This window comes from Serratia sp. Sp408, assembly GCF_057180665.1.
Genome location: NZ_JBXUFT010000001.1, coordinates 511,711 through 567,625 on the forward strand (window position 1 = coordinate 511,711; position 55,915 = coordinate 567,625).

Sequence of the window (55,915 nt, forward strand, 5' to 3'; positions counted from 1 at the left end):
ACTTCGCGCATTGCCTGCGGCCGCAAGATGGGACTGACCTATGTGGTTACCGGCACCAAGGGGACGCTCAGCTATACCCAGGAGCGGATGGCGGAACTGAAGATATACCGCCACGATGAACCCGCCGAACGGCAAGGGTTCAAGACGCTGCTGGTGGGGCCAAAGCACCCGGACTATGCCGCATTCTGTATCAGCGCCGGGCATGGCATCGGTTTCAACGATCAAAAAACCGTGGAAGTGCGCGATCTGGTAAACGGCATCGCCGCCGGCGATCGCCTGTGGCCGGATTTTGAAGAAGGCTGGAAAGTTTCTTGCGTGCTGGACGCTATTGCCGCGTCGGCGCAGCAGCGTCGCTGGCTGGAGGTCAATAATAAATGATTAACCTGTTAAGTTAATAGGCTGGCAAGTGGCGATGGCGGCTTGGCGAGGTGCGACGCTGCTGGCTTAATTAGTTAATTAGTTAATAAGTTATCAAGTTATTGAGTTATCGAATTGGCAAGTTAGGCGGTGAGTAAGCTGACAGGCTGCCAGAGTATGACGCTGGCAGCCCGTGCAATTAGCCGCTTCAGTGCTTAGAACGCAAAGCAGGAACAGCCAAAGGCGCCCCAGAACGCATGTTCATCGGCCACCGGGATGCTGGAGCGGCGAGCAAGGTCATGCTGGTGTGCGTGTACGCCGCACGGGCCACAGCATTGATGTGCCTGACTCAGCACGCCGGTGCCGACCGTTGCAGCAACTGGTGCGGCTCGGTAATGTCCCGGAACCTGGCTGACCGGCGACCATTCCGGCAGCACCGGTAACGGCGGCGGTGCCAACGGCGAGAAGCTGCCGGCGGCATACACCACCTTGCCGTCGACCACCGTCATCAGCGATTCAATGTCCTTGATCTGCTGTTCCGGCACGCTGAAATAGTCCTGCGACAGCACCGCCAGATCCGCCAGTTGCCCGACCTTAATTTGTCCTTTCTTGCCCTGTTCGGTTGAAAACCAGGCGCTGCCCTGAGTCCACAGCATCAACGCAGTGTCGCGATCCAGCCGTGCATCGTCGTGGTACATCGCCATGCCGCCGACGGTACGGCCGGAAACCAGCCAGTACAGCGCGGTCCACGGGTTGTAGCTGGCAACGCGGGTGGCGTCGGTACCCAGTCCGACCGGCAGTTCCGCTGCCAGCATTTTCGCCACCGGCGGGGTGTGACGGGTGGCTTCCTGGCCGTAGCGTTCGGCAAAATACTCCCCCTGGAAGGCCATGCGATGCTGTACCGCAATGCCGCCGCCCAACGCTTTGACCCGTTCGATATTGCGTTCGGAAATGGTCTCGGCATGATCAAAAATCCAGTGCAGCCCGTTAAACGGGATTTCACGGTTCACCTTTTCAAACACGTTGAGCATGCGGCTGATGGATTCGTCGTAGGTGGCATGCAGGCGGAACGGCCAGCGGTGTTCGACCAGATGGCGTACTACGCGCTCCAGCTCATCCTCGGTGCCTGCCGGCAGATCCGGACGTGGCTGCAAAAAGTCTTCGAAATCGGCGGCGGAAAACACCAGCATTTCGCCGGCACCGTTATGGCGATAAAAATCCGTGCCCTGGCCCGGCTTGAGCATATCGGTCCACTGCTGAAAATCCTCCAGCTCCTGTTTTGGTCGTTGGGTAAACAGGTTGTAGGCGATGCGGATGGTCAACTGCTGTTTTTCATGCAGTTCGGCAATCACCTGATAATCGTCGGGGTAGTTCTGGAAGCCACCGCCGGCGTCGATGGCGCTGGTCAAACCGAGGCGGTTCAGTTCGCGCATAAACTGACGGGTTGAGTTCACCTGCTGCTCCAACGGCAGTTTCGGCCCTTTTGCCAGCGTGGCATACAGGATCATGGCGTTGGGCTTTGCTATCAGCATGCCGGTCGGATTGCCGTTGCGATCGCGCTGAATTTCACCGCCCGGCGGGTTTGGCGTGTCTTTGGTATAGCCAACCACCTTCAGGGCTGCCCGGTTGAGCAGAGCGCGATCGTACAGGTGCAGGATGAATACTGGCGTATCCGGCGCGGCCTGGTTGATTTCCTCCAGCGTCGGCATGCGGCGTTCGGCAAACTGGAATTCGCTCCAGCCGCCGACCACCCGCACCCATTGCGGGCTTGGCGTGCGTAACGCCTGTTCCTTCAGCATGCGTAGGGCGTCGGCCAGCGAAGGCACGCCTTCCCAGCGCAGTTCCAGGTTGTAGTTAAGCCCACCGCGAATCAGGTGCAGGTGGGAATCGTTCAGGCCGGGAATGGCGGTATGGCCCTGCAAGTCGATGACCTGCGTTTGTGGACCGGCGTGGCGCATCACCTCGCTTTGGCTGCCGACCGCCAGGAACTTGCCGTCCTTGATGGCGACCGCCTGTGCGCTAGGGTTGTCACGATCGACGGTATGAAACTTGCCATTGGTGATAATCAATGAGGCGATATTACTCATACTTTTCTCCCGACGCCGTCTCAATGACGGGTCAGCCATTGATGAAAGACGCGCGTCACGATCGGCATCCACAGGAACACCACTAATGCCACCACGCTGGCGTCGTTGAGCAGGTGGCCGCCGAGCGTCCCTTGCAGATTCGGCAGCAGCGAGCTCCAAAACCACGGCACCAGATTGGTCGACGGGAAGATCACCAGCAGGGTGATCAGGAACTGTTTCCACTTGGCGGGCGGGCGTACCTGCGCATTGGCCGGCGTGAACCAGAATTCCGCGCCGGGGCGGATTTCAATATGATCCTGTTCCTGCAGCAGCGACGATACCTCGGCAATATATTGATTGCGCTTGGGCGAATGCAGCCAACGGTAAAGGTTGTCGATATTGTCGAAACGCACCAGGATGGTATAGGCCTGCTCAGTGCTGGATGGGCGAATCACGTTAACGCCAAGATGTCCGTCGTATTCGGCGGCGTCCGGCATGATGCGCTTGAGCCAGGCCTCATAGGCCTGTTGCTGGCCTGGCGCCAGACGATGGGTGATCACCAGGGTGACATGTTGGGGGTGTGACATAAACGCGCGCTCCTGAAGCCGTCTCCCCGGCTGGCAGGCCGGGGAGGGGCATATTATTTGAGTTCGCGCGCCGGCGCGTGGTGCACCATGGTGTAAGCATAGTCAACGCCCATGCCGTAGGCGCCGCTGTGTTCACGAACCAGCTCCATGACCGCGTCATAGGTTTCCTTGCGCGCCCAGTCGCGTTGGTACTCGAGCAGCACCTGTTGCCAGGTCACCGGGATGGCGCCAGCCTGTACCATGCGATCGATCGAACGTTCATGCGCATCCACCGAGGTGCCGCCCGAGGTATCGGTTACCACATACACCTCATAGCCGGCTTCCAGAGCCATCAATGCCGGGAAGGTCAGACAGACTTCGGTCCAGAGCGCCGAAATGACCAGTTTTTTGCGGCCGGTGGCTTCGACGGCGCGCACGAATGCCGCGTCTTCCCATGAGTTCATTGAGGTACGTTCAATGGGTTTCACCTGCGGGTGAACCGCCAATAATTCCGGCCAGATATAACCACTGAAGCTTTCGGTTTCAACTGAGGTGAACAGGGTTGGCACATTGAAGATTTTACCGGCCTTTGCCAGCGCCACCACGTTGTTTTTCAACTGCTGGCGATCGATATTGGCAACGCCAAAAGCCATTTGCGGTTGATGGTCGATAAAAATCAATGCGGAATTGGTTGGGTCAAGCAATTGAAACTTGGACATGTTTTACCTTCCTGATGGTACGTCGGTTGAACGAACTTTCAGCATTGCTGCAATGGAATGCATGGTAGGCAGGTGGTGATTTCAAAGATAGCGTAGAATTTTTGTGGTCTTGTTAAGTTTTTTTATACACAGGGGAACAGTGTGAGATTAAATCTGGATGCGTTGCTAATTCTTGATGCGCTTGACCGTTACGGTTCGTTCGCCGCGGCGGCGGCCCGGCTGTATAAAACGCCGTCGGCGCTTAGCTACATGGTGCAGAAATTGGAAAGCGATCTCGACGTGACGATTCTGGATCGCTCCGGTCACCGCGCCAAATTTACCGATACCGGTAAGCTGATGCTGGAAAAAGGCCGTTTACTGCTGCGGGCGGCGCAGGATCTGGAACAACAGGCGCGCTATGTCGAAAGCGGCTGGGAAAGTGAAATCACTCTTGGTATCGATGCTTCGTTTCCCTTTGAGCGTCTGCTGCCGCTGATCGACAGGTTTTACAGCCAGCATCACCATACGCGTTTGCGCTTTAGCCATGAAGTGTTGGCCGGCTCCTGGGAGTCGCTGATTTACGGCTGCGCCGACATTATCATCGGCGCCATCTGCGAACCGCCGTCACGCGCCGGCTTTGCCTTCAAGCCGTTGGGCAGGCTGGAATACGTGTTTGCCGTAGCGCCGCAGCACCCGTTGGCGGCGCTGCCTGAACCGTTGGCCAAAGACACGGTGCGCCAGCATCGCGCGGTGGTGGTGCGTGACACCTCACGAATCAATACGCCGCAAAACCTGCATATTCTGGATGAGCAAGACGCTTTGACGGTGTTTAATTTCGACGCCAAGCTGGCCGCACAGCTTGCCGGGCTCGGTTGCGGCTATCTGCCGCGCTATTTGGCACAACCTTATCTGGCGCGCGGCGAGCTGGTGGCGAAGAGCGTTGAAGGGGAATATTGCAGTGATGCGGCTTATTTCGGCTGGCGTGAAAGTGCCACCGGGCTGGCGGTGAAGTGGTGGCGTGAGCGCTTGCAGGCTTACGCCGACGGTGAACAGGCCTATCCAGGCTAATCATTGCCCGGCGCTGCGCGCAGCGATATCAGGTGCGCGGCGCCGGGGAACGAGGGGGGAGAATGCTCGCAGGCTACGGTCAGCCCTGCTGGAAGTCCTCGGCGTCGACGTCATAACCGGCCGGTTCCCAGCGGATCGCCAGCAGGGCCATCAAGCCGGCTAACGGTGCTAGCGCAATCACCCAGAACACGCCGGTGCCGAGCGCTGCCGACAGCACCGGAAACAGGAACAGCGACAGGGTGGAGCTGGAACGCATCAGGGTTTGGTTAAAGCCGACGCCGACGCCGCGCAATGACGTTGGATAGCTCAAGGAGGCAAACGTCATGCTATGCGATCCGGGGCCAAAACCCTGCCCGAGCAGGAACAGCGCCAGCATGGCGATGGAAAATGCCGCCTGTCCGCCATTGTCCGGCAGACCAATCAGCGCCAGCCCGAGCAGTGCCGCCAGTTGGCAGGCGTAACCGAGCACCGTCATCTTCCAGGCGCCGAAGGTTGGCACCAGCCGTACCGCCAGCAGGCCGCCGACAAAGGCGAACAGCAGGTTAAGCGCCAGCGACACCAGAATGGTGCTCAGCATGGACTGCGCCAGGAAGGTCGACAGGATCACCGGCAGTCCAAACGCCACTGCGTTATAGGCGAAGGAAGAGGCAATAGCGATGATGGTCGCCAGTATCGTCCGCCGCAAATATACGCCTTGCAGCAGGGTGCCGTAGTTGCGCCACGACGCTTGTCGCGTCTGCGACGGTCGGCCTGTTTCGGCATCATCGGCCACCACCACGTTGACGTTGTACGAGCGGCGTAAAATGGCCGCCGCGCCCGGCAAATCGCCCTGATTGGCCGCCCAGACCGGGGATTCGCTCATATAGCGGCTGCGAATGGCGATAATCAGCAGTGCCGGCACCGCGCCAAAGCCGAGAATCAGCCGCCACAGCCAGTCGGTGTGGCTTTCTGGTAGTACGGCGTAAAGCAGCAGTACCAGCAGATAGGAAACGCTGATCGCCGCGTACCAGGTAGGGCACCACATGGCAATGCGCGCAGCCTTGTTGCCACGGCCGGAAAGGCGTGAAAATTCCGCGAGAAACGCCATTGCTACCGGCAGGTCGATGCCGACCCCCAGCCCCATGACAAACCGTGCGCCGCCCAATACCCATTCGTTGGGGGCAAACGCGCAGGCCAGCGCGGCCACCACAAAGAAAAACATATCGGCCATAAACACCCGATAACGGCCGATTTTATCGGTCAGGTAACCGCCGATAAATGCGCCGATAATGGCGCCGAAGGTGATGGCCGAGGCCACCAGCCCGGTGCCGGTTGGCGACAGATTGAACTCGCGCGCCACGTCCTTGATGCCAAATGCCAGCGCACCGAGATCGTAGGCATCAAGGAACACTCCGCCCAGTGCGATGGCGACGACAATGCGCGCGTCGTTACGCTTGGCGGCGCCGCCGTTGACCAGTCGGGCGACGTCGGCGGCGCTGCGGATCGCTATCACCTCGTTGCTGCTGACCTGTGGGTTCCCGGTTGAAACAGTGGCGTCAGGCGCCACAATGGTTGTCGACATAATGATTCTACTTTTATAGGCAAAAATCCGAGCATAACGGCGCGGCTCGGCGTTCAACCAATTCTTTCTGGTTATAAGCATACAACCAGAAGATGTTGAAAAATCATCATGTTAAACACGGGTTAAGAGTGTGGTTTTTTGCATTCAGGCAAAGCGTAGCACCGCCTTGATGCTCTCACCGGACCGCGCCGCGGCCAGCGCCTGATTAATCGCCTCAAAGGGATAGAAATCAATCAAGCGATCGAAGGGAAAATGCCCGGCCTGCCACTGCGCGATCAGATAGGGAATGAAACGCTGCGGGACGGCGTCCCCCTGAATAACGCTGATAATCTGCCGATGATGAGAAAGTTTCATCGCGCCGCCGCCGGTCAGGCGCACCAGCGTGCCCCCGGGGCGTAACCGATCCAACGCCTGTTTTTCCAGCGCCGCGTTGCCAGTGGTGTCGATGACGTAATCCAACGGCGCCAACTGTTGCAACCGTTGCGCCGTCTGCAGCGTTTGGGTTGCTCCCAGTTCGCTTGCCAGCTGCAGGCGTCGCGCCTGGCTATCGAGCGCGACGATCGACGTCGCTCGCCGCAGTCTGGCCGCCATCACCGCCGCCAGACCAACGGTGCCGACGCCCAGCACCAGCAGGCGCTCGCCGCGCTGCAGGTTAAGTGAGTTGAGTACCGTACCGGCGCCGGTTTGCAGCCCGCAGCCGAGCGGCGCCAGCGTCGCCAGCGGCAGGGTATTGGCAACGCGTACCACATTGCGTTCGCTGACCAGCGCATGGCTGGCAAAAGAGGACTGACCAAAAAAATGGCCGTGCAGCGGGGCAAGATAGCCGCTGCTGCCGTCGAGCCGCTGAAAGTCGAAGTTCAACTGCCAAAAATTGTCGCAGTGCGCAGGGCGTTGCTGCCGGCAGGAGGCGCAGCGACCACAGGACTGATAGGAAAGCAGCACCGCATCGCCGGGCTGCACGGCGCGTACCGCGCTGCCGGTTTGCTCGACGATGCCAGCCCCCTCGTGGCCGAGTATCGAACCGGCGGCGGCGCTGGCGCACATATCGAGGTCGGTGTGGCAGATACCACAGGCCACCAGGCGCACCCGCAGCTCATCGACCCGGGGCGGCCGCAGGCGCAGCGGCCGCATCACCAACGGGGTGCCGGCGGCATCAACCACCGCGGCACGGCGTTTTGCGCTCATGGGATCTCCTCGTCGTTGGCGGCGTATCTCTTCAGTATAGTTTTCGAACAACGGGCAGGTTTTCACTAAGCTTTGCCATTTTGCTTATTTTGCGCGCCGATCCGGCTCGCGGATACTGTGGCAAATTATCGCCAGCGAGCCGCTAACCGATGTCAACGCCACCACGTCAGAGCCACTACCTTCACCCCGCGCAGCGGGCCTGGATCCAGCAACTGAAGCGACAGTGGCTATGGCGGCTGGAACTGCCGACCTGGTGGGTGATGGCGCTGGTGTATGGTGGCTGGTTCGGCGTGGTGCTGTGTTGGCAAACCCTCGGCCCCTGGCTGGGGACACCGTTGCTGATTTTGCTCACCACCGGCTATATGTCGTTGCAGCATGAACTGATCCATGGTCACCCGACGCGTTGGCCACGACTCAATCAGCTGTTTGGCCTGGCGCCGTTGGCGGTGTGGTATCCCTATGGTTTGTATCGCGATACGCATTTGCAGCACCACCGCAATTCTCACCTGACCGATCCGCGGCACGATCCGGAAAGCTACTACTTTACGGCCGCGCAATGGCAACGCTTGCCCGCTGCCGTCGTCTGGTTGGTAACAATTCGTAACACCTTGCCCGGGCGAATTTTTCTTGGCCCGCTATGGGATATTGGCAGCACGGCGTTTGGCGCGCTGAAAAGCGTAGCGGCTGGCGATGGTCGTGCGCTGATGATGTGGTTGATCCACGGTGCGCTGCTGACATGCCTGCTGGGCTGGCTGCAGCGGCAGGGTGTATCGCCGCTGTTTTATCTTCTGGCGGTCAGTTATCCGGCGTTAGCCATCACCAAAATTCGTTCGTTTTATGAACATCGTGCAGAGAGAGCCGTGCTGGCCCGTTCGGTTATCAACGAGGCCGGCTGGCCGTGGCGGCTGCTGTTCCTCAATTTGAACTATCATTTAGTGCATCATGACTTACCCGGTTTGCCGTGGTACGGACTGAGAAAAGTCTATCAGGCAGAACGCGTTGCCTACCGACAACGTAGCCAGGGATTCGTGGTGCAAGGCTATGGCAGGTGGTTGGCTGACCATGCCGTTGCGCCGGTCAGCGTCGCCGTGCACCCGTTTTTAGCCGGGGAGTCGACGGAACATCAGGGGGTCGTCGCACCATCGGCGGCGATCGTGGCTCGCGGGAAGCGGGCCGTAGCGGATTTTTGCATCGAAAAATAATCAAGGGGAAGCAACAATGGCATTTATCTCTTCACGCGGCCGTTTTCTGGCGTTGGCGCTGGGCATCGTCACGTTGGCCACTGGCACGGCACAGGCTGCCGACTCGGTGCGCGTAGGGTCAAAAATCGACACCGAAGGCTCGCTGCTGGGCAATATCATTGTTCAGGTACTGGAAGCCAACGGCATCAAAACCACCAATAAATTACAGCTTGGTACCACCAAAGTGCTGCGCGGGGCGATCGTCGCCGGTGAGATTGACATCTATCCGGAATATACCGGTAACGGGGCGTTTTTCTTTGCCGATGAGAAAGATCCGGCGTGGAAGGACGCCAAGGCCGGTTTTGACAAGGTCAAAACGCTCGATTACGACAAAAACAAGCTGGTGTGGCTGGACGCCGCACCGGCCAATAATACCTGGACCATCGCAGTGCGTCAGGACGTCGCCAATGCCAACCACTTGAAAACTCTGGCCGATCTTGGCAAATGGATCAACGGCGGCGGCAAGTTCAAACTGGCAGCCTCGGCGGAATTTATTGAACGGCCGGATGCGTTGCCGGCTTTCCAAAACGCCTACGGCTTCACGCTGAACCAGGATCAGTTGCTGTCATTGGCCGGCGGTGATACCGCGGTGACCATCAAGGCGGCGGCGGAGCAAACCTCTGGCGTCAATGCGGCGATGGCCTACGGTACCGACGGTCCGGTGGCGGCGCTTGGTCTGCAGACGCTGGAAGATCCGCAGGGTGTCCAGCCGATTTATGCGCCGGCGCCGGTGATCCGCGAGGCGACGCTTAAACAGCATGCCAATATTGCCCAGTTGCTCAAGCCGGTGTTCGCCACCCTGGATGGCCCGACGCTGCAGCAACTGAACGCGCAGATAGCGGTAGAAGGGCAGGATGCGAAACAGGTTGCGGCAAGCTATCTGAAACAAAAAGGGTTGATCAAGGGATAATACATCGTCGGGGCGAAGCACGGTCTTCGTCCCGGCGACATGGGCACACCATGGAGCCGGAGAGTTTGTTTGACTAGCGTCCTGAAAAACCGCGTCTTACTGACGCTGTTTATCCTGTTGATACTGGCAGCGTTCAGCCTGCCATTTCTGAGTTATGCCCCCAATCGCCTGTTGTCGGGCAAAAGCATCGGCTTGCTCTCGCTGTTACACGGCGCTGCGCTGTGGCTATTGCTCCCGCTGGGCGCACTGGCGCTGCTCAGCCTGCTGCCGCCGCTGCGGCGCTTTGCGCTGCTGACGGCGATCTGCGCATCGGCGCTGCTGGGCCTGATTTTCTGGCTCAGCGGTCATGGCGCGCAGCAGCTGGCGCTGGAGGGTTCCCGGTTGGCGCGCACCTCCTGGGGCAGCGGCTGCTGGCTGATGCTGGCGCTGAGTCTGTTGATGGCGGCAGACGCCATCGCGCGCATCACCCCCTCGCACCTGTGGCGCATTGTCGGCAATACGCTGGTGCTGTTGCCGGCGGTGGCGTTGCTGTTCAGCCATCAGTTGGACGGGCTATCGCTGCTGAAGGAGTACCGCAACCGGCAAGAGGTGTTCGACGCCGCGCTGTTGCAGCACCTGACCATCTTGCTGCTTACCGTGCTGCCGACGCTGGCGATTGGCACACCGCTCGGGGTGCTGTGCTACCGTTCGCAACGCTGGCAGACGCCGATTTTCTCGACCTTGAACATCATCCAGACGGTGCCGTCGATCGCCCTGTTCGGGCTGTTGATCGCACCGCTGGCCGGGCTGGCGGCGGCGTTTCCCTGGCTGGCACAGCATGGTATCAACGGCATTGGCCTGGCGCCGGCGATCGTGGCGTTGGTGATGTACGCGCTGCTGCCGCTGGTGCGCAGCGTGGTGGCGGGGTTGCAAAGCGTGCCGGCCAACGTGATTGAATCCGCGCTTGGCATGGGCATGACGCGCGGACAGATTTTCCTGCGTATCCAGTTGCCGCTGGCATTGCCGCTGTTTTTGACCGGTGTGCGCATTCTGGCGGTGCAAACCGTCGGCATGGCGGTGGTGGCGGCACTGATCGGCGCCGGTGGTTTCGGCGCCATCGTTTTCCAGGGATTGCTCAGCAGCGCGCTCGATCTGGTGCTGCTCGGCGTGATCCCGGTGATCGCGATGGCCGTGATGGTCGACTCGCTGTTTAAATTCATTATTTCAGCTTTGGAAGTGAAGCGCCGATGATTGACTTTGACCAGGTAAGCAAAATATTTCAGGGCAAAGCGGCGGTGGATACGCTGTCGCTGAACATTGCCGAAGGGGATTTCACCGTACTGATCGGCACCTCCGGATCCGGCAAGTCAACGACCTTGAAAATGATCAACCGCTTGATCGAGCATGACCAAGGCAAGATTTATTTCGCCGGTGAAGAGATCCACAAGTTCAAACCACAGGATCTGCGGCGACGCATGGGCTACGCCATCCAGTCGATAGGCCTGTTCCCGCACTGGACGGTGGAGGAGAACATTGCCACGGTGCCGCAGTTGCTGAAGTGGCCGCGTGCGCGCATTCGCGACCGGGTAACCGAGCTGATGGAATTGCTGCATCTGGATGCCGAGCTGTTCCGACGGCGCTATCCGCATCAGCTGTCCGGCGGGCAGCAGCAGCGCGTCGGCGTGGCACGCGCGCTGGCGGCAGATCCCGAGGTATTGCTGATGGACGAGCCGTTCGGCGCGCTCGATCCGGTGACCCGCGCGGCACTGCAAACCGAGGTGGCGCGTATTCACCAGCTGTCCGGGCGAACCATCGTATTGGTGACGCACGATATCGACGAGGCGCTGGCGCTGGCCGATCGTATCGTGCTGATGGACGCCGGTCGGGTGGTGCAGCAGGGCACGCCGCTGGAAATGCTGACCGCGCCGGCGAACGACTTTGTGCGCGATTTCTTTGGCCGCAGCGATCGCGGCATCAAACTGCTGGCGCTGGGCAGCGTCGGTGAACGGGTACGGCCGGGGCAGGCGCAAGGAGAGCCGATTGCGGCCGAGATGAACCTGCGTGAAGCGCTGTCGGTGTTTGTGGCGCGCGGCAGTGATTGCCTGCCGGTGGTCAATGCGCGCGGCGAAGCGCTTGGCGTGCTGCATTTTGCCGATCTGATTGCGCAGCGGGCGCTGTCATGAGCCGCGTCGGCGCGCCGCAGGGCGCTGGCGGGCGACGCGGATGGCGCGATCCGTTGCCGTGGCTGATCGCGCTGCTGCTGGCGCTGGTGTTCGGCATGAACCATCTGCAGGGGCTGTTTGCCGTCTGGTTCCCCGATCTGCAACGGCCGGTCTACCAGCAGGACAGCTTTATTTCGCTGCTGCTGGCGCACCTGCTGCTGGTAGCGGTTTCCAGCCTGATCGCGGTGCTGATCGGCGTGACGGCCGGCGTGGCGGTAACCCGGTCGGCCGGCAAAGAGTTTCGTTCGCTGGTGGAAACGGTGGTGGCGGTTGGCCAGACCTTTCCACCGGTGGCGGTGTTGGCGATCGCGGTACCGGTAATGGGATTCAGCGAACAGCCGGCAATTATCGCGCTGGTGCTGTATGGCCTGTTGCCGATCCTGCAGGGTACGCTGGCGGGCATTGATTCGCTACCCGCCGCCACGCGCGAGGTAGCGCAAGGCGTTGGCATGAGTCCACGGCAGATTCTGTGGCGCGTCGAGTTGCCGCTGGCCGCCCCGGTGATCGTGGCCGGTATTCGCACGTCGGTAATCATCAATATCGGCACCGCGGCGATCGCCTCTACGGTCGGTACCAAATCGCTGGGATCGCCGATTATTATCGGCCTGAGCGGTTTTAATACCGCCTATGTGATTCAGGGCGCGCTGGTGGTGGCTTTACTGGCTATCATTATCGATAGGATCTTTGAGCGTTGGGTGAATCATCTCACCGCCTGGCGTCAGCAGACGCTGACCACATCGTCTACCGTAGGATGAGGGAATTATCATGCAGGTCTCTTTGCCCATGTATGGCGTCACTCGGCAACAGGTTGAACCGTTCTGGCGCGCGCTGCGTGACAAATTGCTGCGGCTTGGCCTGGTGGAGGTGCCGGAAACCTTGAACTGGCCGCAGGATCTGGCGCAACACTGGCAGCGGCCGGACCTGCTGCTCAGCCAAACCTGTGGTTATCCGCTGGTGGCCTATCTGCCGCAGGTGCAGCTGGTGGGTACCTATCACTTTCGGGTAGAAGGGTGCAACGGCCCGAACTACAGCAGTTGGCTGGTGGTACGGGACAACGATCCCGGCCAGCGGCTGGTGGATTTTCGCGGCCGGGTAGCCGCCTACAACAGCACCGACTCGCAATCCGGCTACAACAGTCTGCGCGCCCTGATTGCGCCGCTGGCGGACAACGGCCGTTTCTTCAGCAAGGCGATCGCCTCCGGCGCGCATTATCAGTCATTGCAGCTGATTCAGCGCGGCAAGGCGGATATTGCCGCCATCGACAGCGTCAGTCTGGAATTGTTGAAACGCGCGCAGCCGCAGGCGTTGACCGGGCTGAAGATCATCGGGCGTACCGCGTCGGTACCCGGTCTGCCGTTAATCACTGCGGCGGGCACCCCGGCGGCACAGCTGGAAATATTGCGCGCTGCGGCCAATGAAATGGTCAACCATCCGGCCAGCGATAGCCTGTTGATCGGTGATTTTAGCCTGGTGACGCGTGCGGAGTATCAGGTGATTGCACAATTGGAGCAGCAGGCCGCCGAGGCTGGCGTAACGGCGCTATAGCGCCGCCTGAGGATCAGTGCGTGTCGACCACTGGCGCAGGGGTTACGCTCGGGGCAGCGCTTTCGCTGGTGGTTTCTTGCTGTGGCGTGGTGGAGCGGGTATAGATGTTCAGCCCGGCCAGGAATACGCCGCCAAGGGAACCAAAGGCGCACAGGGCGATGATGATGACAAACGCTTTTTTCAGCATGGAATTATTTTCGCAGGTTGCTTAGAACAGCGGCAATTATAATCCTTGTGCGTGCTTTGTGAAGTCCCTTGCCAAGCGCTGATTTTTATTGCAATAAATTCAAAAGCCTACCGAGAGCGTTGTTGCGACTAAGCGCTAATTCTGCGGGCCAAACGCCTCTCGTGCCTGACGAAATGCTTCGCTATGACCCACAATCCATTCCCACAGCGGCAACATATTAAGCAGCATGCCTTCGCCCAATGACGTCAATTGATAATCCACCCGCGGATGCGGCGTTTTCTGTTGATGGTCGTGGCGGGAGATCAAACCGTCGCGCTCCAACTGGCGCAGGGTTCTGGTCAACATGCGCTGGGTCACGCCGGGCAAGGCGCGCGCCAGTTGCGCATGACGCAGCGTGCCTTGGGTGCCCAGTGCGTAAATCACTCCCAGCGACCAGCGGTTGCCGGCATGGGTCAATACTTCGCGTTTCAGACTGTCGTCCTGTTCACTGAGCGCATCACAAATGCGTGAAAATTGGGCTGCCTGCGCCGCACTGAGTTTCATAAATTCCCCGGTATCATCGGTGTACCTGATTGCAACTGCTGCGCTGGGTTGGCAGCATGAGGCCGCAATCACAGGAGGAGCATATGAACGATACCACGCAGCGTCAATGGCGCGACATACTGATTCTCGGCGCAGGTGAACTGGGAATGGCGGTGCTTGAGGGATTTGTCAAACAGCGCGAGATGCATCCGGAGATGCGCCTGAGCGTGTTGTTGCGGCCGGCATCGTTGCAGCGACAACAGGCCAGCGATCTGGCTCGACGCCGGCAATTGGCTGACTGGAATATTGCCATCGTTAGCGCTGATTTCAGCCGCCAATCAACGCAACAGTTGGCGCAGTGCTTTGCCGAGTATGATGCAGTGATCAACTGCAGTGGCTTCGTCGGCGGGCCCGGTACGCAGTTGAAGATCACCCGTGCGGTGCTGGCCGCCGGGGTCGGCCGTTATATCCCCTGGCAGTTTGGCGTTGATTATGACCGCATTGGCCAAGGCAGTGGGCAACCGGTGTGGGATGAACAACTGCAGGTGCGTGAGCTGTTACGCAGCCAGCAGCAAACACGCTGGGTTATCGTGTCGACCGGCATGTTTACCAGCTACCTGTTCGAGCCTGCTTTTGGGGTAGTAGATGTGCCGGCACGCCGGGTGCTTGCGCTCGGTGATGCGGATTATGCCTTGACTCTGACGACGCCGCAGGATATCGGCACCCTGACGGCGGCGATATTCTGTCATCGCCCCGAGTACCAAAACCAGGTGGTCTATGTTGCCGGCGATACCTTGAGCTACCGTCAACTGGCCGAGCTATTGAGCCGGCATTATCACCAGCGGTTTACCCTGGTGGTGGCGGAGCGGCAAACGCTGCGCGCGGCGGTTGATGCTCGTCCCGACGATAGCGCCGCCGCATATCGGCTGGCGTTTGCCCGCCCCGATGGCGTAGCCTGGCCGTTGTCGACCAGCTACAACGCGCGCCATGGCATTGCGCTCACTGACGTCAAGGATTGGCTGGTCGCCAATGCCCGCTGAATCAGGCGGCCTAGCGGCCGCTGTCGGTCACTCCAGCGATTCGACGCGGCTTGGGCGCTGGAACAGATACTTGCCCAGCGTCACCAGCACCACGGCGGAAACGATCACCAGCAGCGCCAGCCATTCGCGCAGTTCCAGCGTCTCGCCGGCGAAGCCGACGCCGAGCAGTACCGCCACCACCGGATTGACATAGGCGTAGCTGGTTGCTACCACCGGACGTACGTTTTTCAGCAGGAACATATAGGCGCTGATCGCCAGCATCGAGCCGAAAACAATCAGGTAGCCGAGTGCGAAAAAGCCGCCGGCGGTTGGCATGCTGGTCAAGCGCTCACCGCTGAGCTGGCTGACCAGCAGCAACACCGCTCCAGCCACCAGCATTTCGGCGGCGCCGGCCATCGGCCCGGCGGGCAGCGAAATGCGTGACCCGAGCACCGAGCCAAATGCCCAACTGGCGGAAGCCAGCAGGATCAGCAGCGCACCGGTGGGATTGCCAACCAGGTTATTGCCGGTGTTGAGCAGCACGATGCCTACCAGTCCGAGCACAATGCCGGCCCATTCCAGTTTGGTGTTGCGGATGCCCCAGAACATGCTGAAGCACAGGGTAAACAGCGGTACCGTCGCTACCATCACCGCCGCGATGCCGGAAGGCACCTCCTGATGCTCCGCCACGGTGACCAGGCCATTGCCGACCGCCAGCAACAGAATGCCGATAGCACCGGCGGAGAACCATTGTTTCAGCGTCGGCAAGGCATGGCCGCGCAGTGCCAGAAAGCCGAACAGAATAATGCCGGCGCTGAGATAACGGATGCCGGCCATCATCAATGGCGGCCAACTGGCGACCCCGATGCGAATAACGAAATAGGTCGATCCCCAGACTATATACAACGTAAACAGAGCGCCAATCAGCGGTAACAGACTACGACTTTGTTGACTCAACATGGGTTTTTATCGGTAGGCTAAAATAGTGGGAAGGGGGTTAGTAAACCCCAAGCGGCATGTAATAAGCAACGAATTTTATTGTTAAAATTTGGTAAAAACACGCCGATGGCAGCATAAAATCCGCGCAAGGTGTCGGCGTCAGCGCGCGGTGGATTGGCGCATCTGCGGCCAGCTTACCGCAGGCAGGTAAATGGCCCAGCCAATGGCCAGCACCAATAACATCAACTCGGGGGCCATCAGCGGCGTGATGGCGGTCAGTTTCCAGCTAATCAGAGCGCTGAGAGGGCCAAAGACTGCGCCAAATACCGCTACCGGCCAGCTCGCACTTCTTACCAGGCTCAACAACCAGCACCACCAGCAGCTAAAGGTCAGCCACAGCGCCATCATCCACAGCGGCACGCTGCCATGCCCGCTGAATTTCAACACCCCGGTGTAACACCAGACCGCGTCCATCGCGATACCGCCCAACGTTGCCAACAGCACCCACTTGCGGCGCGGCGCAGCGGTGAACATCAGGGACAAGGCCGCGCCCGCCAACAGTAGCGCTACCGTGGTGTCTCGGCTCAGCACTGCCAGCGCCCAGTAGGCGCCGAGGCCAAGCGTTGCCAACCAGAATCCGGCGTGCAGTCTCATGGCTGCTCCATCTCGGTCAATAACGCGCTGCTGCCGATCAGGGTAATATCCAGCCCGAGCTCCTGCCAGACGGCGAGCTGTTTGCGCTGCGGGGCGCTCAATGCCCCTTCGGCGCGCAGAAAATAGCGATCGGCCTTGAACAACTGCGGCTGCGGCTGCGCCAACGGCTCCGGCAGCAGATCGACCCGCATACCGGACTTGGCCAGAATGATCGCCTCCAGCCATAGCTCGGTGCGATCGGCGCTTGCTCCCCACGCCAGCAACAGTGCGTTCTGCCCCGGTTTTTTCCGCGCGGCGGTCATGCAAAACGCCGCATATTCGATGATGATGCCGTCTAGCAACGCGCGCAGGGATTGCAACAGGGGATTTGCCGCGCTCAACTGGGCACGCAACGGGCGCAGTACGTGGTCGATAAGCGCATTGACCGGATATTCGCGGCCCAATTCGTAGAGGCGGTTGCGCAGCGCGTTGGCCGCCGGCGCATGCAGCAGACCCATCAACTGCTGCTGCAGCAGAGCCCAGTTGGCCTGGCTGCTGGCCGGCGCATCACCGGCCAATAATGCCTTGACCTGGCTAACCGGTACGCCAAGGGCGATCCAGCTGATTATCGCGCGGATGCGCGCCACGTCGCTGTCATCAAACTGACGATGGCCGCCTTCGCTACGCTGCGGCTTTAACAGCCCATAACGGCGTTGCCAGGCGCGTAACGTCACCGGATTGATTCCGCACAGCTGCGCCACTTCGCCAATGCTGTAAACCGCCATTGCGTCTCCTCGTTGCATGCGCCACCGCAGGAAACAGGGTGACGAAAGGTAAACTTATACAACTCGCAACAGTGGTACAACTGCTTGGGTTCCTAATTCACCCGGTGGCGGCCGATTAAACGGGAGAAATGTGATAGGCACAGCGTCGCGCACCGGCAAGAATGTGTTCAACGCGTTCGACCTGCGCCCGTAGCACCTCGCTGAAAATACTCAGCTCGGTGCGACAGAAGCCTTGGCATACGCTGGCTGCCGCGCAGATCGGGCAGTGATTTTCCACCAGTTGGAAAGTTCCGTCCTGCAGTTGGCACCATTCGGCCATATAGCCTTCCCGGCAGCGGATGGCCGCCAGTCGCGCCACGCGTTCCTGTAGCGTGGCGGCCCCCACCATCGCCTGAATATAATTGATGCGGTTTTCCTGCTCGCGGCTTTCAATCAGCACATCCAGCGCGTTTTCCCCCAGCTTGTCGCGTACCGTGCGCAGTAGTTGCACCGTCAGTTCGGCATGGGTGTCCGGAAAGCGGGCGTCACCGGCCGGCGTGAGCTGCCACAGCTGTACCGGGCGGCCCACGCCGCGGGTTTCCGCCTTGGCTTCCACCAGCCCCTCTTTCGCCAGTTTGACGAACTGCTGGCGTGCGGCTTCGCCGGTGGTGCCGAGGGCTTTGCCTGCGTCGGATGCTTGTTGCGGGCCACGGGTTTTCAAGAGCTTCAATAAACGGTCGCTGACAGAATGTGCTGTGCATTCGCCATTTTCCAAGCTAATCCTTGACATATTTCACCGCCTCACCCTTAATTATTCCAAGTTAACACTTGTTAAATTTAACGCAATCTAACCTTTAACTCAATCACCGATACGCTGAAACGGAATGATAAACGTGATAACTGATGATGAAACTCGCTGGAGCGACCTGTTCTCCGGTAAAAACGCCGCCAGTGCCATTGCGCTGTCCCTCGGGGTGGCGCTGCATGCCGTCAACATTCTGGTGGCTACTACCATTTTGCCATCGGTGGTGCAGGATATCGGCGGGCTGAATCTGTATGCCTGGAACACCACGCTGTTCGTGGTGGCGTCGATTCTGGGTTCCGCCCTGTCGGCGCGGTTGCTGAGTGCTTACGGCGCCCGCAGCGCCTATCTGGTGGCGTCGCTGTTTTTCATCATCGGCGCGGCGTTGTGCGCGCTGGCACCGTCGATGCCGGTGATGCTGATTGGACGCACCGTGCAGGGGTTTGGCGGCGGCCTGATCTTTGCGCTGTCGTATGCGATGATCAATCTGGTGTTTCATCAATCGCTCTGGCCACGCGCCATGGCGCTGGTGTCCGCCATGTGGGGTATTGCGACGTTGATCGGGCCGGCGGTCGGCGGCATCTTTGCCGAGCTGCACGCCTGGCGCTGGGCATTCGGTATTCTGTTGCCGATCATGGTGCTCTATGCGGCGTTTACCTTCAGCATTCTGCCGAAGGGCAAAGCGCAGCAGGCGGCAGCACCGTTGCCGCTGGCGCAGTTGACACTGTTGGCGGCCTCGGTGTTGATCGTTTCGGCCGGCAGTCTGGCGAGCAACCTATGGGTCAACGTGGGCGGCATTGCGTTGGCACTGCTGCTAATGGCGTGGCTGTTGCGGCGTGAGGCGCATTCCCGCGCCCGCCTGCTGCCACAGGGCGCGCTGCGGCGTGGATCGACCCAGGCAGCGCTGTACCTGACCGTTTCGCTGTTGGTGGTCGGCATGACCAGCGAGATCTTCGTGCCGTATTTCCTGCAGATACTGCACGGCCAGTCACCGCTGATCGCCGGTTATATTGCCGCTACCATGGCCGCCGGCTGGACGCTGGCCGAAATCCTCAGTTCCGGTTGGCGCGGTGCGGGCATTCGCCGGGCGATTTTCAGCGGGCCGCTGCTGGTGATGGCAGGCTTGCTGGCATTGGGGCTGCTGATGCCGATCGCGTCTGGTGGTCACTGGACGACGCTGGCGCCGATCGTTATTGCATTGACGCTGGTCGGTTTTGGCATCGGCTTCGGCTGGCCGCATTTGCTGACGCGGATACTGCAGACGGCGCCGGAAAGCGACAGGGACATCGCCGGCGCGTCGATCACCACGGTACAACTGTTTGCCACCGCCTTCGGCGCCGCGCTGGCTGGCCTGATAGCCAACCTGGCAGGGCTGAACGTACCGGGTGGCAGCGCAGGCGCAAGCTCGGCCGCTCGCTGGCTGTTCCTGCTGTTTGCCCTGGCGCCATTGATGGCGGTCTATTCTGCCTGGCGTTGCGCCTATCTGCCGCACAACGCGAGCAATTTTGTACAAAACCCGACTTCCGACCAATGCTAGAATAGCTGGCATTGGCGGAGGTAACGATGACCAGGCAAGCCCAGGCGGGACGACAAGAACAAACGCACTTTATGCACCTCGATGAACTCGGTGGGCTGGAGGTATTGCAGGCCAGTTATCTGCGCCAGTCGTTTTCCCGTCACAGTCATGAAGGTTACTGCATTGGCGTTATCGACGATGGTGCGCAGCGATTCTACCGTTCCGGCGGCGAGCACGTAGCGCCGCACGGCAGCATCATTCTGGTGAATGCTGACGAAGTCCACACCGGCAGCTCGGCAGCAGAAAACGGCTGGGCCTACCAGGCGATGTATCCCACACCGGAACTGCTGGCCACTCTGGCGCGTGACCTGAAAACCAGCGGCGGCGGCGCGCCCCATTTCCCGCAGGCGGTGGTGCATGACGTTGGACTGGCGGAGCAACTGCGGCTGGCGTTTGGCCTGTTGCACGGTAAGGAAAACCGCCTGCTGAAGGAAACCATGCTGTTCTCCGCCTTGACCTGGCTAATGTTGCGCCATGGCAAAAGCCGCATTGAGCCGGCGGCGCAGAGCAGGGCGCAACGCCAGGTGGCACTGGTCAAGGCGTTGCTCGACGACTTTCCGGAGATTGACATCTCGCTGCTCGAACTGGCCGATCGAGTGGCGCTCAGCCCGTATTATCTGCTGCGCCAGTTTCAACGAGTTACCGGTTTGCCGCCGCATGCCTATCAGATCCAGGCGCGCTTGCGCAAAGCACGCGACATGTTAAAACGCGGGCATGGGGTGCTGGAAAGCGCACTGGCCTGCGGTTTTCACGATCAGAGCCATTTTCACCGCCATTTTCGTAAATCGATGGGCGTCACCCCCGGCGATTACGTCAATTCACTGCGCTAACTGCGCTAACTGCGCTAACTGCGCAACGGCGTGCAATACCGGCGCCGCCTCCATCACCTAGGCTGCTCTTTTTTGCCGGAGAGAGCCATGCACCATCCCGTTACACTGACACCTACGCCAATATTACGGCCTGCGTTACAGGGGGCGGTTGCGATGCTACCGCTGTGTCTGGCGGTGCTGCCCTGGGGCATGCTGGCCGGTTCGATGGCGATGCAAAGTGGCCTGACCGCCGCACAGGGGCTGGGCATGTCGGCCATCGTCTTTGCCGGTGCCTCGCAGTTGGTGGCGCTGGGCATGCTTAAAACCGGTGCCGGGTTGCTGGCGATCCTGGTTTCCACCTTTTTTATTACCGCACAGCATTTTCTCTATGCGCTGCGATTGCGAGACTGTGTTGCGCCTCTGCCGCTGCGTTGGCGACTGCTGTTGGGCTTTTTGCTCACCGACGAGCTGTTTGCCCTGACCGGCGAGCAAGGGCCGGCGCGTTTTAACCGCTGGTATGCGCTGGGTGCCGGGCTGACGTTTTATATTTGCTGGTTTTTGGCCACCTGGCTTGGGATCGCGGCTGCCAGCCTCGGCGACCTTGACGGTTACGGGCTGGATTTTTCCATTGCCGCCACCTTTATCGCCATCGTGGTTCCGCTGATCCGCACCTTGCCGATACTGGCCTGTTCGCTGAGCGCGCTATTGCTGTCGGTGGTGCTGCACCACTATCAAATCCCCGGCGCGCTGGTGATTGCCACCCTGACGGCAATGATGGTGGGGCTGCTCTGCAGTAAGGGGGCGCAATGATGGTGTGGCTAATTATCGTGCTGATGGCGCTGGTGGTGTTTTTCAACCGCTACTTTTTTCTGGCGCCGAGCCTGCGTTTGCGGCTGTCGGCACGCATGCATACGCTGCTGGGATTTTCGGTGCCGGCGGTGTTGAGTGCCATCTGTGGACCGATCGTGATGTACAGCGACGATCGCTGGCGCGGCGTGGCGGAAAATCCCTACCTCTGGGGCGCGCTGTTTGCGGTTATTCTGGCGTTCTTTCTACGCAATATGCTGCTGGTGGTGCTGTTCAGCATGCTGATTTTTATCACCCTGCGCGGGATGATGTGAAAATACGCTTGCAAATTCCCTTATTTGAGATAATTTCTCTTAATTGAGATGTTAAGGGGGTAAGCATGCAGCAGATACAGAACGACATTGACCAGCGCCTGGCGCAGCGGTTGGTGGCATTGCGCCAGCAACGGGGGTGGTCGCTGGAGGCATTGGCGCAGCAAACCGGCATCAGTCGTGCGACGCTGTCGCGCATTGAGCGCATGGAAACCAGCCCGACGGCGTCGCTGCTGAACACGCTGTGCGCGGCATATGGCCTGACCATGTCACGCTTGCTGAGCGAACTGGATAATGAGCCGCCGGAGTTGTTATCACGCCAACAGCAGCCGGTGTGGGTCGATCACGCCAGCGGATTTCATCGGCGTTCGGTGTCGCCGCCTACCGCGTTGTACCAGGCCGAATTTATCGAAGGTACATTACAGTCCGGCGCACGCATCGAGTACGACGCGCCGTCGATTCACGGTCTGGAACACCATCTGTGGATGATAGACGGCGAGCTGACGTTGACCCTCGACGCGCGGCCGTTTCGACTGCAGGCTGGAGATTGCCTGCGCTATCGCCTGACCGGCAGTTCGCAGTTTCACGCTACCGGCACACAGCCGGCCCATTACACCATTATCATTTGCAGGCCATAACCATGATTGACATTCAGCAATTGGACGCCGCCGCAGCGCAAGCGGCTATCCCCGATCTGGCACAGGTGCTGCACGCCAGCGTCTGGCAGGGCGCCAGCATTGGCTTTGTTACGCCGTTCAGCGTCGAGCAGGCGGCGGCATTTTGGCACGGCCTGCTGCCGGCGATCGCCAGCGGCGAGCGGTTGATGCTGGCGGCACGGGACGGGCAACGCATTGTCGGCACGGTGCAACTGCTGCTGGCGATGCCGGCTAATGGCGCCCACCGGGCGGAGATCGTCAAGCTGATGGTGCATCCGCAGGCGCGTCGTCAGGGCATCGCCCACCGTCTGATGCAGCAGGCCGAGCAATTGGCCATAACGCATCAGCGTCAGCTGTTGGTGTTGGATACCGTCAGCGATTCGCCGGCGGAGAGCCTGTACCGTCTGCTGGGGTTCCAGCTGGCAGGGCGCATCCCGCAGTATGCCCGTGCCAGCCTTGGCGATACGCTGGATGCGACCAGCTATATGTACAAATTGTTGTAGGTTGGCCGCCGGCGCTTTTCAGGGCACGCCGAGCGTTAGGGTCATTTCGCATTGCCGCAGCGGCTCCTCGCGCCAGCCGATACGGGTAAAGAAACCGGCTGCGCACTCCGGCACGTAGACGTTGGCCATTAGCGGCAAGGGCGCGTACTGGTGCTGCAACGCCTGCAGCAGCGCACGGCCATAGCCCTTGCCACGCAGCGCCTGCGGGACGTAAACCATACGCAGGGCGCATCGTTCGGCGCTGGGTGCCACCAGGGCGAACGCCTGCTGATGCAGGGTAAAGGCGCGCGATCCGCCCGCTAATTTGTACAGCGTTTCTGGGGCGATTAACCATGGTAATGACAGGATGTTGTCCGCAATCAGGCGGCGTGACAGCAGCAGTGGGTCGATCTCTTGCAGCGGTTGCGGAGGCGGCACGGCGTCGAGTGGCGCATGAAAACCGCGTAACGTGCCGCTGACGGCTAACCCGGCCTGTTGATACAGCGCCAGCGCCGCATGGTTACCGTCGATCACCTCGAGAGAAAGCTGCCGGTCGCCGCGTGCCCGCGCGTCGGTGATTAGACGCGCCATCAGCGCCTTGCCCAGCCCCTGACCGCGCATTTCGGGGCGAATCGACAGGGCGGCTATCCGGCTGTGGCGACCGCGACGGGCGATCAGCGCCAGGGCCACCGGCCGTTGGTGATAAGTGACCACCAGGCTGTGGTTCAGGCTGAGGTCTTCGGCGTGGAAACGACTGGCAAAGGCGATGCCCTCCATGGCAAACGGCACGATATAGTTTTCAAAACAGTGGGTAAGAATTTGCGCCAGCCGATCGCTGCTGTATCGCAGGGCAGTATGGTATTCAACTTCGGTGGCGTGCATGGAATGACTCCGGATGGCGACAGAAGCTATACATGTAGACCGGATTACCAGCGATGACAAGCCGCGTTGCCGACTGATGGCAGAAAACAAAAAAACCGGGCGCAGCCGCCCGGTAAAAGATGCATGAACAGGTTAATTAGCCGTAGCTAAAAATTGCAGTGGTGGTTATGCATGACGGTTTAGAACTGGTAAACCAGGCCTACGGCGACCACATCATCATCGGTCAGACCCAGTTTATTATCGCTATCAAGCTGGTTGATTTTATAATCCACGTAAGTAGACATGTTTTTATTAAAGTAATAATAGGCGCCAATATCGACATATTTAACCAGGTCTACGTCGCCGAGATTTTCAATATCCTTGCCTTTGGATTGCACATAGCCAATTGACGGACGCAGGCCGAAGTCGAATTGATATTGTGCTACCACTTCAAAGCCCTGGGCTTTATTGGCGAAGCCGCTGACTGAGGTCGCGGAACTGTTAATGGTGGCGGTGCCGGAAATGGGTACAATATTACGGCTTTCCGAGTAGGTCGCTGCCAGATAGACGTTGTTATTGTCGTACTTCACGCCGGCGGCCCAAATGTCGGCCTTATCGCCTTTGCCGAAGCTGCCCTGTTTCTGGGTTGTGGTGCGGTTGGACGAGGCATAGGCTGCACCGACGCTGAAGCCGTCGATGATTTCGTAGCTGGATGACAAGCCCCAACCGTCGCCGTTGGCCTTGCTGCTGGAGCGGCCGTCGTTTTCATTTTTGCCTTGGTACTGTACGGCAAACTTCAGGCCGTCGACCAGACCAAAGAAGTCATTGTTACGGTAGGTGGCGACGCCGTTGGTACGGCCGTTCATAAAGTTGTCGGTCTTGACGTAGGCGTCATCACCGAACTCCGGCAGCATATCGGTCCAGGCGCCGACGTCATAAATAATGCCGTAGTTGCGGCCATAATCGATAGAACCGACGTCTTTCAGTTTCAGACCGGCAAAGCCCAGACGGGTTTTGGTGTCCTTGGCGCTGTCAGATTCGGTATGGTTGGCGGAAATCTGGTATTCCCACTGGCCATAGCCGGTCAGTTGATCGTTGATTTGCGTGGCACCCTTAAAGCCAAAGCGGACGTAGGATTTGTCACCGTCGCTGCCAGCATCATCAGAAAAATAATGCAGCCCTTTGACTTTTCCGTACAGGTCGAGTTTATTTCCGTCTTTATTATAAATTTCTGCTGCGTACGTCGAAGGCGCGATCAAAAGTGCCGGAATAATAACGGCAAGAAGTTTCGTTTTCATATTTATCCCTGCTTTTCTCTATTAAAAGACGCTTATCATCAAGCTTATTTCTGTTAGGTTTGCTGTCGGATTTATCGCAGCGCAGAATTTTTACCAAGGTTGTGTGATGTATTTATGACAGAATATTTATTTCTATGTTGAATGATGAAAAAAACGCCGCCAAAGGCACGATTCGCTGCCGGACAAGGCCAAAACGGTGGTCTACAGTTAACGGTACGGTTTATTGGTCTGCGGAGGAATCATGCGTGAGGCTTATACATTACTCGGTTGCCGTGGTTGCGGTTCCACTATCGTTGCCGCCGCACTGGAATTGACCGGCTTTCCCTGGGGTTATGAAGAGGTCGACTACGATGTCGACAGCCCCGAACGTGACCGTCTGCTGGCGATGAACCCGTTGGGGCAGGTACCGACGCTGATCCTGCCGGACGACGAGATAATGACCGAAAGCGCGGCAATTATTCTGCTGCTGCATGACCGGGCGCCGCATGCCGAATTGGTGCCCGATGCCGGCGCGGCCATGTTACCGCGCTTTCTGCGTTGGCTGATGTTCATCAATTGCGCCATCTATCCGACCTTTACCTATGGCGACAACCCGGAAAAATGGCTGCCGAAAACCCGTCATCCGGAACGGCTGGAGGAGACCATCGGGCCGCACCGCGAACAGCTGTGGCGGGCGTTTGCCGCCGCCGCCAGCGATACGGGACCCTGGTTCCTCGGGCGCACCTTCAGCGCGTTGGATTTGTATATTGCGGTCATGTGCAATTGGCGTCCGGGACGCCGCTGGTTCGTTCAGCATTGCCCGCGGCTGGTGGCGATTGCCGAAAGGGTGGAGCAACTGCCGGAGTTGAATGCGCTGTTTCATGCGCACTTCGATCACGTCGCCCCGTTGGAGTAGTGGCGCATAATCGTCCTGTTTTTCTGAATCATTGGTGCTGAAAATACCGATTTTCCTCGCGGTCGGCGACGGGTAGCGTAAGGCTATCGATCACTGTCCGGAGGACATCATGCAGATGCAAAACACCCCTAACCCCCAATCAAGCGCCGGCCAACAGGCCTTTGGCGATATCGCACCCAAGCTGGCGCAGCTCAGCGATGCGGTGTTGTTCGATGACGTCTGGCAGCGGCCCGAACTGGGAGCGCGTGAGCGCAGTCTGATCACCGTGGCGGCGCTGGTGGCGCTTAATCGGCTGGAGCAACTGCCGTTCCATTTGCAGCTGGCGCAGCGCAACGGCGTCAGCCGTGAACAGTTGGCCGAGCTTATCACCCATCTGGCTTTTTATGCCGGCTGGCCGGCGGCGGCCTCGGCGGTAGCGCGCCTGCGCGAAATGGAGGAGTGAGCCATGCCGTTTACCCGCATCGCACTGCATAATGGTAAAACGCCGGCCTATCTGCGTACGCTGTCAGACTCGCTGCATCAGGCGCTGGTTGAAGCGTTCGAGGTGCCGCCGGACGACAGGTTTCAGGTTATTGACCAATATCGTCCCGGTGAACTGATTTATGATGCCCATTACCTTGGCGGGCCGCGCTCCGAGGATTACGTGCTGTTTTACATTACCGTGGGGCGGGCGCGTACTGCGGCGACCAAGCAGCGTTTCTACCAGCGACTGGCGGCGCTATTGCAGCAAAACCTGCAACTGTCGCCGCAGGATGTGATGGTGGTGGTGGTGAGCTCGCAGCGAGAAGACTGGTTATTTGGTCCCGATGATGTCTGAATCCCGCCACGATACGCGGGGCGCTGCGCAATATTGAACGCTGGGCGAGACGTGGGCTGACTGTACGCAGCGCTTGTGGGACAATAGCGCCATCATTTCGTTTAGATAAGAGTTGAATGGCGCTCTCTACCTCAGTTAAAACTCAGATCGGTCAGTGGTATAAAGCCCTGCAACAGCAAATACCGGATTTTATTTCCCGCGCGCCGCAACGGCAGATGATTGCCGAAGTGGCGAAAACCCTGGCCGGCGATTACCCGCGCCATCTGGCGATTGAAGCTCCGACCGGCGTGGGCAAAACCTTGTCGTATCTGATCCCCGGCATCGCCGTCGGGCGCGACGAAGGCAAGCCGTTGGTGGTCAGCACCGCTAACGTGGCATTGCAGGACCAGATCTTCAGCAAAGACCTGCCGCTGCTGAAGAAGATCATTCCCGATCTGAAATTCACCGGGGCGTTTGGCCGCCGGCGCTATGTGTGTCCACGCAATCTGGCGTCGATGAGTACCGACGTGGCCGAGCAGGGCGATTTGATGCTCTACCTGGATGACGACGAACGGCTGCCGTCCAATGGCGAAGAGCAGGCGCTGTGCCAGAAACTGTCCGCCTCGCTCAGCCGCCATCAGTGGGACGGCCTGCGCGATCACTACGCCCAGTCGATCGACGACACGCTGTGGGCCAAGCTGAGCACCGACAAGGTTAACTGCCTCGGGCGTAACTGCCATTATATTCGCGAATGCCCGTTTTACCTTGCCCGCAAGGAAATCGAAAGCGCCGACGTGGTGGTGGCCAACCATGCGTTAGTGATGGCGGCGCTGGAAAGCGAATCGGTGCTGCCGAATCCGAAAGAGCTGTTATTGGTGCTGGACGAGGGGCACCACCTGCCGGAGGTGGCGCGCGACGCGCTGGAAATTGAAGGCGAAATCACCGCGCTGTCGACCAATTTGCAACTTGATATGATCGTGCGTCAGGTGGAACAGTGCATGGTGCAGTACCGGCCGAAAAACCCGCCAGGCCTGTCGAATAGCGAACGCTTGAAGAACCACTGCGAAGAGCTGCGCGAACGGGTGCAGCTCTTCGAACACCAGGTGAGCGCCTACCTGCCGGGCGACGGCAGCGAGGCGGAATACCGTTTCGAGATGGGGGCGCTGCCGCCGGAGATGGTCGAGGCGAGCGCGCGGCTGTTCAAATTGACCGATGCGCTGCGTGGGCTGGCGGAATTTATTCTTAACGATCTGACCGAGCAGAGCGGCAAGCATGACATCGTGAGGCTGCATCGCGCCATTTTACAAATGAGTCGCACGCTGGGTTATCTGGAGGCGATGAGCAAACTGTGGAAGCTGGCCGCGCTGGAAAAATCCTCCAATGCACCGATTTCCAAATGGGTGACGCGCGAGCTGCGCGATAACGTCAGCCATCTGTATCTGCACTGCGTCGGTATTCGCGTCAGCGATCAGCTGGAAAAACTGCTGTGGCGCAATGTTCCGCACGTGGTGGTAACGTCGGCCACCCTGCGTTCGCTCAACAGCTTTGCGCGGCTGCAGGAGATGAGCGGGCTGAACGAAAAGGCCGGCGATCGCTTCGAAGTGCTGGCTTCGCCGTTTAACCACGTCGAGCAGGGCAAGATCGTCATTCCGCAAATGACGTTCGAACCGGCGATCGCCACCGAAGCGGAACATCTGGAGGAGATGGCGCGCTTCTTCCGAGCGCAGGTAGCTGGCGCGCAGCACAAGGGCATGCTGATCCTGTTCAGCAGCAACCGGGCGATGCAAACCTTCCTTGGCTACGTGACCGATCTGCGTCTGATGTTGCTGGTACAGGGCGATCAGCCACGCTATCGTTTGGTGGAAGAACACCGCAAGCGGGTGGAAAAAGGCGTGGCCAGCGTACTGGTCGGCCTGCAATCGTTCGCCGAAGGGCTGGATCTCAAGGGCGAGCTGCTGACTCAGGTGCATATCCACAAGATTGCGTTTCCCCCCATCGACAGCCCGGTGATCCTCACCGAAGGTGAATGGCTGAAAACCCTGAAACGTTATCCCTTTGAGGTGCAAAGCCTGCCCAGCGCGTCGTTTAATTTGATCCAGCAGGTCGGTCGATTAATCCGTAGCAACGAATGCCGCGGTGAAATCGTGATTTACGATCGCCGGCTGTTGACCAAGAGCTACGGCGCGCGCCTGCTGTCGGCGCTGCCGGTATTCCCGATAGAGCAGCGCGAGGTGCCGGAGGCTGACAAGGCGCATAAAGCGGCGCTGAAGTCGGTGGCCGAGGCGGCAAAAAAGCAGAAAAAAGCCGCCAATCCGTTTGCCCGACGCCGACGCCGCTGAGTATCACAGCGGCGGCAGGCGGCGTTTCACCGGCGTGGTTTTCACTATCGAGGTGTTGCTTTGCGCCCGTTCGGCCAGCCGATCGAGGATCTGGTCGAGCTGCTCCAGTGAGTGAGCCACCAGGCGCACGATAAAACAGTCTTCGCCGGTGACCTTGTCGCATTCGATCACCTCGGGCGTCTCGGCGATCATCTGTTCCACTTTCTTCAGCATGCCCGGCAGCGGCTTGACGCGCACCAGCGACTGGAACGCGTAGCCCAGCGCCGGCAGATTGACGTTCAGGGTGTAGCCCTGGATCACGCCGCTTTCTTCCAGCCGCCGCAACCGCTCCGAAGTGCTCGGCGACGACAGGCCCACTTTGGCGCTCAGCATCTTCAGCGACATGCGCGCATCCTCGGCCAGCAAGGCCAGCATTTGGCGATCGATATCGTCCATAGCGACTCCATTAGGTTAATTTAGGTAATTTCCTTCAATAAAAAGGAGTTTAAACGATAATGCCTTTTTTATGCCATGTATTGTCGGCAGAAATCGTTGCACACTATTTCCTCTGAACACGGGGGAACGAGATGAAGACAGAAATTAAACGCGGCTCGCTGGAGATGATTGCGGCGATGCTGATTTCCGGCAGCATTGGCTGGTTTGTGCTGATGTCGGGCCAGCCGGTGGTCAACGTGGTGTTTTGGCGCTGTGTGTTTGGCGCCGCGGTGCTGTTGGTGGTATGTGGGCTACGGGGACAACTGCGCCGCTCGACGTTGAACCGTGCCATATTGCTGACGGCGGTGGCGGGTGGTATTGCGTTGGTGATCAACTGGCTGCTGCTGTTTGCCGCCTATGCCTACGCCTCTATTTCCATCGCTACTGCGGTGTACAACACCCAACCGTTTATGCTGGTGGTATTGGCGGCGCTATTGCTCGGTGAAAAGCTGACGGCGCGTAAAATGCTGTGGCTGACGCTGGCGTTTATCGGCATGGCTCTGGTGGTACTGTCGCAACCAGGGCAGCAGAGCGAACAGCAACATTATCTGTTGGGCATTTTGCTGTCGCTTGGCGCGGCATTTTTCTATGCGCTGATGGCGCTGGCAGCCAAACGCCTGACCGGTACGCCGCCGCATGTGATTGCACTGATCCAGGTCAGCGTCGGCGCGCTGATGCTACTGCCGCTGGTGGACTTTGGGGTGGCAACCAGCGCTGGGCAATGGGGGCTCTTGATTACCCTGGGCGTGTTGCACACCGGCGTGATGTACGTATTGCTGTACGGCGGTATCCAGAAATTGCCGACCCACCTCACCGGTTCGCTGTCGTTTATTTATCCGCTTGCGGCCATGCTGGTCGACCGGTTTGCCTTCGGCCATCAACTGGTTGCGCTGCAACTGGCCGGGGCGACGCTGATCCTGCTGGCAGCGGCCGGAATGAATCTGCTGGGGGAGCGGCGGGCGCCAACCGCCTTGAGCACCGGGTGTAATAATTTGCCGTGTGGCTCTAGTAAAACGCCGCGTGCGGATTATGATTGAAGGCAACTTCCCCGCTGAATGATAAGGTAGCATCGAATGGACATTGCAACGCTGTTGCTGTTTTCCGCCGCCTGCCTGGCACTGGCCGTTACGCCAGGGCCGGATATGTTGTTGATCGCCTCGCGTAGTCTCAGCCAGGGGCGGCGCGCCGGCTTTGCCTCGCTGGCCGGTATCCAGCTTGGCACCTATTGCCACGCTCTGGCCGCCGCGCTTGGGTTGTCGCAGCTGTTTGTGGCGGTACCGCTGGCTTACGATGCGGTTCGCCTGTTGGGGGCGGCTTATCTGTTGTATCTGGCGTGGAAAACGCTGCGCACGGGCAGCAATTTGCAGGCCACCGCCGGCTTGCAGACGGTAGCGGTCGGGCGCATTTTGCAGCAAGGGCTGTGGACCAATATTCTTAATCCCAAAATGGCGCTGTTCGTGCTGGCATTGTTTCCGCAGTTTATCAATCCACAGGCCGGATCGGTGGTGGTGCAGATGCTACTGTTGGCGACGGTGCTGAACGTGATCGGCCTGGCGATCAATGGTGGCGTCATTTTGCTGATCGGCGGGATGAAAAGCCGCTTCGCCGGGCGGCAGTTCAGCGCTCGCTGGCCAAACTATCTGCTGAGCGGCGTGTTTGCCGGCCTGGCCTGCAAGCTGATTTTCGACAGTCGTAAATAAGCGCGGGGCGCATGGCGTCTCAGCTTCTTTCTACCAGCGCCACGATGGTGATGAGCAGCTCGCGTTTGGCTTCATCGGCGCTGATTTGCTGGCAGACCGCCGCGCAGGACAACGCTTCTGCCGCCCCCAGCATCGCCCATAACCCCGCGGCGGCAATCTGCTTGCCGCTGGCGAACGGCACCAGCATCTGCCGGCATTTTTCGATAAATGCCACTTCATAGGCGCGTTTGATCTTTTCAAGCTCCGGCGTACCGGCCAGCGCGGCGATAATGCCGGGGATCTCGCGTCCTTGCAGCAGCACGCAATCGACGTACGCGGTGGCAATCAGCGTGGCGCGGCCAATCAGCGTGGCTTCGCTGGCTTGTAATAGCTCATCAAACAGCGCGTTCTGGCGCGCGTCGAACTCTTGATACAACGCTGCCAACAGTCCAAGGCGCGTACCAAAGTGATCGTACACCACCGGTTTGGTTACGCCAGACTGCTCAGCAAGCCTGCCCAGCGACAGGTTTTCCGTTCCTTCCTGACCGATTATCTGCCATGCGGTATCCAAAAGTTGACGGTTGCGCTCCTCGCGTGACAGACGTTGCCGCGGCATTGCCGTGGCGGATTTTTGTTGCGTGGAAAATTTGGCCATTGCTAATATACCAATGGTAGGTTACTAATGGTATATAGTTTACGCCAGTTACTGAAGAACGGCAATCAGAGAGGTTAACATGCATTATCTTATCGTTACCGCACACCCGGTTCAGAGCTCGTTGACTCACGGCGTGGTGCAGCGCATCGCAGCGGGCATTGCCGAGGGCAGCCACAGCGTCGAGATCGCCGACTTGGCGGCGGAAGGGTTTGACCCGCGTTTTTCTACCGATGATATCAGCGCATTTCAATTACAGGCACCCATCCCGGCGGACGTGCTGGCCGAGCAGCAGCGTATCGATCGCGCCGACGCCGTGATACTGGTCTATCCGGTATATTGGTGGTCGATGCCAGGCCAGCTCAAGGGCTGGATCGATCGGGTGTTCACCAACGGCTGGGCGTATCAAGACGGTGGTGATGGCAAGGTGAAAAAGAAACTGTCGCATCTGCGGGTGCATCTGGCGGCGATTGGTGCCGCCGATCGGAGCACCTACGACCGCTATGGCTATACCAGCGCGATACAGACCCAGATCGATCACGGCATCTTTGATTATTGTGGTGCGCAGGTGGTGACGTCTGAACTGCTGCTGACGCCGGAGTTTCCGCATATCGAGGCGCTGCTGGCGTCGGCGCAGGCGCTGGGCAGCAAGATGGCTGGCGTCGCCCAGTCGCAGATGGCACTCTAGCGTTTCGCGATAATATTGCCTCGAATGCCGCGCTGGCCGGTGCATCGGCCAGCGCGCTGTACATTACCAGCCGCTGATGATTTTCCTCATCCACCACGAAGGAGGCGCGTTCAAAGGTCACTTCGCCCGCGCCGTCGATGCAAAACGAGCGTTGCCCCTGGCAGCGGCCATGAATGAGGTTGAGCACGCTCGCGGATAGGGTATGCTAAACAGACGCACCAGGGGAGGCCTGCATGGATTACACCAAAATTATCAAAGAAATAGGGCGTGGCAAAAATCACGCACGCGATCTGGATCAAGCGACGGCATTTGCGCTTTATCAGGCGATGCTGGCCGGCGAAGTACCGGAGCTGGAGCTGGGCGGCGTGCTGATCGCCATGCGCATCAAAGGAGAGGCCGAAGCCGAAATGCTCGGCTTTTACCAGGCGATGCAGCAGCAGGTGCTGCGGTTGCAAAAACCGCACGGTCGGCCGATGCCGGTGGTGTTGCCGAGCTACAACGGCGCGCGCAAGCAGGCCAACCTGACGCCACTGTTGGCGCTGCTACTGGCGCGCGTTGGCTTACCGGTGGTGGTGCACGGCGTGCTGGATGACAGCACGCGGGTCACCAGCGCCGAAATCTTCCAGGCGTTGGGAATCGACTGGTCGGAAAATGCTGCCGATGCCCAGCAGCGGCTGGAGAGCGGCGAGCCGGTGTTTATGCCGGTTGGTGCGTTGTCCGCCGCGCTCGATCGCCAGTTAAGCCTGCGCTGGCGCATGGGGGTACGCAACAGCGCCCATACGCTGGCCAAACTGGCGACGCCATTTGGCGATGCCGACGTGCTGCGCATCGCCAGCGTTTCGCACCCGGAATACGTGGGCCGCGTGGCGTCGTTTTTCCGCCAGATAGGCGCCCGCGGTTTGTTGATGCATGGCACCGAGGGCGAAGCCTACGCCAACCCGCTGCGTTGCCCGCAGATCCACTATATCGTCAATGGTGAGCAGCAGATTATGCTGGAACGCCCGGCGCAGGAAGCTGCGCCGCAGCTGCCGGCGGCCAGAGATGCTGAAACCACCGCGCGCTGGATGGAACGCTGTCTGGCCGGCGAGGTGGCTATTCCGGACGCCTTGGCGCGTCAGGTGGCCTGTTGTCTGCTGGCCAGTGGCGAAGTCGACACGTTCGAACAGGGGTTGGCACGCCTGGCATGATTGCCGGCGGCTATACTGATTGCTTTCATCGCGCAGCGGAAGGATGGTTATGCAACAGGCTCTCGACTATTTCAATCAATTGAACCAGGATTATTTGCGCGTTCACCAGACCAAGGAAGATCTGTTCTGGCAGAACTATATGGGGGTCGGCGCCGCAGACGTGTCGGCACGCTTTGCCGCTGCCGAAAGCGCCTATAAGCGTTTTATCGCCGAGCCGCGCCGTCTGTCGGCGATTCGGCAACTGCTGGCCGAACTGGAGGCGTTGCCGCCATCGCAGCAACGCCTGGCGTTGCAGCATGGGCTAAATGGCTGGCTGCGGTTCTTTGACTGTAACGTGATTGAGGATCCGCAGGCGCAGGCGTTGCTCGATCAGATCATTGCCGCCGAAGCCGATCTGTACGATCGCCGCAAAGGCCATCAGTTAACCCACCTGAATGCCAAAGGGCAGCGGGTGGCGGCGTCGCTGGGCGAGCTGCTGACCAACCAGGCCACCAACCAGAACGAAGAGTATCGCCGCAGTTCGCAAACCGCGCTGCGCGAGCTGGAGCAGTGGCTGCTGCATAACGGCCTGCCGGCGCTGATCGGGCTGCGCAATCGCTTTGCGCGCCAGATGGGCTATCGCAACTATTTTGATTACAAGGTGAACAAGACCGAACGCATGACGCCGGAGCAGCTGTTCGCCATTCTTGACCGTTTCGAGCAGCAAACCCGCGACGCCAATGCGCGCAGTCTGCAACAGCTGGCGGCGGAGAAAGGCGCACAGGCGCTGGAGCCGTGGAACCTGCGCTTTGCCAGCGCTGGCGATGTTACTCGCCAACTGGATCCGTATTTGCCGTTCGCTCTGTCGTTGGCGCGTTGGGTCGACAGTTTCAAGCGGCTGCATATCGGTTTTCGCGGCGCGCAAATGAACCTCGATCTGTTGGTGCGCGCCGGCAAGTATGAAAATGGCTTTATGCATGGCCCGCAGCCGCCGTTTTTCCTGCAGGGCGAGTGGCAGCCGGCCAGGCTCAATTTCACCAGTCTGGCGCAGCCGGGGCAGGTCGGTAGCGGCGCCCATGGCTTGAATACCCTGTTCCATGAGGGCGGGCACGCGGCGCACTTTGCCAATATCTGTCAAAACGCTCCCTGTTTCTCGCAGGAGTTCCCACCAACCTCGATGGCCTATGCCGAAACACAGTCGATGTTCTGCGACAGCCTGCTGGATGACGCAGACTGGCTGAAACGTTATGCCAAAAATTCCGCCGGTGAAACGGTGCCGGATGCGCTGATCAAGGCCAGCATTCAGGCACGTCAGCCGATGCGCGCTTTCAACGAGCGCCATATTTTGCTGGTGCCGTATTTTGAATGGGCGCTGTATCAATGGGATGAGGCACAGCTGACGCCAGAGGCGATTACCCAGCTGGCGCGCGACACCGAACAGAAAATCCTCGGTATCAGCGGCAGCCCGCGACCGACGCTGGCGATACCGCACCTGCTGTCGCTGGAATCGGCCTGCTCTTATCAGGGCTACCTGCTGGCGTTGATGGCGGTAGAACAGACGCGTCAGTTCTTCTTGCAGCGCGACGGCTATTTGACCGACAACCCGGCGATAGGCCCCGATCTGGCGCAGCACTATTGGCGGCCGGGCAATAGCGTCAGCCATGACGACACCTTGCGCAGCCTGACCGGTGAAGGCTTCAACCCGGATTATCTGGCCGCGGCCTGTAACCAGACGGTAGAACAGGCGTGGCTGGCGGCGCAGGCAACCATGGCGGCAGCGGCGCAGCGTCCGCAACCGGCAGCCGACTTTGACCTGGCAGCACGCATTCGGGTGGTAGACGGCGATGTGCTGCTGGCGGACAACGCCGACGGCGACCAGAAGATGTGCCAGGATTTTGCTGCCGCGATCGCCGCCCGGCTGTAGGTCGTTTGCCGCCGGCCGGCCCCGGCGCCAGGGTTATTTACGCGCGTCCGGTCGCACCAGATCGAAACGCTGCTGCTCAGAAATAGCGTAATACGCCGTCGGCCCACCGGCGCGCAGAATCGGCTGGGCAGCGGCGGTTTGATACAGGCCATGTTGATCCAGCAACGTGCGATCGATATGCACCGCCACTACTTCCCCCAGCACCAGCCAGGTTTCCACCTGCTCGCCGGCCGCCGTTTGCAACTGGATGCACTGGCTCAGTCGGCATTCAAAGTGGACCGGGCTTTCCGCCACCCGATCGACCGCGACCTTGCGACCCGGCAGCGGCGTGACGCCGGCAAAGGCAAACTCATCCCCGTCGCGCGGTAGCGACGCCGAGCTGTTGTTCATTGCTTCCGCCAACGGGCGGGTGGCGAGGTTCCAGACGAATTCGCCGGTTTCGACGATGTTCGCCACGCTGTCCTTCCAGCCAGAGCTGGCGAAGCCGATGATCGGCGGGCGATAGTTGAAGCAGTTAAAGAAACTGTACGGCGCCAGATTGCGTTGTCCGGCGGCGCTGACGGACGAGATCCAGCCGATCGGCCGAGGCCCGACGATGGCATTCAGCGGATCGTGCGGCAAGCCATGCCCGGCGGCCGGCTCATAGTAGTAATGCGTTTCACTGCTCATAGCGTCCCTTGTCCTGGTAAACGAAGCTTTTATTCTGACCGGTTTGTCACAGGCTGCAAGTTTGGTCGGGGGATATGTTATCTTATGCGCCAGAACCCGCCAGCAAGAGTCAGTCAGGTGCAAAAAAAGAAAACCTTCCCGCAGCAGAAAAAAGGCCTGCATCCCCGTAACCGCCACCGTTCCCGCTACGACTTCCCGGCGTTGATCGCCAGTTGTCCAGCGCTGGCGCCGTTTGTCAAAGCCAACGAATGGGGCGATGAGTCGGTGGATTTTGCCGATCCGGCTGCGGTGAAAATGCTTAACCGCGCACTATTACAGCATTTTTACGGTATTGAGCATTGGGATATTCCTGCCGATTACCTGTGTCCGCCGATCCCTGGGCGTGCGGATTATCTGCACCATCTGGCGGATCTGCTGGCGACCAGCAACGGCGGCGAGATCCCGCGCGGCAAGAGCGTGGCGATCCTCGACGTTGGCGTGGGCGCCAATTGCATTTATCCGATCGTCGGTCTGCGTGAGTACGGTTGGCGTTTTACCGGTTCGGAAATCGATCCGGTTTCGCTGAACTCGGCCAAAATGATCGTGGCGATGAATCCGACGTTGAAAAACAGCGTGCGCTTGCGGTTACAAAAACAGCCGACACGCATTTTTGACGGCATTATCGGCGTTGCCGAGCGTTTTGATGCCACGCTGTGCAACCCGCCGTTCCACGCCTCCGAACAGGAAGCACGCGCCAGCACCCGGTTGAAGCTGCATAAATTGGGCAAGGGCAACGTGGCGGATAAACCGGTGCAGAACTTTGGCGGCAAGAATAATGAACTATGGTGTGACGGCGGCGAAGAAGCCTTCGTGCGCAGCATGGTGGAAGAAAGCGTCGCCAAGGCAAAAAACTGCCTGTGGTTTACTTCGTTGATCTCAAAAAACACCACGCTGCCGTCGATTTACCACGCGCTGAAGCTGGCCGGTGCCCAACAGGTTCGTACCATCGAAATGGCCCAGGGGCAGAAAATCAGCCGCTTCGTCGCCTGGACATTCCACGACGCTGAACAGCAAGCAGCCTGGGCTGCCGAACGCTGGCAAAACGCCCCGCTAGCGCAGGGCTAATCAACCAGTCTGGGAGGCAACTCCCAGACTGGTCTTTTGCTGTCACCGTTTGGTTGACAGAATGCTTAACGGTTCCTTAACTGTATCCATACCTACAATACGCCTTTCCAGCAGTGTGCAGCGTCTCCGTTTATGCCGCAGGAGACAGGATCACGGCGCCTGACGCCGCGTTGCTACCCTTCACATAGCGAGAGTTCCCATGACTTCTTTATCAACGCAGAAAGAGGTTGGCGCATTGATTATCGGCATTTATGGCCGACAGCCGACGCTGGCCGAAATCAACCAGCTTGATAGCCAATACGATCTTGGCAGCCTGCCGCCCGCCTATATTGCCACGGTTCTGATGAGTCAACCCGACGCCGACTGGATGAACGGGCAAAGTGATTTTGACATTCTCAGCACGGTCTATAGCTCGATTTACCAGCAACCCGCCGATGCTGATTACATTAATTCCTTGCTCGAAATGGGGCATTTTAACGCCGCCGTCGCCAGCGTGGTGATGGATCTGTTTAATTATCTGGGCGATGACCCGGCGCTGCTGGCGCAGCAGCAGACGCTGGAACAGCAGATTGACGATGCGCTGTTCCCGAACGATCTGCCGGGCAGTCTGTATCAGGAGCAGGTCGCCGCGGTTTTCCTGGCGGTGCCCGAACGCGCAATTGATGCCGGTTCGCTCGATCATTGGAGCAACACGCTGGCATCGGGCGAAATGAACTACCATCAGTTGATTGGCGCATTGCTGGCGACGCCGGAGTTTCAGCAGCAGATCGGCGATTTGCAGGGTGACGCGTTTATTCAGCATATCTATCAGGCCGTGCACGGGCGTGCGGCGAACGCCGAGCAACTGGCGGTGTACCGCGAGCTGGGAGATGACCAGGCACTGATCGTACAGCGGGTGGTGGAGGATCTGCGCGGCGCCGACTCGCCCGATGCGGTCACGCAGCATGAGCAATGGCAGTTCGCCCGTGATATCGGCAACAGCCTGACCTATAAAAGTACCGCTTCGCTCAGCACCAGCGAGGACGGTGGCAATGCCTACGGCACGGTGAACAGCCACAGCGGCCATAGCTTGAGCGATGCGGAAACCGCAGTGCTGTACCGCGTCTTTCTTGACGCCGATGCGGCGGTATCGGTGGATCTCAGCTATGCCTATCAACTGTCGTCGCTGACCGTCAACGGCAGCAGCGCCGCCAATATTACGCTGCATAACAATCAGTATGTGAATTATGGCGTCGACATTATCCTCAACAATGCCAATGTCACGCTTAACGGCGCTTACGGCGACGATACGCTACAGATTAGCGCACTGGCGCAGCTCAACGACGCGAGCGGTAATTTCTTGCTCAACAACGGTAATGACCGCTTGCTGTGGGCCGGCAACGGTGATGGCGGCGCCAACCAGGTCGGGGCTGAATTGAGCGCCGACGGCGGCGCGGGGCGCGACGTGCTGTCCGCCAATCTGATCGTCAAATCGATCGCCAGTATCGATCTGTGGGGCGCACGGGTGACCACCATCGACAGTAACGTGGACAATTTCCGCCATTTTGAGCAGTTGGATATGGCCGGCTACATCGGCCAGGCGGAGGCCACGCTGCAACGCATCAACTGGAGCGGCAGCAAAACCGACAGCGTGGCCACCCAGGCCCATGTGTTCGACTATGGTTTGTTGACCGGCAATGCCACGGCAGAAGGCAGCCGTGGCGGTTATGTGATTCAGCATACGCTGCCGGAGGATCTCGGCAGTGCAGGACTGTTGCTGTCGGGCAAGGCGGATAACGTCAAGGTGATCAATGCCAGCGCAGCCGCCGGTAAGCTGGAGATCGACAGCGTCGGCAACCAGGCTGACAGTCTGTTGCAGATCGATTTTCTGGCCAACGCGCTCAACCGCTTTGAGGTGCTGTTCTCCGGCGGCAACAATGCCGGTACGCTGGTGCTCAACAGCAGCGGCGATGACAATCCGCTTAGCCAGATTGCCATTACCACCGGGGCCTGGCGCAGCGGCGAGCTGACGCTGGCGGGCGATAATCAGCAGGTACGGGAAATTATCCTCGACGGCAAGGCTGCCCTGACGCTGCACCTGTCTGACGGCTACGACAATCTGGCGCTAGTCGATGCCTCGGCGTTCGATCGTAATGCGCTCAATCTGACAGCCAGTGACGGCGGTAGCGGAGACGGTATGCTGATTCAAATGCTGGACTTGCTACCGTTAAGCGATAGCGCGCAGGCGGCGCTGGCGCCGATATTGACCGATCTTGGCCTGCACGGGGAGCAATTGCTGGTGAGGGGCGGCGACGGCGACGATCGGTTCAGCGTTGCCGGGGATACCTCCCTCGTCGGCGGCGGCGGTAATAACAGTTTCTCTCTGCAATCCAGCACCGCCGAATCCGGCGTAACGCTGCGCGATTTTTCGCTATCCAGCGGCAGTATCAGCGATGCCTTATCCAACCTGCGTTTCTCGACGCAAAGCGGTAGCGCGTTGACGGATTATGGCGTCAGTGACGCGCAGGACATTGAAGCGCGGATTGGTGTATTGAGTGAACAACCGCTCAGTGCCAGCGCGCTGTTGGCTGCACTGCTGGATCTGGAGCAGCCCGGCGCGCTCAGCGCCAAAGTGGGCATCAGCAGCGTGCTGGGGGAGGTAAGCAGCAGCTACCTGATTGTCGATAACAATGACAATCAGGCGCTGGACGCGGCGGACAGCGTCATCATGTTGCAGGGACTGGAACACCAGGCGCTGCTTGATGGATTGCACTATGCGCCGCAGCAGTTGGCGATAAATGGCGTTGCCGACCCGTCAAGCGATCTGGCGGCGTAGCCCGCCAGCCGTAACCATGGTGCCGGCGCGCTGTCGGCATCATGTCGCTGACCCTCAGTTACCTGTTGACGGGGCGCGCCATCACGGCGGCGCAGGCTGCGCAATGGAGGGAGGGCTCGGCCGCGGCCTGCGCAAATAAATAGTTTGTCGGTCCCTTTTCTTTTTTCTGCTTTACGTTATTCTCAAATCAGCATTATTTTCTCTGCACAATTAAAAATTACTATTTTAAATTTAATAATTACTTTTATTTATTATTTCTCTGCGGTTACATAACGGCGGGTGAGCGTTTGCTCGCCAGCGGCAGTGCGTTAGTGTGGGCTAAACGTACGGCATTAAAAATATCCGAACGTTAAATCACCTGTCAGAAGGATGCCCACTTTATGCTGTTACGATTCAGTCAGTTAACTATTCCCTGGCGCGGCGAGCTGCGCGCCATTGAACATGCCGTGGCGATGATCGTATTTAAACCCGATGGCACCGTGCTGCGTGCCAACGATCTATTTTTGCAATGTCTGGGGTTTGAACGTAGCGACGTCATCGGCCAACACCACCGTATATTCTGCGACCAGCAATACGCCGCCAGCGCCGCTTATCGCCAGCATTGGCAGCGGCTTAATCAGGGTGAATCAATTACGGATAATATTAAGCGGCGGCGCAAGAATGGCGAGCTGCTCTGGCTGCAAGCTACCTATACCCCGGTTATTAACCGTCGAGGGAACGTGTCGGCGATAGTCAAGCTGGCCTGCGACGTTACCGACCGCCTAGTGCAGGCACAACAGCAGCGCAGCTTGCTGGCGGCATTGGATCGTTCGATGGCGATCATCACCTTTACCCCGCAGGGAGTGATTGTGGATGCCAATGACAACATGCTGACGCTGATGGGCTACCATCTTGAAGAGGCGCGCGGCCAGGCACACAGCGTGCTGTGTTCGGCAGAGCTGGCCGCCTCGGCGCAATATCAGCAGCATTGGCAGCGCCTGGCGGATGGCGAATTTATTACCGGTCGCTTTGAGCGGCTTAATCGCCGTGGTGAGCGGGTCTGGCTGGAAGCGAGCTACAACCCGATACTTGATGAGCAGGGGCGGGTGATCAAGGTGGTGAAGATTGCCCAGGACATCACGCGACTGATGATACAGCAGCAACAGGAAGAGGCTCTGGTTCGCGATGTACACCATCTGTCGCTGGCGACCGATAAAAGCGCGGCACAAGGAGCGACCATCGTTCAGCAGGCGGTCAACGGCATGCAACAGGTGGAACAGGCCGCCCGCCAGACGTCACGGGTGGTGAGCGATCTGGGTGACTATTCGCAACAGATTGACGGCATTGTCGCGGCGATGCGCAAGATTGCCGCGCAAACCAACCTGTTGGCGATCAACGCGTCGATTGAAGCGGCGCATGCCGGTGAGCATGGACGCGGCTTTGCGGTGGTAGCCAATGAAGTCCGCGTGCTGGCGGAGCAGTCTCGCAAGGCCGCGGTTGAAATCGAAGGTATGACAAAATCGATTCAACAGGGGGTCGCCGCGGCGATAGCCGGCATGACCACCTGCGTCGAACAGGCCGGCGGCGGCGTGGCGTTGACCCAGGATGCCGGTCAGGTAATCCAGCAGGTGAACGTGGGCATGCAGGATGTGGTCAGGCTGATGCAGACGTTTAGAACGGTGAAGCAGGAGGAGACGTTGTCCTGACGGCGCCGCCAGCAATACGCCGGGTGGGATGAACGGCGGCCAGCAAAGGCCGCCGTGGCAGAGCAGGGCCCGCGTCAGGAAACGTGTTGCAGGAACTCCTGCAAACGCGGGCTTGGCGGGGTGTTGATCAGGGTATGCGGATCGCCATCTTGTGCGATACGCCCTTTATCGATAAAGATCAGACGTGAGGCGACTTTTTCGGCGAAGCCGACTTCGTGGGTGACGATCACCATGGTCATGCCTTCTTCCGCCAGATCCTGCATCACTTTCAATACTTCGTGACGCAGTTCCGGATCGAGCGCCGAGGTCGGCTCATCAAACAGCATCATTTTCGGTTTGACCGCCAGCGCCCGCGCGATGGCGACGCGCTGCTGCTGGCCGCCGGACAGCTCGGACGGATAGTGGTGCGCACGCTCCGCCAACCCGACTTTCGCCAGCAGCTCGCGCGCCAGCTTTTCGGCGTCGGCTTTCTTCAAACCACGCACGCGAATCGGGCCGAAGGCGACGTTTTCCAAAGCGGTCAGGTGTGGGAACAGATAAAACTGCTGGAACACCATGCCGGCTTCCTGGCGGATCAGTCGTTCGTCGACCTTGGGATCGTTGACTTTCAACCCGTCGACGATCAGATCGCCGCTGGTGATCTCTTCCAGTTTGTTGATACAGCGCAGCAGGGTAGATTTTCCCGAGCCGGAAGGCCCGATAATCACCACCACTTCGCCCTGATTGATCTTCAGATCGATATCATGCAGCACCTGGGTTTTACCGAAGTGCTTGGAGACGTTTTTAAATTCAATCACAGGATTTTCATCCTTCTTTCCAGACGACGCAGAACAAAGCTCAGCACCAGGGTGATAATCAGATAGATAACCGCGACCGCGCTCCAGATTTCCAGCGCACGGAAGTTGCCGGCGATGATTTCCTGCCCCTGCCGGGTCAGTTCTGCCACGCCGATAACGATAAACAGCGAGGTATCCTTGATGCTGATAATCCACTGGTTACCGAGTGGGGGCAGCATGCGGCGCAGAGCCAGCGGCATCACGACGTAGCGGATGGTTTCCCGGCGCGACAGGCCCAGCGCCAGCCCGGCTTCACGGAAGCCGCTGTGAATCGACAGCACTGCCCCGCGGGTGATTTCCGCAATATAGGCCCCGGAGTTGATCATGATGGTCACCACCGCCGCGGTGAACGGGTCGATGCGTAAATCGCTGAATGCCATTGGCAAGGCGAAGTAGATAAACATCACCTGCACCACAATTGGCGTACCGCGAATCACTTCGATAAAGGCCAGTGCGATATGGTTGGCGATCCAACCGCCGTAGGTGCGTGCGAACCCGGCAACCAGGCCGATGATCAAGCCGCCAATCAGACCGAGGACCGAAATCCACAGGGTCATTTTGGCGCCTTCTAACAGAATGGGGATGGCGGGCCAGATGGCACTCCAGTCGAACTGCATGGTATTTTCTCCCGGTGATCCCAAATCTGGGTATCAGATACGGCAAAGCGCAGGGGCCGTGCGGCGCCCCCGCGTTTGATACGTTAACTGCCTAAAGCCATTACGATTACTTCGGCTCGGTGCCGAACCATTTTTTGTAAATTTCGTTATAGGTGCCATTTTCGCGCAGGGTTTTCAGCGCGCCGTTCACTTTTTCACGCAGATCGCTGCCTTTCGGGAACGCGATGCCGTACTGCTGTGCTTCCAGCGAATCGCCTACCGTCTTGAACTTGCCGGCGCCAGCGGTTTTGATGAAGTACAGAATGTTTGGCGTATCGTGAACCACGGCGTCAGCGCGCTGGGTGCCAAGTTCCATATAGGCATTGTCGATGTTCGGGAATTGGCGCAGATCCTTGGTTTTCACGTTTTGTTTAACGTAGTCCACCGAACCGGTGCCGCTCTTCACCGCCACCACTTTGCCGTCCAGATCCTTGACGCTCTTCACGTCGTTATTGTTGGCATTGACCATCACCAGCAGGCCGCTCTTGTAGTAGCCGTCCGAGAAGTCGATGGCTTTTTTACGTTCGTCGGTGATGGTGATGCCGGCCAGCGCCAGATCGATATTCTTGGTCTGCAGGGCCGGGATAATGCCGCCAAAATCCATGGGTTTCAGGGTGTAGTCCAGCTTCAGCTCTTTGGCGATGGCGGCCCACAGATCGATATCGAAACCGACGTACTGGTTGCCCTGTTTGAATTCAAATGGGACGAAAGCGGTATCGGTGGCGACCACCAATTTATCTGCTGCGTGGGAACTTACTGCAAAGGCCAGCGACAGTGCGGCCAGCGAGACGTTAAAAATTGACTTCATAAGAGGAATTTCCTGTACAGGTTGCGGTTTACCCATTTTGTTATTGCATACATGCCATGAAATATTCGTGCCATAGTTGCAATTATTATAAAAACAAGGGGTTGTGATGTGATGTTGTGCCGAATTGGCCAATTTTTAAGGTAATGCACCAAAAGGAGGCCCTGAAATGGTGCTCTGCGAGCCTGGATGGTGCATTTGGTTATGATTAACCAATTTATGGCTGGGAAACAACCGATAATTAACAATTATGCATCAATACTGATAACTAACTCTAACTTTAGCGGTGCGATACGGCACAAACAGGTGCAACCCGTGCCGATGGGATTGGCATTCAGGCAGGAAAGGGCGGTCGAGCGCTAACGATCAGGCCCGGCTGGGACAACGGGGAAACTAGCGCAACTGGCTATCTTTGCTACCGCGCCGGTTGTACAGACTGGCTGCCGCGTGCTGTTTATCCAGCGCGTTCTGGCAGGCCAGACAATAGCGTACGCCTTGCAATGCGTCGCGACGTGCCTGCGGGATGGCTTCGCCGCATTCATGACAATATTGTGCGCTTTCGCCGTGGCCCAGCGCTCCCCGCGCTCGCTGTACGGCATCGTCGACGGTCGAATCTATCTGATCCTGAACTGCGCCATCTGCTGCCCATCCACTTGCCATGCTCACCTCGCTTACGCCGGATATTAGGGGCGTTATCGGTTTGCGCGTTGACGCGAAACGAAAAAACAGGTTGGGCATCAGCCGCAACCTGTTCTGTCACCCTACAACACGCAGGATGTGTGCCAAACAACCCTATCGCGGTTATTCAATATTGGATTCGATAAACCACAGGAACTTGTCCAGATCGCGTGAGGCAGCGGTGAACATGTCTGCAGTATCTTCATCGGTCACTTCGCCAATCGCTTGGCGAATGTCGTTGGCTACGGCGCCGTAGCGATCCGCCAGCGCCTTCAGGTGTTCCTGCACGCTGTGAATATTGGTTGGGTAGCTTTTTAACGGCGTTTTGTCATTAACCACCTGCACGGTACCCAGTGCTACGCCGCCCAACTGCACCACGCGCTCGGCAAAGGTATCCTGGTGGTCGATAATGGCGGTACGGAAACCGTCGAGCATTTCATGCACGGCGATAAAGTTGGCGCCACGCATGTTCCAGTGAGCCTGCTTAGTGATCAACGACAGGTCGATAAACTGGACTACCTGATGATTCAGGGCTTTGATGGCCTCCAGTTTGGTTTTTTCATCCATGTCATTGCGCGTGTAAAGTAGGTCAGAAGATTTCGTTTTAACCAGTTTAGCGGTGCTCATATCAGATATCCTCTTGATTAGTCGTTGTCCTAATTTGCTACGGGAGTAATTATAGCAGTGACTGCGCATTTTGCTGGATGAAAAAAGCGATGGATTAAATCGGTTTAATCCATTGTTAAATTACTTTTAACAGGAGTAAGATAAAAAGGATTATATCTAACTGTTTGTATTTTAATTATTTGTAATTTTACCGCTGTCTGGCGCTGAGCGAATGTTAATAATAGTTAACAACGCTTTATCAAATATTACAATCAGTTCTCTGAACATCCCTCTGAGTTATTCTCCGAGTAATCATAGCCCGCCGACGGATTTATTTAACAAGCAATTACCATGCCGCTAATCCGGCCAGCCGTTGGTCAGCAAAACTGCAGCGGCCAGGCAATGGCAATCACCTGCCGATGCCGATGCTGGCATCAGTCACCATGGCGTAGCCTTTGGTTGCCGATAAACCCGCTCGTCACGGCCGCACACCCGTCTGATGAGGCGCACCTTGCGATGCATGGGTTGAGCGTCGGCCAGGATATGGGCTGTCATATCACCACCACAGGGAGCGCCAAGCTGATACATTTCAGCATTTTCAGCATGAATGGTGATTTTATGCACAGTTAATTGTGAGAATTAATTATGAATTTCAATTAAATTTGCCATGCATCACGTATTAATCGTTCGGAAATCGACCTTTTTTCGAAAAGTGACCCGCTTCGCATTTTCACCCACGATGAAAATCTACTTTGTGCTGACTTTAGCTAAAACCTTTCAGCTAACCACAAGGGCAGGAAAAATGAAGACGCTAATCGCAGTTTCAATAACTATCTCTTTGATTTCCGGGTATGCCGGCGCGCAGACCTTTGTATTGACCGACAGTGAAAAAGGCATTGAACAAGGCAATTGGCAAACCGACAGCCAAAAGCTGAACTTGCCGGGACCACGTTTCAGCGTGCAGCAGCAGATCCTGCATGGCGGCAAACAGGAGGGGTCGAAAGTGATCACCTTGACCAGCCCGGGCCTGACCATTGCGCTCAGCCCCACACGAGGCATGGACATTCTGCATGTGAATGGATCTGGGGTACGTTTGGGCTGGGATTCGCCGGTTACCGAGGTGGTCAATCCGGCATATATCAATCTTGATAGCCGCAACGGTCTCGGCTGGCTGGACGGTTTTAATGAAATGATGGTGCGTTGCGGATTTGAATGGACCGGCCACCCGGGAGTGGAAAATGGCACGCTGTATACCTTGCATGGCCGGGCTGGCAATACGCCAGCGTCCAAGGTAGTGGTGGAGATTGATGACAAGGCGCCGTATGCCGTGCGTATCCGCGGCTTGTTGAAGGAAAACACCTTCAAGAAAAGCAATCTGGAAACCTGGACAGAATTGCGTTACGTGCCGGGAGAGGAGAGCTTTACCCTCCACGACAGGTTAACCAACCGGGCGGATTACCCACGCGATTACCAAATCATCTACCACAGCAATTTCGGCAAACCGTTGCTGGAAGAGGGGGCGATATTCAGTGCGCCAATCAAGGAAATTTCACCGTTTAATGATTACGCCAAGGCTGGGTTGCAGGAATGGCAGCGTTATCAGGGACCAACCAAGGGTTATGACGAGATGGTATTCAATATCGTGCCATACGCCGATGCCCAGGGTAAAACGCTGGCGATGCTGAACAACAAACAGGGCGATCGCGGCGTGGCCATCGGTTTTGATACCCGGCAGTTGCCATTACTGACGCTGTGGAAGAATACCGATACCGAACGGCAAGGCTACGTGACCGGCATTGAACCGGGCACCAACTATGCGTATCCGGTGAAAATAGAACGCGAGCAAGGGCGTATCAAGCAGCTGCAGCCGGGCCAGAGTGCTGATTTTGAACTGAGCTATACCCTGCTGAAAAATGCTGAACAGGTGAAGGCGTACCAGCAAAAAGTCAAGGCATTGCAAGGGGGGCATCAGGTCAAGCTGGTGCCACAGCCGATCGCGGTAGAATAACCGCGCGTCAACAGCTGCGCCAGGTCAGCCGGTCAGCACACCGGCTGACTGTGCTCAGCTGAGCTGTTCGATTTGCGGCTTGGGCTTAATGGTCAGCGTGGACCCCATCGACGCCATGATAATGGCCGCCAGTGCCAACCATTGGATACCGTTGAGGTGCTCATTGAGGAAGATCATGCCGGAAAGGGCCGCCATCGCCGGTTCGAGACTCATCAGCGTGCCGAAGGTACGCGCCGGGATCTTCGGCAGTGCGATGATCTCGAGGGAATAAGGTAGCGCGGTGGACAGGATCGCTACTGCCAGCGCCAGCGGCAGGATATCTAGGTTGAGCAGCGCGCTGCCGGTTTGCCAGGCACCGATCGGGCAGAACACCAGCGCGGCAATCAGCGACCCCACGGCGACGGTGCCGGGACCATGATCGCCCCCGGCCTTTTGCCCAAAGATGATGTATACCGCCCAACAGGCGCCGGCCCCGAGCGCACAGGCCGCACCAAGCGGATCGATGCTGCCCATGTCATGACCCAGCGGCAACAGGAACCACAGCCCGATCATCGCCAGCGCGACCCAGATGAAATCAACCGCCCGGCGTGAAGAAAACATCGCCACCGCCAGCGGCCCGGTGAACTCCAGCGCGACGGCAATACCTAGCGGAACGGTGCGTAGCGAGAGATAAAACAGATAGTTCATGGCACCAAGCGACAGGCCATAAATCAGCAGCGGCAAGCGGCTGCCGGCGGCGAAGCGCATTCGCCACGGTCGAAATATGACAAACAGAATCAGGGTGCCGATACTCAGGCGCAGCGTGGTAATGCCTTCGGCACCCACCAGCGGGAACAGGCTTTTCGCCAGTGACGCACCACCTTGAATTGATACCATGGCGACCAGCAGCAGACAGATCGGCAGCAGTCTGGCAGAGGTTTTTGCAGTAGGAGACGACATCCTTTCAGCCTTCTTGAACACCACCCCCACCGGCTGGCAGGAGCACACTAAACAGAGGTCCTTGAGTGTAAATGAAATGCTGTCTATCTGTCTGAGAAAAGCGTGGAAAGCAGGGAATTAAACGTTTCGTTTAAGCAAAAGTGGTGGTTTAGTGCAAAAAGTGCGCAATTGTTTAAGAATTATCTGGATATTAAATAGGTGATTTTTGTCACATAAAAGTTTAGAATACGCCCGAAAATTAAGCGAAATGAAGCAGATGCGTTGTTCTTGAAATCTTCTGTTACACGATACTAAGTATTAGACATCGATTTCAGGGCAGAGTTTCACGCTGATTTTTGTTATATTTTCAATGCATGACAAATGGATGTACTTAATAATAAAACGCGTTTGAGGTGGTTATGAAAAAAATTGCATGTCTTTCCGCAGTAGCAGCTTGTGTATTAGCAGTGACCGCAGGTACCGCTTTCGCTGGTCAGAGCACCGTCTCCGGTGGCTATGCTCAAGGCGACCTTCAAGGTGTTGCTAACAAAGCAGACGGTTTCAACCTGAAATACCGTTACGAGTTCGACAACAGCCCACTGGGTGTTATCGGTTCCTTCACTCACCTGGAAAAAGATCGTGCTGAAGCTGGCCAATACAAGAAAGCTCAGTACAACTCCATCACCGCAGGTCCAGCTTACCGTTTCAACGACTGGGCAAGCATCTACGGTGTTATCGGTGTAGGCTACGGTAAAAACGTTGATAACGCACAAAACGGTTCTAGCCGTGGCGGCAGCAGCGATTACGGCTTCAGCTACGGTGCTGGTCTGCAGTTCAACCCAATCCAGGATGTTGCTCTGGACGTAGGCTACGAGCAGAGCCGTATCCGCAGCGTGGACGTTGGCATCTGGAGCGTTGGCGTAGGCTACCGTTTCTAAGAATTCCCGTCGGTGTGCCGCTTCGGTGGCTTCCGCGACAAAAATCCGCCTTCGGGCGGATTTTTTTTGCCTGCGGTTTGGCGCTATTGTCCCTTGGTATTGGTGGGCTGCTGCGAAAAGCGCACGCTGCGGGCAACGACGGCTGGACAGCACACCGTGCCTTAACGCGGGCGTTGCATAACGACGATCGGCTTCTGGTGATACTCGCTGCGGTGGCTTTCGCTGAAGCCGACCTTGGCCGCCAGCTTTAGCGAAGCGCGATTCTCGGGCGAAATGATACACAGCAGTTTATCGGCCGGCAGGTGCGCTTGCGCCCAGCCCAGCGCCGCTTGCAACGCTTCGGTGGCGTACCCCTTGCCGTGCGCTGCCGAGGCCAGCGTCCAGCCCATTTCCGGCGCATCCAGCGGCGGGGTGATATCCCGTTGGAAGTTGATAAAGCCGATGCTGCCGATAAAGGCTCCGCTGGCTTTCTCACGCACTGCCCAGCAGCCGTAGCCCAACAGCTGCCAGTGGCCGATGTAGCGTAACAGGCGGCCCCAGCTGTCTTCGCGATCGCGCGGCGTGCCACCGATATAGCGCACCACCTGCGGATCGGCCCACAGGGCGGCTATCGCGTCAAAATCGTCAATGGTATGGCTATCCAGGATCAAACGGTCGGTGACTAACAACGGGGCGGTGGTGTAGAGGTTCATTTGCTGCTCCAGCATATACGCGGGCGGCCTACCAACGCCGCCCGCATCAAAGGGATGACAAACGTTATATCATTAACCACACCAACCAGGTAAACAGGAAGCCGCTAACGCCGAGGACGGTGGTCAGGACGGTCCAGGTTTTCAGGCCGTCGGCAACCGACAGACCGAGATATTTGGTGACGATCCAGAAGCCGGAATCGTTAACGTGCGACAGTCCCAGCCCACCGAAGCAGGTGGCCAGCGTCACCAGCGTCAGCTGAATGGCGTTCAGCCCACTTACGGCTTCAGACAACAAGCCGCCGGTGGTCAAAATCGCCACCGTCGCAGAACCTTGCGATGCCCGCAGCGCCAGCGAGATGATGAACGCCGCCGGGATCAGCGGCAATCCAACGGTGGTCAGCACCTCCGCCAGCGCCTTGCCGACGCCGGATTCCACCAGCACTTTGCCAAATACGCCGCCGGCACCGGTGACCAGAATCACCACCGCTGCGGTAGGCAGCGCTGCGCCCATTACGTCGCTGGTGTGTTGCAGACTCCAGCCACGACGTGCCGCCAGGAAGTAAAAGGCCAGCGCCAGGGCAATCATCAGCGCTACTGCCGGCGCGCCAATCAGTGAAAGCACGTCACGTAATGCATTACCCGGTTCAAGCAGCGTGGCGGAAACGGTACCCAGCATGATAATGGCGATGGGAATGACGATCAGTGCCGACACCAGCCCGGCGCTTGGCGGGTTCAGGCGATCGCTGAGCGGTGCCTGGTCTGCCGTTGCCGGCTCCGGCGCCGCCAGCTGCAGTTGTTCCAATACTTCGATGGACAGTGGATAGGTTTTGCGGTTGAGGTACTTCGCCACAAAGTAGCCGATGATGCCAACCGGAATACAGATGGCGATACCGATGATGGTCAACCAGCCAATGTCGCTACCCAGCAGACCGGCGGCAGCCACCGGACCCGGGTGCGGCGGCAGTGCGACGTGTACCGTCAGCATCACGCCGGCCATCGGCAGGCCGAACTTGAGCGGCGAGACTTTGGCCACTTTGGCGAAGCCGTAAATAATCGGCGCCAGAATGATAAATCCGACGTCAAAGAATACCGGTATGCCGAGAATGAACGCCGCCAGAGTCAGTGCGGCAATGGTGCGTTTAGGCCCCAGCGCCTGGCTGAAGCGCTGCGCCAGCGATTCAGCACCGCCGGAATGTTCTATCATCCGGCCGAGCATCGCACCGAGGCCGATAATAATGGTAACCGAGCCGAGCACGCCGCCCATGCCGGCGGTCATCACTTTCATGACCTCACCGGTTGGAATGCCGGCGGCCAGCGCCACCAGCAGGCTGACGACCAGCAGCGCGACAAACGGCTGCACTTTGGCCTTGATGACCATCAGCAGGAGCAGCAATACGCCTGCCAGGGCGATTAACAGTAACATTGTGGTAGACATGGTGTAGCCTCGGGTAAGCGTTCGGCACCGCGATCGCCTGGCGGGGCGATACGGATGCGTTTAGTTTTTATGTTTGCTATTGGGTAGTAATCTGGTGTTGGCGCGCTCGCCGATTATAAATAGGGGGTTACCCAGGCCAGCCCGGCGCGGGTTTCGCCGCGTGGCTTGTATTCACAACCGATCCAGCCCTGATAACCCTGCTGGTCCAACCGTTCGAACAGCCAGCCATAGTCCAGCTCGCCGCTGTCCGGCTCATGACGATCGGGCACCGAGGCGATTTGAATATGTCCGTAGCGACCCGCCAACGAGGCGATCAGCCCGCTGATGTTGCCGTCGACCAGTTGGGCATGGAAGAAATCGAACTGGATAAACACATTAGCGCGATCGATCTCCGCCTGCAGTGCCGCCGCCTGGTGTTGGCTGGAGAACAGATAGTTCGGCTTCACCTGTGGGCTGAGCGCTTCGATCATGACCTTGACGCCGTGCTTCGCATAGGTATCGGCCGCGTAGCGCAGGTTGTCGATAAAGGTATCGCGATAGCGCTGGGCGTCTTCGCCCGGCGGTACTACCCCGGCCATCACGTGCACATTCGGGCAGTCGAGCGCCAGCGCATAGCTCAGCGCACGATCGATGTCGGCCCGCGCGTCCTGCTGGCGGCCCGGCAACGCCGCCAGCCCCCACTCGCCGGCACCGACATCGCCCGGCGCGGTGTTGAACAGTACCTGTTGCAGACCATGCTGGCGCAGTTTTTCCGCCAGCAGATCGGCCGGATAGTCATAGGGAAACAGGAACTCTACCGCGTTGAAACCGGCGTCCGCGGCGGCGGCGAAGCGATCCAGAAACGGCAGTTCGTTAAACATCATCGATAAGTTGGCAGCAAATTTAGGCATGATTAACTCCGTAACTCGGCAATTTCGTCATCGGTCAAATAACGGATCGGGCGGTCGCCAAGCGTGAAAATCAGCTTTGCCGCATCTTCCATTTCTTCGGTGTTGTCGGCTGCGGCGCGCAGATCCTTGCCGGTCACTACCGGGCCGTGGTTGGCCAGCAGGAAGGCGCGGTGCGTCGGGGCCAGTTTGGCCAGGTCGTGTGCCAGTCGCTCGTCGCCTGGGCGGTAATACGGGACTACCGGCACTTTGCCCACCCGCATTACCACGTACGGCGTAAACGGCTTGATGGCGTTCTCGGTATCCAGCCCCTGCAGACAGGACAGGGCGGTGAGATAGGTACAGTGCAGGTGCACTACCGCTTTGCATGCCGGGTTATTCAGATACAGCGCCCGGTGGAAGCTGATCTCTTTTGACGGTTTGTCGCCGGAAAGCCACTCGCCGCTCAGGCTGACTTTCGACAGGCGCTCGGCCTGCAGTTCCCCCAGACAGGAGCCGGTCGGCGTTGCCAACAGCGTACCGTCCGCCAGTAGCAGCGACAGGTTGCCGGCGGAGCCGGTGGCATAGCCGCGCTGGAAGAACGACGCGCCGAGACGCACCATCTCTTCACGCGAGCGTAGTTCGGCGGCGAGCAGTTGCTCAGTAGTCAACGTCATAGCGGAAACTCCGTTTGTGCCCTGGCAAAAAAGTTTTCATCGCCAAAATTGCCCGATTTCAGGGCCAGTGAGACCGGTTGTTCGATGGCGCGCACCCAGGGCACGCCGGGTGAAATGCATGGCCCAATGTGGAAACCGCGGATGGCCAGCGCCTGAGTCACCACGCCGGAGGTTTCACCACCGGCAACGATAAAGCGGCTGAATCCGGCCTGTTGCAGCTGTTTCACCAGTGCGGCGAACAGCGCTTCGACCGCATGACTGGCGGCGTCTACCCCATACTGGCGCTGGATTTGTTGCAGGGTGTCCGGTTCGGCGGTGGCGTACACCAGCGGGGCCAGCGCGTTGGTGTCGGCGTGTTGCTGTACCCAGGCACTTAATTCGCCAGCATAGGCCGCACGATCGTCGGCGGTGATACAGCGTGCCACATCAATGGCATGTGAGGCTGCCTGTTGACGATAGCAGGCGACCTGCCGGTTGGTCATGGTAGAACAAGATCCGGACAGTACCACCGCTTTGGCTCCCTGCGGTGCTCCGGCGGCCTGTGCCTTGCTGTGACCCGGTTGCGCCCATTGGCGCGCCAGGCCAATCGCCAGGCCGGAACCGCCGGTCACCAGTTTCATGTCTTTCAGCGCCTGGCCCTGTGTCAGCAGGTGCTGTTCGTTCAGGGCGTCCAGCACCGCATAGCGCACGTCCTGCTGCGCCAGCTGGCGCAGTTTGTCCTGAACCACCGTGGCACCGCGATCGATTTCGCTGGCGTTGACCAGGCCGCAGCGGCCTTCTGCCTGCGCTTCCATCAAACGCAGCAGGTTACTGTCGGTCATCGGCGTCACCGGGTGGTGGCGCATGCCGGATTCAGACAGCAACTGATCCATAACAAACAGATAGCCTTGATATACCGTGCGGCCGTTTACCGGCAGTGCAGGTGAAATCACCGTCTGGCTTTCGCCCAACGCGTTGAGCAGCGCGTCGGTAACCGGGCCGATATTGCCCTGCGTGGTACTGTCGAAGGTGGAGCAATATTTGAAATAGAATTGTTGGCAACCCTGGCGTTGCAGCCAGGCCAGCGCCTGTAGCGATTGTTCGACCGCCTGTTCCACTGGGCATGAACGTGACTTCAGGCCGATCACCACCGCCTGCGCGGCCAGCGGGCTGTCATCCTGCGGCACGCCGTTGAGCTGTACCGTCGGCAGACCGTTTTCCACCAGAAAACTGGCGATATCGGTGGCGCCGGTAAAATCGTCTGCAATAACCCCCAGCAACATTATGGCTGCTCCTTCTTCTGTGGCAGGTTAATGCCGGAGAAAATCTTGATCACTGCGCTATCGTCCTCTTTACCGTAGCCGGCATTGCTGGCGGAGGTAAACATATTGAAGGCGGTGGAGGCGAGCGGCAGCGGGAAATGCAACGCTTTGGCGGTATCGGCCACCAGTCCCAGATCCTTGACGAAGATGTCTACCGCCGATTTTGGCGTGTAGTCGCCGTCGACCACGTGGCGCATGCGGTTTTCAAACATCCAGGAATTGCCGGCCGCATTGGTGACCACGTCGTACATCACGTCCAGCGGGATACCGGCACGGGCGGCCAGCGCCATCGCTTCGGCGCCGGCGGCGATGTGCACGCCGGCCAGTAGCTGGTGGATAATCTTCACCGTAGCGCCGAGACCGATCTGTTCGCCGATGCGATACACCTTGCCGGCCACCGCATCCAGCACCGGTTGCAGTAGTGCAAACGCCTCCGTGCTGCCGGAGGCCATGACGGTCATTTCTCCAGCGGCCGCCTTGGCTGCGCCGCCGGACACCGGTGCATCCAGCATGAGCAGTCCCTGTGCCAGCAGCTGGCGCTCGATCTCCTGGGCATCGGCGGCGGAGATGGTTGAAGACACCATCACCGGCGTGCCGGGTTTCAGTCGCGCAGCCAGTCCGTTATCGCCAAACAGAATCTGTTTGACCTGCGCGGCATTCACCACCAGCAACACCACGGCGTTCAGGTCGCTGGCGAAGGCTTCTGCGCTGGTGGCGGCCTGTTTGGCGCCAGCCTGTTGCAGCGTCGCTAATGCCTGCGGGTTAAGATCGACACCGTAGGTGGACAAACCGGCCTTGACGCACGACTGTGCTGCGCCCATGCCCATTGATCCCAAACCGACGATGCAAACGGCGTAATCACCTGGCTGTGTCATAACTACCTCGTGTTAATTTTAGTGATAATTTGTTTTGTTGTGTTAAATATAAGCGTTTTTTTACGTCGTGTAGGTGATCGTCTTCACAATAATTAACAGTTAAATTTATCAGGGAATAGGGCAGAGTGTCACAAGGTGGATGATTTAACCTTTTGTTTTTAAATGTTATGTAATGAATGTTTTCATTGGGATGACGATCACGTGCTGATAAAGTGGAGCTGTGCCAGCACGAAAATTGACGTAAAATCACATTTATTATCACTAACGAGACGAGTGAAAGCCGTGATCCCTGTAGAACGTCATCAACAAATTCTGGCTCTGGTCGCTGAACGTGGCGTGGTCAGTATCGCAGAACTGACCGAACGGTTGGCGGTGTCGCATATGACCATCCGCCGAGATCTGCAGAAACTGGAAGAGCAGGGGGCGGTGGTAACGGTGTCCGGCGGTGTGCAGTCTGCAGAGCGGGTGGCGATTGAACCTTCCCATCAAGATAAAGAAGGCATGTCCAGCCAGCAGAAGGCGGCCATCGGCGCGCTGGCCGCGCGCCAGATCCCGCCCAACAGCTGTATTTATCTGGACGCAGGCACTACCACGCTGGCATTGGCCAGGCAGATTGGCGAACGTGATGATTTAACGGTGGTGACCAATGACTTTGTTATCGCCGGCTACCTGAT

General features: G+C 58.5%; 58 protein-coding genes (2 of these 58 running past the window's edge). 30 read left to right on the forward strand and 28 right to left on the reverse strand.

Annotation, left to right across the window (positions count from 1 at the left end; all coding sequences use genetic code 11):
- Positions 1–378, forward strand: partial view of a Gfo/Idh/MocA family protein gene (locus AC2AXP_RS02535; RefSeq protein WP_004965532.1) — the 3' portion only. Its footprint begins 753 nt before the window's first position; the window shows 378 of its 1,131 coding nt (coding positions 754–1,131); the start codon falls outside the window, past its left edge; it ends in the stop codon at positions 376–378.
- A gap of 194 nt (positions 379–572) precedes the next feature.
- On the opposite strand, the gene AC2AXP_RS02540 is transcribed toward AC2AXP_RS02535, so the two are convergent.
- From AC2AXP_RS02540 to AC2AXP_RS02550, 3 genes are read right to left on the reverse strand one after another with little or no spacing between them, the layout of a single operon-like run.
- Positions 573–2,444: an amidohydrolase gene (locus AC2AXP_RS02540; RefSeq protein ID WP_004965531.1), complete on the reverse strand. Its 1,872-nt coding sequence runs from the start codon at positions 2,442–2,444 to the stop codon at positions 573–575.
- Positions 2,445–2,464: 20 nt separating this feature from the next.
- Entirely contained in the window at positions 2,465–3,010 is a 546-nt protein-coding gene (locus AC2AXP_RS02545; protein WP_004965529.1) for an antibiotic biosynthesis monooxygenase, read from the reverse strand.
- A gap of 53 nt (positions 3,011–3,063) precedes the next feature.
- Positions 3,064–3,708 carry a hydrolase gene (locus AC2AXP_RS02550; protein ID WP_004965527.1) on the reverse strand — a complete coding sequence of 215 codons (645 nt, stop codon included), beginning with the start codon at positions 3,706–3,708 and terminating at the stop codon, positions 3,064–3,066.
- A 141-nt stretch (positions 3,709–3,849) separates the two neighbouring features.
- Between AC2AXP_RS02550 and AC2AXP_RS02555 the strand changes: the two genes are divergently transcribed.
- Entirely contained in the window at positions 3,850–4,755 is a 906-nt protein-coding gene (locus AC2AXP_RS02555; RefSeq protein WP_004965525.1) for a LysR family transcriptional regulator, read from the forward strand.
- A gap of 79 nt (positions 4,756–4,834) precedes the next feature.
- Here the strand turns inward: AC2AXP_RS02555 and AC2AXP_RS02560 are convergent, their stop codons facing one another.
- Positions 4,835–6,316 (reverse strand): MFS transporter, encoded by a 1,482-nt coding sequence (locus tag AC2AXP_RS02560; RefSeq protein ID WP_273867064.1) that lies wholly within the window; start codon positions 6,314–6,316, stop codon positions 4,835–4,837.
- A 144-nt stretch (positions 6,317–6,460) separates the two neighbouring features.
- On the reverse strand, positions 6,461–7,501 hold the full coding sequence (locus AC2AXP_RS02565) for an NAD(P)-dependent alcohol dehydrogenase (RefSeq protein WP_198772824.1): 1,041 nt from the start codon (positions 7,499–7,501) through the stop codon (positions 6,461–6,463).
- A gap of 149 nt (positions 7,502–7,650) precedes the next feature.
- On the opposite strand from AC2AXP_RS02565, the gene AC2AXP_RS02570 reads away from it, so the two are divergent.
- Genes AC2AXP_RS02570 through AC2AXP_RS02595 form a run of 6 tightly spaced genes read left to right on the forward strand, consistent with a single transcriptional unit; the run spans position 7,651 to position 13,398 of the window.
- The gene (locus AC2AXP_RS02570; protein ID WP_484381402.1) at positions 7,651–8,703 is read left to right on the forward strand and encodes a fatty acid desaturase; all 1,053 of its coding nucleotides are present in this window, start codon (positions 7,651–7,653) and stop codon (positions 8,701–8,703) included.
- A 16-nt stretch (positions 8,704–8,719) separates the two neighbouring features.
- Complete coding sequence (osmF, locus tag AC2AXP_RS02575) at positions 8,720–9,652, forward strand: glycine betaine ABC transporter substrate-binding protein OsmF (RefSeq protein ID WP_198772822.1); 933 nt, start codon at positions 8,720–8,722, stop codon at positions 9,650–9,652.
- 39 nt (positions 9,653–9,691) lie between these two features.
- Complete coding sequence (locus AC2AXP_RS02580; protein WP_050763136.1) at positions 9,692–10,882, forward strand: ABC transporter permease; 1,191 nt, start codon at positions 9,692–9,694, stop codon at positions 10,880–10,882.
- The gene (locus tag AC2AXP_RS02585; RefSeq protein WP_004965510.1) at positions 10,879–11,814 is read left to right on the forward strand and encodes an ABC transporter ATP-binding protein; all 936 of its coding nucleotides are present in this window, start codon (positions 10,879–10,881) and stop codon (positions 11,812–11,814) included. The genes AC2AXP_RS02580 and AC2AXP_RS02585 overlap by 4 nt, the downstream gene beginning before the upstream one ends.
- A complete protein-coding gene (locus AC2AXP_RS02590) occupies positions 11,811–12,608 on the forward strand; it encodes an ABC transporter permease (protein ID WP_430298959.1) in 798 nt (265 codons plus the stop codon). Before AC2AXP_RS02585 ends, AC2AXP_RS02590 begins: the two co-directional genes overlap by 4 nt.
- Before the next feature lie 10 nt (positions 12,609–12,618).
- Entirely contained in the window at positions 12,619–13,398 is a 780-nt protein-coding gene (locus AC2AXP_RS02595; protein ID WP_371901454.1) for a phosphate/phosphite/phosphonate ABC transporter substrate-binding protein, read from the forward strand.
- A 13-nt stretch (positions 13,399–13,411) separates the two neighbouring features.
- Here the strand turns inward: AC2AXP_RS02595 and AC2AXP_RS02600 are convergent, their stop codons facing one another.
- Both AC2AXP_RS02600 and AC2AXP_RS02605 read right to left on the reverse strand, forming a co-directional pair.
- The gene (locus AC2AXP_RS02600; protein ID WP_004965504.1) at positions 13,412–13,585 is read right to left on the reverse strand and encodes a hypothetical protein; all 174 of its coding nucleotides are present in this window, start codon (positions 13,583–13,585) and stop codon (positions 13,412–13,414) included.
- Positions 13,586–13,720: 135 nt separating this feature from the next.
- Positions 13,721–14,128, reverse strand: a complete 408-nt coding sequence (locus AC2AXP_RS02605) for a winged helix-turn-helix transcriptional regulator (RefSeq protein ID WP_004965503.1) — start codon at positions 14,126–14,128, stop codon at positions 13,721–13,723.
- 83 nt (positions 14,129–14,211) lie between these two features.
- On the opposite strand from AC2AXP_RS02605, the gene AC2AXP_RS02610 reads away from it, so the two are divergent.
- Positions 14,212–15,147, forward strand: a complete 936-nt coding sequence (locus AC2AXP_RS02610) for an aromatic alcohol reductase (RefSeq protein WP_371901455.1) — start codon at positions 14,212–14,214, stop codon at positions 15,145–15,147.
- Between the two features lie 27 nt (positions 15,148–15,174).
- Here the strand turns inward: AC2AXP_RS02610 and yedA are convergent, their stop codons facing one another.
- The 4 genes from yedA to AC2AXP_RS02630 all read right to left on the reverse strand — a co-directional run bounded on the left by yedA (position 15,175) and on the right by AC2AXP_RS02630 (position 18,252).
- Complete coding sequence (gene yedA, locus AC2AXP_RS02615) at positions 15,175–16,086, reverse strand: drug/metabolite exporter YedA (RefSeq protein WP_004965498.1); 912 nt, start codon at positions 16,084–16,086, stop codon at positions 15,175–15,177.
- Between the two features lie 138 nt (positions 16,087–16,224).
- Positions 16,225–16,719 carry a DUF2878 domain-containing protein gene (locus AC2AXP_RS02620; RefSeq protein ID WP_004965495.1) on the reverse strand — a complete coding sequence of 165 codons (495 nt, stop codon included), beginning with the start codon at positions 16,717–16,719 and terminating at the stop codon, positions 16,225–16,227.
- Positions 16,716–17,483 (reverse strand): MerR family transcriptional regulator, encoded by a 768-nt coding sequence (locus tag AC2AXP_RS02625; protein WP_039992327.1) that lies wholly within the window; start codon positions 17,481–17,483, stop codon positions 16,716–16,718. The genes AC2AXP_RS02620 and AC2AXP_RS02625 overlap by 4 nt, the downstream gene beginning before the upstream one ends.
- 115 nt (positions 17,484–17,598) lie before the next feature.
- Positions 17,599–18,252, reverse strand: coding sequence for a helix-turn-helix transcriptional regulator (locus AC2AXP_RS02630; protein ID WP_004965492.1), 654 nt, complete (start codon positions 18,250–18,252; stop codon positions 17,599–17,601).
- A gap of 103 nt (positions 18,253–18,355) precedes the next feature.
- On the opposite strand from AC2AXP_RS02630, the gene AC2AXP_RS02635 reads away from it, so the two are divergent.
- From AC2AXP_RS02635 to AC2AXP_RS02660, 6 genes are all read left to right on the forward strand, one after another.
- A complete protein-coding gene (locus AC2AXP_RS02635) occupies positions 18,356–19,801 on the forward strand; it encodes an MFS transporter (protein WP_039992826.1) in 1,446 nt (481 codons plus the stop codon).
- A gap of 26 nt (positions 19,802–19,827) precedes the next feature.
- Positions 19,828–20,670, forward strand: coding sequence for an AraC family transcriptional regulator (locus AC2AXP_RS02640; protein WP_004965488.1), 843 nt, complete (start codon positions 19,828–19,830; stop codon positions 20,668–20,670).
- Positions 20,671–20,757: 87 nt separating this feature from the next.
- Entirely contained in the window at positions 20,758–21,459 is a 702-nt protein-coding gene (locus tag AC2AXP_RS02645; RefSeq protein WP_039992326.1) for an AzlC family ABC transporter permease, read from the forward strand.
- A complete protein-coding gene (locus AC2AXP_RS02650; protein ID WP_004965484.1) occupies positions 21,456–21,770 on the forward strand; it encodes an AzlD domain-containing protein in 315 nt (104 codons plus the stop codon). The genes AC2AXP_RS02645 and AC2AXP_RS02650 overlap by 4 nt, the downstream gene beginning before the upstream one ends.
- 65 nt (positions 21,771–21,835) lie before the next feature.
- Complete coding sequence (locus tag AC2AXP_RS02655; protein ID WP_004965482.1) at positions 21,836–22,405, forward strand: helix-turn-helix domain-containing protein; 570 nt, start codon at positions 21,836–21,838, stop codon at positions 22,403–22,405.
- A 2-nt stretch (positions 22,406–22,407) separates the two neighbouring features.
- The gene (locus tag AC2AXP_RS02660; protein ID WP_004965480.1) at positions 22,408–22,926 is read left to right on the forward strand and encodes a GNAT family N-acetyltransferase; all 519 of its coding nucleotides are present in this window, start codon (positions 22,408–22,410) and stop codon (positions 22,924–22,926) included.
- An 18-nt stretch (positions 22,927–22,944) separates the two neighbouring features.
- Here the strand turns inward: AC2AXP_RS02660 and AC2AXP_RS02665 are convergent, their stop codons facing one another.
- Together AC2AXP_RS02665 and ompC are read right to left on the reverse strand one after the other, a co-directional pair.
- Positions 22,945–23,787 (reverse strand): GNAT family N-acetyltransferase, encoded by an 843-nt coding sequence (locus AC2AXP_RS02665; RefSeq protein ID WP_430298961.1) that lies wholly within the window; start codon positions 23,785–23,787, stop codon positions 22,945–22,947.
- 179 nt (positions 23,788–23,966) lie between these two features.
- On the reverse strand, positions 23,967–25,064 hold the full coding sequence (gene ompC / locus AC2AXP_RS02670) for a porin OmpC (RefSeq protein ID WP_004965475.1): 1,098 nt from the start codon (positions 25,062–25,064) through the stop codon (positions 23,967–23,969).
- Between the two features lie 241 nt (positions 25,065–25,305).
- Between ompC and AC2AXP_RS02675 the strand changes: the two genes are divergently transcribed.
- The 4 genes from AC2AXP_RS02675 to dinG all read left to right on the forward strand — a co-directional run bounded on the left by AC2AXP_RS02675 (position 25,306) and on the right by dinG (position 29,094).
- Positions 25,306–25,959, forward strand: coding sequence for a glutathione S-transferase family protein (locus AC2AXP_RS02675; RefSeq protein ID WP_004965473.1), 654 nt, complete (start codon positions 25,306–25,308; stop codon positions 25,957–25,959).
- 109 nt (positions 25,960–26,068) lie between these two features.
- Positions 26,069–26,401, forward strand: a complete 333-nt coding sequence (locus tag AC2AXP_RS02680; protein ID WP_004965471.1) for a carboxymuconolactone decarboxylase family protein — start codon at positions 26,069–26,071, stop codon at positions 26,399–26,401.
- Between the two features lie 3 nt (positions 26,402–26,404).
- Positions 26,405–26,776, forward strand: coding sequence for a tautomerase family protein (locus AC2AXP_RS02685; protein ID WP_371901457.1), 372 nt, complete (start codon positions 26,405–26,407; stop codon positions 26,774–26,776).
- Positions 26,777–26,892: 116 nt separating this feature from the next.
- Entirely contained in the window at positions 26,893–29,094 is a 2,202-nt protein-coding gene (dinG, locus tag AC2AXP_RS02690) for an ATP-dependent DNA helicase DinG (RefSeq protein ID WP_004965467.1), read from the forward strand.
- 3 nt (positions 29,095–29,097) lie between these two features.
- On the opposite strand, the gene AC2AXP_RS02695 is transcribed toward dinG, so the two are convergent.
- On the reverse strand, positions 29,098–29,529 hold the full coding sequence (locus AC2AXP_RS02695; protein WP_004965465.1) for an Lrp/AsnC family transcriptional regulator: 432 nt from the start codon (positions 29,527–29,529) through the stop codon (positions 29,098–29,100).
- Positions 29,530–29,660: 131 nt separating this feature from the next.
- Here AC2AXP_RS02695 and AC2AXP_RS02700 point away from each other — a divergent pair, with 131 nt between their 5' ends.
- Positions 29,661–30,605, forward strand: coding sequence for a DMT family transporter (locus tag AC2AXP_RS02700; protein ID WP_198772817.1), 945 nt, complete (start codon positions 29,661–29,663; stop codon positions 30,603–30,605).
- Positions 30,606–30,641: 36 nt separating this feature from the next.
- Positions 30,642–31,268 (forward strand): LysE family translocator, encoded by a 627-nt coding sequence (locus tag AC2AXP_RS02705; protein ID WP_004965461.1) that lies wholly within the window; start codon positions 30,642–30,644, stop codon positions 31,266–31,268.
- A 19-nt stretch (positions 31,269–31,287) separates the two neighbouring features.
- On the opposite strand, the gene AC2AXP_RS02710 is transcribed toward AC2AXP_RS02705, so the two are convergent.
- Positions 31,288–31,902 carry a TetR/AcrR family transcriptional regulator gene (locus AC2AXP_RS02710; protein ID WP_198772816.1) on the reverse strand — a complete coding sequence of 205 codons (615 nt, stop codon included), beginning with the start codon at positions 31,900–31,902 and terminating at the stop codon, positions 31,288–31,290.
- 79 nt (positions 31,903–31,981) lie between these two features.
- Here AC2AXP_RS02710 and AC2AXP_RS02715 point away from each other — a divergent pair, with 79 nt between their 5' ends.
- The 3 genes from AC2AXP_RS02715 (at position 31,982) to AC2AXP_RS02725 (ending at position 35,677) form a co-directional block, all read left to right on the forward strand.
- Positions 31,982–32,587: an NAD(P)H-dependent oxidoreductase gene (locus AC2AXP_RS02715; RefSeq protein ID WP_484381403.1), complete on the forward strand. Its 606-nt coding sequence runs from the start codon at positions 31,982–31,984 to the stop codon at positions 32,585–32,587.
- Between the two features lie 233 nt (positions 32,588–32,820).
- Positions 32,821–33,774, forward strand: a complete 954-nt coding sequence (gene ybiB / locus AC2AXP_RS02720; protein WP_004965454.1) for a DNA-binding protein YbiB — start codon at positions 32,821–32,823, stop codon at positions 33,772–33,774.
- A gap of 49 nt (positions 33,775–33,823) precedes the next feature.
- Positions 33,824–35,677 carry a M3 family metallopeptidase gene (locus AC2AXP_RS02725; protein WP_039992325.1) on the forward strand — a complete coding sequence of 618 codons (1,854 nt, stop codon included), beginning with the start codon at positions 33,824–33,826 and terminating at the stop codon, positions 35,675–35,677.
- Positions 35,678–35,710: 33 nt separating this feature from the next.
- Here AC2AXP_RS02725 and AC2AXP_RS02730 read toward each other — a convergent pair whose 3' ends face one another.
- Positions 35,711–36,346 carry a flavin reductase family protein gene (locus AC2AXP_RS02730; RefSeq protein ID WP_004965449.1) on the reverse strand — a complete coding sequence of 212 codons (636 nt, stop codon included), beginning with the start codon at positions 36,344–36,346 and terminating at the stop codon, positions 35,711–35,713.
- Positions 36,347–36,463: 117 nt separating this feature from the next.
- Between AC2AXP_RS02730 and rlmF the strand changes: the two genes are divergently transcribed.
- From rlmF to AC2AXP_RS02745, 3 genes are all read left to right on the forward strand, one after another.
- Entirely contained in the window at positions 36,464–37,450 is a 987-nt protein-coding gene (rlmF, locus tag AC2AXP_RS02735; RefSeq protein WP_182646454.1) for a 23S rRNA (adenine(1618)-N(6))-methyltransferase RlmF, read from the forward strand.
- Positions 37,451–37,649: 199 nt separating this feature from the next.
- Positions 37,650–40,265, forward strand: a complete 2,616-nt coding sequence (locus AC2AXP_RS02740; RefSeq protein ID WP_371901461.1) for an autotransporter outer membrane beta-barrel domain-containing protein — start codon at positions 37,650–37,652, stop codon at positions 40,263–40,265.
- 380 nt (positions 40,266–40,645) lie between these two features.
- Positions 40,646–41,950, forward strand: coding sequence for a methyl-accepting chemotaxis protein (locus AC2AXP_RS02745; protein WP_273867113.1), 1,305 nt, complete (start codon positions 40,646–40,648; stop codon positions 41,948–41,950).
- Between the two features lie 74 nt (positions 41,951–42,024).
- On the opposite strand, the gene glnQ is transcribed toward AC2AXP_RS02745, so the two are convergent.
- The 5 genes from glnQ to dps form a co-directional block, all read right to left on the reverse strand.
- The gene (gene glnQ / locus AC2AXP_RS02750; RefSeq protein WP_004965441.1) at positions 42,025–42,747 is read right to left on the reverse strand and encodes a glutamine ABC transporter ATP-binding protein GlnQ; all 723 of its coding nucleotides are present in this window, start codon (positions 42,745–42,747) and stop codon (positions 42,025–42,027) included.
- Positions 42,744–43,403, reverse strand: coding sequence for a glutamine ABC transporter permease GlnP (gene glnP / locus AC2AXP_RS02755; RefSeq protein ID WP_004965440.1), 660 nt, complete (start codon positions 43,401–43,403; stop codon positions 42,744–42,746). Before glnP ends, glnQ begins: the two co-directional genes overlap by 4 nt.
- Before the next feature lie 106 nt (positions 43,404–43,509).
- Positions 43,510–44,250 (reverse strand): glutamine ABC transporter substrate-binding protein GlnH, encoded by a 741-nt coding sequence (glnH, locus tag AC2AXP_RS02760; RefSeq protein WP_039992324.1) that lies wholly within the window; start codon positions 44,248–44,250, stop codon positions 43,510–43,512.
- Positions 44,251–44,640: 390 nt separating this feature from the next.
- Entirely contained in the window at positions 44,641–44,907 is a 267-nt protein-coding gene (locus tag AC2AXP_RS02765) for a DksA/TraR family C4-type zinc finger protein (RefSeq protein ID WP_039992323.1), read from the reverse strand.
- Between the two features lie 141 nt (positions 44,908–45,048).
- Entirely contained in the window at positions 45,049–45,552 is a 504-nt protein-coding gene (gene dps, locus AC2AXP_RS02770) for a DNA starvation/stationary phase protection protein Dps (protein ID WP_004965432.1), read from the reverse strand.
- Positions 45,553–46,333: 781 nt separating this feature from the next.
- Here dps and AC2AXP_RS02775 point away from each other — a divergent pair.
- The gene (locus tag AC2AXP_RS02775; RefSeq protein WP_484381404.1) at positions 46,334–47,539 is read left to right on the forward strand and encodes an aldose 1-epimerase family protein; all 1,206 of its coding nucleotides are present in this window, start codon (positions 46,334–46,336) and stop codon (positions 47,537–47,539) included.
- 54 nt (positions 47,540–47,593) lie between these two features.
- Here the strand turns inward: AC2AXP_RS02775 and rhtA are convergent, their stop codons facing one another.
- Positions 47,594–48,478 carry a threonine/homoserine exporter RhtA gene (gene rhtA / locus AC2AXP_RS02780; protein WP_273867119.1) on the reverse strand — a complete coding sequence of 295 codons (885 nt, stop codon included), beginning with the start codon at positions 48,476–48,478 and terminating at the stop codon, positions 47,594–47,596.
- A gap of 398 nt (positions 48,479–48,876) precedes the next feature.
- Between rhtA and ompX the strand changes: the two genes are divergently transcribed.
- Entirely contained in the window at positions 48,877–49,395 is a 519-nt protein-coding gene (gene ompX / locus AC2AXP_RS02785; protein ID WP_004965424.1) for an outer membrane protein OmpX, read from the forward strand.
- A 161-nt stretch (positions 49,396–49,556) separates the two neighbouring features.
- Here the strand turns inward: ompX and AC2AXP_RS02790 are convergent, their stop codons facing one another.
- From AC2AXP_RS02790 to ltnD, 6 genes are all read right to left on the reverse strand, one after another.
- Positions 49,557–50,087 (reverse strand): GNAT family N-acetyltransferase, encoded by a 531-nt coding sequence (locus AC2AXP_RS02790; protein ID WP_039992819.1) that lies wholly within the window; start codon positions 50,085–50,087, stop codon positions 49,557–49,559.
- A 64-nt stretch (positions 50,088–50,151) separates the two neighbouring features.
- Positions 50,152–51,522 (reverse strand): GntP family transporter, encoded by a 1,371-nt coding sequence (locus AC2AXP_RS02795; protein ID WP_039992319.1) that lies wholly within the window; start codon positions 51,520–51,522, stop codon positions 50,152–50,154.
- A 113-nt stretch (positions 51,523–51,635) separates the two neighbouring features.
- Positions 51,636–52,412, reverse strand: a complete 777-nt coding sequence (locus tag AC2AXP_RS02800; RefSeq protein ID WP_004965418.1) for an HPr family phosphocarrier protein — start codon at positions 52,410–52,412, stop codon at positions 51,636–51,638.
- Positions 52,413–52,414: 2 nt separating this feature from the next.
- Entirely contained in the window at positions 52,415–53,065 is a 651-nt protein-coding gene (otnC, locus tag AC2AXP_RS02805; protein WP_484381405.1) for a 3-oxo-tetronate 4-phosphate decarboxylase, read from the reverse strand.
- The gene (otnK, locus tag AC2AXP_RS02810; protein ID WP_004965414.1) at positions 53,062–54,327 is read right to left on the reverse strand and encodes a 3-oxo-tetronate kinase; all 1,266 of its coding nucleotides are present in this window, start codon (positions 54,325–54,327) and stop codon (positions 53,062–53,064) included. The genes otnC and otnK overlap by 4 nt, the downstream gene beginning before the upstream one ends.
- Entirely contained in the window at positions 54,327–55,241 is a 915-nt protein-coding gene (ltnD, locus tag AC2AXP_RS02815; RefSeq protein WP_004965412.1) for an L-threonate dehydrogenase, read from the reverse strand. The genes otnK and ltnD overlap by 1 nt, the downstream gene beginning before the upstream one ends.
- A 282-nt stretch (positions 55,242–55,523) precedes the next feature.
- Between ltnD and ygbI the strand changes: the two genes are divergently transcribed.
- On the forward strand, positions 55,524–55,915 hold the 5' portion of the coding sequence (gene ygbI, locus AC2AXP_RS02820) for a DNA-binding transcriptional repressor YgbI (protein ID WP_484381406.1). Its footprint extends 373 nt past the window's final position; only the first 392 of its 765 coding nucleotides appear in the window; it begins with the start codon at positions 55,524–55,526; the stop codon falls past the right edge of the window.

Coding starts and splice junctions, on each gene's coding strand:
- AC2AXP_RS02540 (WP_004965531.1), bottom strand. CDS start 2,444: ATGAGTAATATCGCCTCATTGATTATCACCAATGGCAAGTTTCATACC.
- AC2AXP_RS02545 (WP_004965529.1), bottom strand. CDS start 3,010: ATGTCACACCCCCAACATGTCACCCTGGTGATCACCCATCGTCTGGCG.
- AC2AXP_RS02550 (WP_004965527.1), bottom strand. CDS start 3,708: ATGTCCAAGTTTCAATTGCTTGACCCAACCAATTCCGCATTGATTTTT.
- AC2AXP_RS02560 (WP_273867064.1), bottom strand. CDS start 6,316: ATGTCGACAACCATTGTGGCGCCTGACGCCACTGTTTCAACCGGGAAC.
- AC2AXP_RS02565 (WP_198772824.1), bottom strand. CDS start 7,501: ATGAGCGCAAAACGCCGTGCCGCGGTGGTTGATGCCGCCGGCACCCCG.
- AC2AXP_RS02570 (WP_484381402.1), top strand. CDS start 7,651: ATGTCAACGCCACCACGTCAGAGCCACTACCTTCACCCCGCGCAGCGG.
- osmF (WP_198772822.1), top strand. CDS start 8,720: ATGGCATTTATCTCTTCACGCGGCCGTTTTCTGGCGTTGGCGCTGGGC.
- AC2AXP_RS02580 (WP_050763136.1), top strand. CDS start 9,692: ATGGGCACACCATGGAGCCGGAGAGTTTGTTTGACTAGCGTCCTGAAA.
- AC2AXP_RS02585 (WP_004965510.1), top strand. CDS start 10,879: ATGATTGACTTTGACCAGGTAAGCAAAATATTTCAGGGCAAAGCGGCG.
- AC2AXP_RS02590 (WP_430298959.1), top strand. CDS start 11,811: ATGAGCCGCGTCGGCGCGCCGCAGGGCGCTGGCGGGCGACGCGGATGG.
- AC2AXP_RS02595 (WP_371901454.1), top strand. CDS start 12,619: ATGCAGGTCTCTTTGCCCATGTATGGCGTCACTCGGCAACAGGTTGAA.
- AC2AXP_RS02600 (WP_004965504.1), bottom strand. CDS start 13,585: ATGCTGAAAAAAGCGTTTGTCATCATCATCGCCCTGTGCGCCTTTGGT.
- AC2AXP_RS02605 (WP_004965503.1), bottom strand. CDS start 14,128: ATGAAACTCAGTGCGGCGCAGGCAGCCCAATTTTCACGCATTTGTGAT.
- AC2AXP_RS02610 (WP_371901455.1), top strand. CDS start 14,212: ATGAACGATACCACGCAGCGTCAATGGCGCGACATACTGATTCTCGGC.
- yedA (WP_004965498.1), bottom strand. CDS start 16,086: ATGTTGAGTCAACAAAGTCGTAGTCTGTTACCGCTGATTGGCGCTCTG.
- AC2AXP_RS02620 (WP_004965495.1), bottom strand. CDS start 16,719: ATGAGACTGCACGCCGGATTCTGGTTGGCAACGCTTGGCCTCGGCGCC.
- AC2AXP_RS02625 (WP_039992327.1), bottom strand. CDS start 17,483: ATGGCGGTTTACAGCATTGGCGAAGTGGCGCAGCTGTGCGGAATCAAT.
- AC2AXP_RS02630 (WP_004965492.1), bottom strand. CDS start 18,252: ATGTCAAGGATTAGCTTGGAAAATGGCGAATGCACAGCACATTCTGTC.
- AC2AXP_RS02640 (WP_004965488.1), top strand. CDS start 19,828: ATGACCAGGCAAGCCCAGGCGGGACGACAAGAACAAACGCACTTTATG.
- AC2AXP_RS02645 (WP_039992326.1), top strand. CDS start 20,758: ATGCACCATCCCGTTACACTGACACCTACGCCAATATTACGGCCTGCG.
- AC2AXP_RS02650 (WP_004965484.1), top strand. CDS start 21,456: ATGATGGTGTGGCTAATTATCGTGCTGATGGCGCTGGTGGTGTTTTTC.
- AC2AXP_RS02655 (WP_004965482.1), top strand. CDS start 21,836: ATGCAGCAGATACAGAACGACATTGACCAGCGCCTGGCGCAGCGGTTG.
- AC2AXP_RS02660 (WP_004965480.1), top strand. CDS start 22,408: ATGATTGACATTCAGCAATTGGACGCCGCCGCAGCGCAAGCGGCTATC.
- AC2AXP_RS02665 (WP_430298961.1), bottom strand. CDS start 23,787: ATGCACGCCACCGAAGTTGAATACCATACTGCCCTGCGATACAGCAGC.
- ompC (WP_004965475.1), bottom strand. CDS start 25,064: ATGAAAACGAAACTTCTTGCCGTTATTATTCCGGCACTTTTGATCGCG.
- AC2AXP_RS02675 (WP_004965473.1), top strand. CDS start 25,306: ATGCGTGAGGCTTATACATTACTCGGTTGCCGTGGTTGCGGTTCCACT.
- AC2AXP_RS02680 (WP_004965471.1), top strand. CDS start 26,069: ATGCAGATGCAAAACACCCCTAACCCCCAATCAAGCGCCGGCCAACAG.
- AC2AXP_RS02685 (WP_371901457.1), top strand. CDS start 26,405: ATGCCGTTTACCCGCATCGCACTGCATAATGGTAAAACGCCGGCCTAT.
- dinG (WP_004965467.1), top strand. CDS start 26,893: ATGGCGCTCTCTACCTCAGTTAAAACTCAGATCGGTCAGTGGTATAAA.
- AC2AXP_RS02695 (WP_004965465.1), bottom strand. CDS start 29,529: ATGGACGATATCGATCGCCAAATGCTGGCCTTGCTGGCCGAGGATGCG.
- AC2AXP_RS02700 (WP_198772817.1), top strand. CDS start 29,661: ATGAAGACAGAAATTAAACGCGGCTCGCTGGAGATGATTGCGGCGATG.
- AC2AXP_RS02705 (WP_004965461.1), top strand. CDS start 30,642: ATGGACATTGCAACGCTGTTGCTGTTTTCCGCCGCCTGCCTGGCACTG.
- AC2AXP_RS02710 (WP_198772816.1), bottom strand. CDS start 31,902: ATGGCCAAATTTTCCACGCAACAAAAATCCGCCACGGCAATGCCGCGG.
- AC2AXP_RS02715 (WP_484381403.1), top strand. CDS start 31,982: ATGCATTATCTTATCGTTACCGCACACCCGGTTCAGAGCTCGTTGACT.
- ybiB (WP_004965454.1), top strand. CDS start 32,821: ATGGATTACACCAAAATTATCAAAGAAATAGGGCGTGGCAAAAATCAC.
- AC2AXP_RS02725 (WP_039992325.1), top strand. CDS start 33,824: ATGCAACAGGCTCTCGACTATTTCAATCAATTGAACCAGGATTATTTG.
- AC2AXP_RS02730 (WP_004965449.1), bottom strand. CDS start 36,346: ATGAGCAGTGAAACGCATTACTACTATGAGCCGGCCGCCGGGCATGGC.
- AC2AXP_RS02740 (WP_371901461.1), top strand. CDS start 37,650: ATGACTTCTTTATCAACGCAGAAAGAGGTTGGCGCATTGATTATCGGC.
- AC2AXP_RS02745 (WP_273867113.1), top strand. CDS start 40,646: ATGCTGTTACGATTCAGTCAGTTAACTATTCCCTGGCGCGGCGAGCTG.
- glnP (WP_004965440.1), bottom strand. CDS start 43,403: ATGCAGTTCGACTGGAGTGCCATCTGGCCCGCCATCCCCATTCTGTTA.
- glnH (WP_039992324.1), bottom strand. CDS start 44,250: ATGAAGTCAATTTTTAACGTCTCGCTGGCCGCACTGTCGCTGGCCTTT.
- AC2AXP_RS02765 (WP_039992323.1), bottom strand. CDS start 44,907: ATGGCAAGTGGATGGGCAGCAGATGGCGCAGTTCAGGATCAGATAGAT.
- dps (WP_004965432.1), bottom strand. CDS start 45,552: ATGAGCACCGCTAAACTGGTTAAAACGAAATCTTCTGACCTACTTTAC.
- AC2AXP_RS02775 (WP_484381404.1), top strand. CDS start 46,334: ATGAAGACGCTAATCGCAGTTTCAATAACTATCTCTTTGATTTCCGGG.
- rhtA (WP_273867119.1), bottom strand. CDS start 48,478: ATGTCGTCTCCTACTGCAAAAACCTCTGCCAGACTGCTGCCGATCTGT.
- ompX (WP_004965424.1), top strand. CDS start 48,877: ATGAAAAAAATTGCATGTCTTTCCGCAGTAGCAGCTTGTGTATTAGCA.
- AC2AXP_RS02790 (WP_039992819.1), bottom strand. CDS start 50,087: ATGAACCTCTACACCACCGCCCCGTTGTTAGTCACCGACCGTTTGATC.
- AC2AXP_RS02795 (WP_039992319.1), bottom strand. CDS start 51,522: ATGTCTACCACAATGTTACTGTTAATCGCCCTGGCAGGCGTATTGCTG.
- AC2AXP_RS02800 (WP_004965418.1), bottom strand. CDS start 52,412: ATGCCTAAATTTGCTGCCAACTTATCGATGATGTTTAACGAACTGCCG.
- otnC (WP_484381405.1), bottom strand. CDS start 53,065: ATGACGTTGACTACTGAGCAACTGCTCGCCGCCGAACTACGCTCGCGT.
- otnK (WP_004965414.1), bottom strand. CDS start 54,327: ATGTTGCTGGGGGTTATTGCAGACGATTTTACCGGCGCCACCGATATC.
- ltnD (WP_004965412.1), bottom strand. CDS start 55,241: ATGACACAGCCAGGTGATTACGCCGTTTGCATCGTCGGTTTGGGATCA.